The sequence below is a fragment of the Desulfovibrio biadhensis genome, from assembly GCF_055388615.1.
This window is the reverse complement of sequence record NZ_AP042477.1, coordinates 115,343-171,026: the sequence shown is the minus strand read 5'-3', so window position 1 is coordinate 171,026 and position 55,684 is coordinate 115,343. Positions and strand designations below refer to the sequence as shown.

The 55,684-nt window shown below is 57.3% G+C and carries 53 protein-coding genes (2 of these 53 cut by a window edge); 10 read left to right on the top strand and 43 right to left on the bottom strand.

The genetic code is table 11. The features are described from left to right. The 3 genes from ACZ5EH_RS00720 to ACZ5EH_RS00710 all read right to left on the bottom strand — a co-directional run. Positions 1–440, bottom strand: the 5' portion of a protein-coding gene (locus tag ACZ5EH_RS00720) for an alpha-E domain-containing protein (protein ID WP_464276227.1). The gene continues 544 nt to the left of window position 1, outside the view; 440 of the gene's 984 nt are visible here — the first part of the coding sequence; it begins with the start codon at positions 438–440; its stop codon lies beyond the left edge, outside the window. A 130-nt stretch (positions 441–570) separates the two neighbouring features. Beyond that, positions 571–2,010, bottom strand: coding sequence for a circularly permuted type 2 ATP-grasp protein (locus tag ACZ5EH_RS00715; protein WP_464276226.1), 1,440 nt, complete (start codon positions 2,008–2,010; stop codon positions 571–573). A gap of 255 nt (positions 2,011–2,265) precedes the next feature. After that, positions 2,266–3,177 carry a substrate-binding domain-containing protein gene (locus ACZ5EH_RS00710; protein WP_464276225.1) on the bottom strand — a complete coding sequence of 304 codons (912 nt, stop codon included), beginning with the start codon at positions 3,175–3,177 and terminating at the stop codon, positions 2,266–2,268. Between the two features lie 690 nt (positions 3,178–3,867). Between ACZ5EH_RS00710 and ACZ5EH_RS00705 the strand changes: the two genes are divergently transcribed. Together ACZ5EH_RS00705 and ACZ5EH_RS00700 are read left to right on the top strand one after the other, a co-directional pair. After that, complete coding sequence (locus ACZ5EH_RS00705) at positions 3,868–4,653, top strand: acyl-[acyl-carrier-protein] thioesterase (protein ID WP_464276224.1); 786 nt, start codon at positions 3,868–3,870, stop codon at positions 4,651–4,653. Further along, the gene (locus ACZ5EH_RS00700; RefSeq protein ID WP_464276223.1) at positions 4,650–5,258 is read left to right on the top strand and encodes a hypothetical protein; all 609 of its coding nucleotides are present in this window, start codon (positions 4,650–4,652) and stop codon (positions 5,256–5,258) included. Before ACZ5EH_RS00705 ends, ACZ5EH_RS00700 begins: the two co-directional genes overlap by 4 nt. 45 nt (positions 5,259–5,303) lie before the next feature. Here ACZ5EH_RS00700 and ACZ5EH_RS00695 read toward each other — a convergent pair whose 3' ends face one another. The 8 genes from ACZ5EH_RS00695 to ACZ5EH_RS00660 all read right to left on the bottom strand — a co-directional run bounded on the left by ACZ5EH_RS00695 (position 5,304) and on the right by ACZ5EH_RS00660 (position 12,897). Next, positions 5,304–6,131: a TatD family hydrolase gene (locus tag ACZ5EH_RS00695; protein ID WP_464276222.1), complete on the bottom strand. Its 828-nt coding sequence runs from the start codon at positions 6,129–6,131 to the stop codon at positions 5,304–5,306. Between the two features lie 132 nt (positions 6,132–6,263). Beyond that, the gene (locus tag ACZ5EH_RS00690; protein ID WP_464276221.1) at positions 6,264–7,331 is read right to left on the bottom strand and encodes a glycosyltransferase family protein; all 1,068 of its coding nucleotides are present in this window, start codon (positions 7,329–7,331) and stop codon (positions 6,264–6,266) included. 11 nt (positions 7,332–7,342) lie between these two features. Continuing rightward, positions 7,343–7,948, bottom strand: a complete 606-nt coding sequence (recR, locus tag ACZ5EH_RS00685; protein WP_464276220.1) for a recombination mediator RecR — start codon at positions 7,946–7,948, stop codon at positions 7,343–7,345. 12 nt (positions 7,949–7,960) lie between these two features. Beyond that, positions 7,961–8,281 (bottom strand): YbaB/EbfC family nucleoid-associated protein, encoded by a 321-nt coding sequence (locus ACZ5EH_RS00680; RefSeq protein ID WP_464276219.1) that lies wholly within the window; start codon positions 8,279–8,281, stop codon positions 7,961–7,963. A gap of 41 nt (positions 8,282–8,322) precedes the next feature. Next, positions 8,323–10,212, bottom strand: a complete 1,890-nt coding sequence (dnaX, locus tag ACZ5EH_RS00675) for a DNA polymerase III subunit gamma/tau (RefSeq protein WP_464276218.1) — start codon at positions 10,210–10,212, stop codon at positions 8,323–8,325. Between the two features lie 156 nt (positions 10,213–10,368). Continuing rightward, positions 10,369–11,295 carry a branched-chain amino acid transaminase gene (locus tag ACZ5EH_RS00670; RefSeq protein ID WP_464276217.1) on the bottom strand — a complete coding sequence of 309 codons (927 nt, stop codon included), beginning with the start codon at positions 11,293–11,295 and terminating at the stop codon, positions 10,369–10,371. 149 nt (positions 11,296–11,444) lie between these two features. Then, positions 11,445–11,780 (bottom strand): hypothetical protein, encoded by a 336-nt coding sequence (locus ACZ5EH_RS00665; protein ID WP_464276216.1) that lies wholly within the window; start codon positions 11,778–11,780, stop codon positions 11,445–11,447. 127 nt (positions 11,781–11,907) lie between these two features. Further along, on the bottom strand, positions 11,908–12,897 hold the full coding sequence (locus ACZ5EH_RS00660) for an MDR/zinc-dependent alcohol dehydrogenase-like family protein (RefSeq protein WP_464276215.1): 990 nt from the start codon (positions 12,895–12,897) through the stop codon (positions 11,908–11,910). Between the two features lie 132 nt (positions 12,898–13,029). On the opposite strand from ACZ5EH_RS00660, the gene mnmM reads away from it, so the two are divergent. After that, positions 13,030–13,614, top strand: coding sequence for a tRNA 5-(aminomethyl)-2-thiouridylate-methyltransferase MnmM (gene mnmM / locus ACZ5EH_RS00655; protein WP_464276214.1), 585 nt, complete (start codon positions 13,030–13,032; stop codon positions 13,612–13,614). 106 nt (positions 13,615–13,720) lie between these two features. Here mnmM and ACZ5EH_RS00650 read toward each other — a convergent pair whose 3' ends face one another. The 12 genes from ACZ5EH_RS00650 to ACZ5EH_RS00595 all read right to left on the bottom strand — a co-directional run bounded on the left by ACZ5EH_RS00650 (position 13,721) and on the right by ACZ5EH_RS00595 (position 28,051). Continuing rightward, complete coding sequence (locus ACZ5EH_RS00650; protein ID WP_464276213.1) at positions 13,721–15,430, bottom strand: ribosome biogenesis GTPase Der; 1,710 nt, start codon at positions 15,428–15,430, stop codon at positions 13,721–13,723. Positions 15,431–15,449: 19 nt separating this feature from the next. Then, positions 15,450–16,511 (bottom strand): S-methyl-5-thioribose-1-phosphate isomerase, encoded by a 1,062-nt coding sequence (mtnA, locus tag ACZ5EH_RS00645; protein WP_464276212.1) that lies wholly within the window; start codon positions 16,509–16,511, stop codon positions 15,450–15,452. A 41-nt stretch (positions 16,512–16,552) separates the two neighbouring features. After that, positions 16,553–18,415, bottom strand: a complete 1,863-nt coding sequence (locus tag ACZ5EH_RS00640) for a carbamoyltransferase family protein (RefSeq protein WP_464276211.1) — start codon at positions 18,413–18,415, stop codon at positions 16,553–16,555. A 17-nt stretch (positions 18,416–18,432) separates the two neighbouring features. After that, positions 18,433–18,582 carry a DUF5989 family protein gene (locus ACZ5EH_RS00635; protein ID WP_464276210.1) on the bottom strand — a complete coding sequence of 50 codons (150 nt, stop codon included), beginning with the start codon at positions 18,580–18,582 and terminating at the stop codon, positions 18,433–18,435. Positions 18,583–18,753: 171 nt separating this feature from the next. Then, positions 18,754–19,158 (bottom strand): SxtJ family membrane protein, encoded by a 405-nt coding sequence (locus ACZ5EH_RS00630; RefSeq protein WP_464276209.1) that lies wholly within the window; start codon positions 19,156–19,158, stop codon positions 18,754–18,756. A 14-nt stretch (positions 19,159–19,172) separates the two neighbouring features. Next, positions 19,173–20,606, bottom strand: a complete 1,434-nt coding sequence (gatB, locus tag ACZ5EH_RS00625) for an Asp-tRNA(Asn)/Glu-tRNA(Gln) amidotransferase subunit GatB (protein WP_464276208.1) — start codon at positions 20,604–20,606, stop codon at positions 19,173–19,175. Positions 20,607–20,674: 68 nt separating this feature from the next. Further along, positions 20,675–21,328, bottom strand: coding sequence for a DUF4254 domain-containing protein (locus tag ACZ5EH_RS00620; protein WP_464276207.1), 654 nt, complete (start codon positions 21,326–21,328; stop codon positions 20,675–20,677). A 41-nt stretch (positions 21,329–21,369) separates the two neighbouring features. Beyond that, the gene (locus tag ACZ5EH_RS00615) at positions 21,370–23,139 is read right to left on the bottom strand and encodes an ARMT1-like domain-containing protein (protein ID WP_464276206.1); all 1,770 of its coding nucleotides are present in this window, start codon (positions 23,137–23,139) and stop codon (positions 21,370–21,372) included. Beyond that, positions 23,136–24,068, bottom strand: coding sequence for an NAD(+)/NADH kinase (locus tag ACZ5EH_RS00610; RefSeq protein ID WP_464276205.1), 933 nt, complete (start codon positions 24,066–24,068; stop codon positions 23,136–23,138). The genes ACZ5EH_RS00615 and ACZ5EH_RS00610 overlap by 4 nt, the downstream gene beginning before the upstream one ends. Before the next feature lie 110 nt (positions 24,069–24,178). Then, on the bottom strand, positions 24,179–25,570 hold the full coding sequence (locus tag ACZ5EH_RS00605; RefSeq protein WP_464276204.1) for a sigma-54-dependent transcriptional regulator: 1,392 nt from the start codon (positions 25,568–25,570) through the stop codon (positions 24,179–24,181). A gap of 5 nt (positions 25,571–25,575) precedes the next feature. After that, on the bottom strand, positions 25,576–26,961 hold the full coding sequence (locus ACZ5EH_RS00600; protein WP_464276203.1) for an HD domain-containing phosphohydrolase: 1,386 nt from the start codon (positions 26,959–26,961) through the stop codon (positions 25,576–25,578). A gap of 151 nt (positions 26,962–27,112) precedes the next feature. Beyond that, complete coding sequence (locus tag ACZ5EH_RS00595; RefSeq protein WP_464276202.1) at positions 27,113–28,051, bottom strand: TIGR01777 family oxidoreductase; 939 nt, start codon at positions 28,049–28,051, stop codon at positions 27,113–27,115. Positions 28,052–28,281: 230 nt separating this feature from the next. Between ACZ5EH_RS00595 and trxC the strand changes: the two genes are divergently transcribed. From trxC to ACZ5EH_RS00580, 3 genes are all read left to right on the top strand, one after another. Then, positions 28,282–28,716 carry a thioredoxin TrxC gene (gene trxC / locus ACZ5EH_RS00590; protein ID WP_464276201.1) on the top strand — a complete coding sequence of 145 codons (435 nt, stop codon included), beginning with the start codon at positions 28,282–28,284 and terminating at the stop codon, positions 28,714–28,716. A gap of 175 nt (positions 28,717–28,891) precedes the next feature. Next, a complete protein-coding gene (gene wtpA, locus ACZ5EH_RS00585; protein WP_464276200.1) occupies positions 28,892–29,869 on the top strand; it encodes a tungstate ABC transporter substrate-binding protein WtpA in 978 nt (325 codons plus the stop codon). 241 nt (positions 29,870–30,110) lie between these two features. Next, entirely contained in the window at positions 30,111–30,842 is a 732-nt protein-coding gene (locus ACZ5EH_RS00580) for a 6-phosphogluconolactonase (protein WP_464276199.1), read from the top strand. A 542-nt stretch (positions 30,843–31,384) separates the two neighbouring features. Here the strand turns inward: ACZ5EH_RS00580 and ACZ5EH_RS00575 are convergent. The 19 genes from ACZ5EH_RS00575 to ACZ5EH_RS00485 form a co-directional block, all read right to left on the bottom strand. Then, a complete protein-coding gene (locus tag ACZ5EH_RS00575) occupies positions 31,385–31,585 on the bottom strand; it encodes a hypothetical protein (protein ID WP_464276198.1) in 201 nt (66 codons plus the stop codon). 894 nt (positions 31,586–32,479) lie between these two features. Beyond that, entirely contained in the window at positions 32,480–33,358 is an 879-nt protein-coding gene (locus ACZ5EH_RS00570) for a F0F1 ATP synthase subunit gamma (RefSeq protein ID WP_464276197.1), read from the bottom strand. A 23-nt stretch (positions 33,359–33,381) separates the two neighbouring features. Beyond that, a complete protein-coding gene (locus tag ACZ5EH_RS00565; RefSeq protein ID WP_464276196.1) occupies positions 33,382–34,992 on the bottom strand; it encodes a F0F1 ATP synthase subunit alpha in 1,611 nt (536 codons plus the stop codon). Positions 34,993–34,995: 3 nt separating this feature from the next. Then, on the bottom strand, positions 34,996–35,817 hold the full coding sequence (locus tag ACZ5EH_RS00560; protein ID WP_464276195.1) for a F0F1 ATP synthase subunit B family protein: 822 nt from the start codon (positions 35,815–35,817) through the stop codon (positions 34,996–34,998). A gap of 6 nt (positions 35,818–35,823) precedes the next feature. Further along, complete coding sequence (locus ACZ5EH_RS00555; RefSeq protein ID WP_464276194.1) at positions 35,824–36,108, bottom strand: F0F1 ATP synthase subunit C; 285 nt, start codon at positions 36,106–36,108, stop codon at positions 35,824–35,826. A gap of 11 nt (positions 36,109–36,119) precedes the next feature. Beyond that, positions 36,120–36,830 (bottom strand): F0F1 ATP synthase subunit A, encoded by a 711-nt coding sequence (locus ACZ5EH_RS00550; protein WP_464276193.1) that lies wholly within the window; start codon positions 36,828–36,830, stop codon positions 36,120–36,122. Further along, positions 36,827–37,126: an N-ATPase subunit AtpR gene (locus tag ACZ5EH_RS00545; protein ID WP_464276192.1), complete on the bottom strand. Its 300-nt coding sequence runs from the start codon at positions 37,124–37,126 to the stop codon at positions 36,827–36,829. Before ACZ5EH_RS00545 ends, ACZ5EH_RS00550 begins: the two co-directional genes overlap by 4 nt. Further along, positions 37,123–37,455, bottom strand: coding sequence for an AtpZ/AtpI family protein (locus tag ACZ5EH_RS00540; protein ID WP_464276191.1), 333 nt, complete (start codon positions 37,453–37,455; stop codon positions 37,123–37,125). Before ACZ5EH_RS00540 ends, ACZ5EH_RS00545 begins: the two co-directional genes overlap by 4 nt. Next, on the bottom strand, positions 37,448–37,864 hold the full coding sequence (locus tag ACZ5EH_RS00535) for a F0F1 ATP synthase subunit epsilon (protein ID WP_464276190.1): 417 nt from the start codon (positions 37,862–37,864) through the stop codon (positions 37,448–37,450). The genes ACZ5EH_RS00540 and ACZ5EH_RS00535 overlap by 8 nt, the downstream gene beginning before the upstream one ends. Before the next feature lie 43 nt (positions 37,865–37,907). After that, positions 37,908–39,359 carry a F0F1 ATP synthase subunit beta gene (gene atpD / locus ACZ5EH_RS00530; protein WP_464276189.1) on the bottom strand — a complete coding sequence of 484 codons (1,452 nt, stop codon included), beginning with the start codon at positions 39,357–39,359 and terminating at the stop codon, positions 37,908–37,910. A gap of 116 nt (positions 39,360–39,475) precedes the next feature. After that, entirely contained in the window at positions 39,476–40,336 is an 861-nt protein-coding gene (locus ACZ5EH_RS00525; protein ID WP_464276188.1) for a universal stress protein, read from the bottom strand. Beyond that, positions 40,333–41,952, bottom strand: a complete 1,620-nt coding sequence (locus tag ACZ5EH_RS00520; RefSeq protein WP_464276187.1) for a sensor histidine kinase — start codon at positions 41,950–41,952, stop codon at positions 40,333–40,335. Before ACZ5EH_RS00520 ends, ACZ5EH_RS00525 begins: the two co-directional genes overlap by 4 nt. Before the next feature lie 171 nt (positions 41,953–42,123). Next, positions 42,124–45,012: a PEP/pyruvate-binding domain-containing protein gene (locus tag ACZ5EH_RS00515; protein WP_464276186.1), complete on the bottom strand. Its 2,889-nt coding sequence runs from the start codon at positions 45,010–45,012 to the stop codon at positions 42,124–42,126. A 174-nt stretch (positions 45,013–45,186) separates the two neighbouring features. Continuing rightward, positions 45,187–45,906 (bottom strand): hypothetical protein, encoded by a 720-nt coding sequence (locus ACZ5EH_RS00510; protein WP_464276185.1) that lies wholly within the window; start codon positions 45,904–45,906, stop codon positions 45,187–45,189. A gap of 4 nt (positions 45,907–45,910) precedes the next feature. Continuing rightward, positions 45,911–47,176 carry a sulfite exporter TauE/SafE family protein gene (locus ACZ5EH_RS00505; RefSeq protein ID WP_464276184.1) on the bottom strand — a complete coding sequence of 422 codons (1,266 nt, stop codon included), beginning with the start codon at positions 47,174–47,176 and terminating at the stop codon, positions 45,911–45,913. A gap of 106 nt (positions 47,177–47,282) precedes the next feature. Continuing rightward, a complete protein-coding gene (locus tag ACZ5EH_RS00500) occupies positions 47,283–47,684 on the bottom strand; it encodes a response regulator (RefSeq protein ID WP_464276183.1) in 402 nt (133 codons plus the stop codon). Continuing rightward, a complete protein-coding gene (locus tag ACZ5EH_RS00495) occupies positions 47,684–48,085 on the bottom strand; it encodes a response regulator (RefSeq protein ID WP_464276182.1) in 402 nt (133 codons plus the stop codon). Before ACZ5EH_RS00495 ends, ACZ5EH_RS00500 begins: the two co-directional genes overlap by 1 nt. 10 nt (positions 48,086–48,095) lie before the next feature. Next, on the bottom strand, positions 48,096–49,850 hold the full coding sequence (locus tag ACZ5EH_RS00490; RefSeq protein WP_464276181.1) for a sensor histidine kinase: 1,755 nt from the start codon (positions 49,848–49,850) through the stop codon (positions 48,096–48,098). A gap of 12 nt (positions 49,851–49,862) precedes the next feature. After that, entirely contained in the window at positions 49,863–50,252 is a 390-nt protein-coding gene (locus ACZ5EH_RS00485; RefSeq protein ID WP_464276180.1) for a response regulator, read from the bottom strand. Positions 50,253–50,509: 257 nt separating this feature from the next. Here ACZ5EH_RS00485 and ACZ5EH_RS00480 point away from each other — a divergent pair, with 257 nt between their 5' ends. The 3 genes from ACZ5EH_RS00480 to rsgA all read left to right on the top strand — a co-directional run bounded on the left by ACZ5EH_RS00480 (position 50,510) and on the right by rsgA (position 54,061). Continuing rightward, a complete protein-coding gene (locus tag ACZ5EH_RS00480) occupies positions 50,510–51,022 on the top strand; it encodes a P-loop nucleotide/nucleoside kinase family protein (protein WP_464276179.1) in 513 nt (170 codons plus the stop codon). 593 nt (positions 51,023–51,615) lie between these two features. Next, positions 51,616–52,542: a choice-of-anchor A family protein gene (locus ACZ5EH_RS00475; protein WP_464276178.1), complete on the top strand. Its 927-nt coding sequence runs from the start codon at positions 51,616–51,618 to the stop codon at positions 52,540–52,542. A 421-nt stretch (positions 52,543–52,963) separates the two neighbouring features. After that, positions 52,964–54,061, top strand: a complete 1,098-nt coding sequence (gene rsgA / locus ACZ5EH_RS00470; protein WP_464276177.1) for a ribosome small subunit-dependent GTPase A — start codon at positions 52,964–52,966, stop codon at positions 54,059–54,061. Positions 54,062–54,146: 85 nt separating this feature from the next. Here rsgA and ACZ5EH_RS00465 read toward each other — a convergent pair whose 3' ends face one another. Continuing rightward, positions 54,147–55,025: an NAD(P)-dependent oxidoreductase gene (locus ACZ5EH_RS00465; protein ID WP_464276176.1), complete on the bottom strand. Its 879-nt coding sequence runs from the start codon at positions 55,023–55,025 to the stop codon at positions 54,147–54,149. A gap of 213 nt (positions 55,026–55,238) precedes the next feature. Here ACZ5EH_RS00465 and ACZ5EH_RS00460 point away from each other — a divergent pair, with 213 nt between their 5' ends. After that, positions 55,239–55,684: the 5' portion of a FadR/GntR family transcriptional regulator gene (locus ACZ5EH_RS00460; protein ID WP_464276175.1), read on the top strand. Its footprint extends 286 nt past the window's final position; 446 of the gene's 732 nt are visible here — the first part of the coding sequence; the start codon lies at positions 55,239–55,241; its stop codon lies off the right edge, out of view.

The window sequence follows — 55,684 nt, the reverse complement described above, 5'->3', positions numbered from 1 at the left end:
AGCAGGGTGCAGAGCAGTTTTACCTGTTCGCAGAAGGTAAACGGGTTTTCAAAAAAGGTTCCCGGTTCGCGGGCCGCGGCTTCCACCTGATGGTACAGCAGGTTCATCTGTTCCCAGAATTCCGGCACAAGAATATCCCGAATGGTGCGCGCATTTTCACGGGAAGAGCGCAGGCAGGAAAGCATGGAATTGGGGTATTCAGGATCAAAGGCCAGGAATTGCAGCACGTTTTGCATGTCCTCGGTCTTGTAGCGCTCCTCAAAAAGCGGCAGGTCCCCCGTTGTCATAATCAGGGGGCTCCACTGCAACTGTTCGTTACCTGGCTCCGAGGGAAGGTCGAGCGTCAGGTGCCAGTTGACTTCAATGAAACGTGCGATGTTGTCTGCGCGCTCCAAATATCTGCTCATCCAGTACATTGCGTCGGCCACACGGCTGAGCATACGTTTCTCCTTGCTTCTTGCTGTACGTGGCGCCGAGCTGTGTCGGCGTCCGTTGCACACCTGCCCGTCCGGATGGTCAGGGTACAGTATCATGGGGCGGAAAGACTCCCCACTATCCCTACTATCCCTACTATCCCAGGACCCAGGTGTCTTTACTGCCGCCGCCTTGCGAAGAATTGACCACCAAAGAGCCTTTTCGCAGCGCCACTCTGGTCAATCCTCCAGGAACAACGTCGATGGAGTCGCCGTAAAGAATGTAGGGCCGCAAATCAACGTGGCGTCCTTCAATGCCAGCATCTGTAATTGTGGGAGCCCGGGAAAGCGCCACTGTGGGCTGGGCAATGTAGTTTCTGGGTTTTGCCTGAATCCGGCGTGCAAATACTTCGCGTTCTTCCTGGGTGGAGGCAGGGCCCACCAGCATGCCGTAGCCGCCGGATTCATTGGCCGTCTTGACCACCAGTTTCTCCAGGTTGTCCAGAACGTAGGCGCGGTCTTTATCACGCCAGCAAAGATAGGTGGGGACGTTGGGCAGGATGGGGTCCTGGTCCAGATAGTATTTTATGATTTCAGGAACGTAGGCGTAGACGACCTTGTCGTCGGCAACCCCAGTTCCCGGGGCATTGGCCAGGGAAACACGCCCCTTTCGGTAAACATCCATTATGCCTGGCACGCCCAGCAAAGATTCCGGTTTGAAGACCGTGGGGTCAAGGAAGTCGTCGTTGACCCGGCGGTAGATCACATCAACACGTTTAAGGCCGGTGGTTGTGCGCATGCAGACGTAGCCGTCATGGACAACGAGATCGCCCCCTTCAACAAGCTCTATGCCGGTCTGCTGTGCAAGGAACGAGTGCTCGAAATAGGCGCTGTTGTAGCGTCCCGGCGTAAGCAAGGCAGCGGTAATGCTGCCTTTGTCGGCAATATGGGAAGGCGCAACGGCATACAGCATGTCCAGCAACCGGCTTGGGTAATCATCCACTGGGCGGATGTTCATGGCCGCAAAGACCTGGGGAAACGTGCGTTTCAATATGTGGCGGTTGGCCAGCACATACGAGACACCGGAAGGGCAGCGCAGGTTGTCTTCCAGCACCATGAATGTGCCGTCTGCATCGCGAACAAGGTCTGTACCCGTGATGTGGCACCAGATACTTTTGGGAGGGGTGAGTCCTTTGCAGGCAGGACTGTAATCCGCGGCGCTTTCGATAATGTCGCGCGGCACAACCTTGTCCTCTAGGATGCGCTGGTCATGGTAAATATCGTGGATGAACATGTTAAGGGCGGTGATCCGCTGCTGCAGCCCCTTTTCTATGTGCATCCATTCCCGTGCGGCGATCAGGCGGGGGATGATGTCAAAAGGAAAAATCTTTTCCGTACCGTCTTCGTGGCCGTAAACGGTGAATGTTATTCCCAGATCAAAAAGAACCTGTTCAGCAGCCTCTTGTCTGCGTAACAATTCCTCGTCAGGAAGTTCATTGATTTTCTTGACGATTTGCAGCGCGCCCGGCCTTGGCGTGCCGTCGGGATTGAACAATTCGTCGTAAAACTCTCCTGGTTGGTAAGAGACGAAATCCATGTGATCTCCGTGTGCCTGTAAGCGGGGGCGTATCAGGCCTCCAAAAGACTGCCTTGTACAGTCGGAACTCCCACCAGTTGCAGCTTTTCCGGCACGAATATAAGGGCAGCAGATTATTCTGCATGCTGTTGTCAATTATGTAAAATATTGGAATGAATGTGTCAACGAAATGGTAAGAATGCGCTGCTTTGCAGCGCAACGGGGAGGGCAAAAAAGGGAGGCGACAGGGCGCAAACGCCGCTGTCCCGGCAGGGGTCAGAGCCCTTCGCCGGGATAGCGGATGGAGCCGCTCTGGGAGATGTCGTAGCCAGGCAGGGTTTTTGCCAGCTCGGCAAATTCAGTGGAGCGGAGCATGTTCAGGAACGCCTGGACGGGTTTTTCGAAAAAGCTGTTCCGGAAGACCAACAGGTCAAAGCGCTCCCACCGGAGGGGGACAAAATCAAGGGGAAGCATGCCGCTTACAGCGCGGATGGCTGGCCCTACGTCGGCGCGCTCGGAGAGCACATCCAGACCTACATCCAGATGTCGCTGCACTTCGCGGCTGTAACCGGAAATATCGGAACCGTCCAAGCCTGCCTTTTCAAGCTCATGATCAAGCAGCAACCGCGTTCCCGTACCTATGGGGCGGTTGGTCAGGCGCAACTTTTTGGCGTGAATGTCCGGAACGCTCTGCACGTCCTTGGGATTGCCCTGCGGCACTATCAGCCCCTGTTCACGGCGGCAGAAATTCACCACAACCGGTGTCTGCTCCAGCTCCAGGTTGGCAAAGGCGAAATTGTAGTCGGTTTCATCATCCTGCAGCAGGTGGCTGCAGGCAACATCGCATAGCCCTTGTCTGAGGGCCTTGATGCCGCCCATGCTGCCCAGAATGCCCATGGCGGCCAGCTGCTCAGGCTGTGTGCGGGAAAACATGGTGCAGGCGCGTTCCAGCAGAATGTCGTTACTGCCGGCAAGCACCAGCAAACCTTCGCGACGCTGCTCATTGGTGTTGGAGGGATGATGCAGGGTGTTGTTTTCCAACCATTGTTCAACCAGATGCAAGGGAAACAGCCATTTGCCTGTAATTTTGGTCGCAGGCAGCCCTTTTTCGCTGACCAGGGCATACACCTGTTTTTCATTTACACCCAGAAACTGGGCTGCTTCCTTGGTGGACAGCAAACGCATCATGGAAGGACCCCCCACGTTTTTTGGTCGGATGCCGGAAAGCCGAAACGGTACATGCTTTCACGGATTAAAATTTGCTACCAGTCCGGACACAGCGCGTGCCGAGCTGTTATTTTTTGTAAGTATAACACGGGGAGTGTCAGGAGGGAAGTCTGCCAAAAGGGTTCTTTCACGGGGGGCGGGGGGTAAAAAGAAGCGGGCGAAACCATTGCTCCGGTTCCGCCCGCTGTCGGTAACTTTTCGGGCTGCATACGGATGACGCAGTCCAGGATATGAGTGTTACATTAGGGCAGGGCAACCATGCTGTGCGTTTGCGCATACGCTCATGTGGTTATACTGCCTGCCGCGTCTCAATAGCCTTCACATCCTCAGGTTTGAATGTTGACGGAATAGCTTTGCCGGATGACCCGGCTTGGCCCTGCTTTATGTGCATGGGCTCAAATGTGTTGCTGCCTCAGCCGATGGCGACTCCGCTCGCCGATATGGGAACGAAACTCCACCAGGATTCAGCTACCTCCGTCATGAAAGGTTACAGGTTAATGATCCCTTTCCAGTCCTAGGACTTGGTTAAAATAATAAGCCTCTGCCATCTTCTCGTCAAGCAGGGAAAATAATTTTTTACGATTCGATGACGCATTTCCTACCATAACGGAACCCGTGACATTTGTTGCACATTTGGGTCATAGTCCGGACATGAATACCTTACCGCTAAAGCTTGAAGGAAAAGTTCGGGGGCAAAGCGCCGGGCCGGATGGCGTCATGCATCTGCAGAAGCTTCTCAATACCTTTCAGGATGCGGCAGAAGACCATGCCAGCTCCCTGGGGGTGGGCATGGAGCTGCTGGAGCCTCGCGGACTGGCATGGGTTCTTGTGCAGTTGCATCTTGAATTCGCGCGGCTGCCCTTTTGTGGAGAGCAATACATTGTGCACACCTGGCCTTCCGCTGCCAATCGGCTCTATGCCTGGCGGCAATTCCAGGTGATGGTCGAAGAGAAGTGTATCACCAGGGGGGTAAGCGTCTGGATTGTCGCCGATATGCACAAACGCAGGGCGGCGCGTATGCCGCAAGAGGTGCAGGCGCTGGAACCGCCCGATATGCCGCAAAGTGAAATCTTCGAATTGGGCAAGGACCCCTCCAAGCTGCCTCTTCCTGGCATGGACACGGATGGTGTGAGCATTCCCTTGCGCCTTGCAGACCTGGACCGCAACGGCCATGTCAATAACGCGGTGCTGTGTCAGTGGCTCTACGAAAGGGCGTTTCATTCCATGAAAAGGAAATGCTCGCAGGAATTGGCGCCAAGCAGCCTTAATGTCCGTTTTCGCAAGGAGATAACCCCCGGACAACACCCCGTGTGTGTCAGCTCTCTTCCCCAGGAGAATGGCGGGCAAATGCTCTGCAATAGCGCGTTGTATAGCGCTGGGGAACTGTCTGCCGCCGCCCAGATAACGTGCCGCAGCAGGGAGGAAGCGTCCCTGTGAACCAAGGCGGCCAAGGTACAGACAACCTGCCACCACCCCCTCCGGATCCGCGGGAAGAAGGAAGAGAAAAGGGGGGGCGCACATTGCCGGTGAATGGCGTACTACTGGCTGTTGATGCCGGCTTGCGGACCGGTATCGCCTGCTTTGACGCACAGGGGCGGCTGTTGTGGTGCCGTTCGCACCACCTGGCGGATATGACAAGGCTGAAGCGCTGGATGCGCGGCGAGCTGGCCATGCTGCCCGCCCTTGAATATGTGGTGGTGGAAGGTGGGGGCGATGTTGCCAAGGCCTGGGAAACAGAAGTGCAGCGCCAGGCAAAAAGGATTGGCCGCTCCGGAAAAATCGGCTTCATGCTTGTACGTGCGGAGGAGTGGCGCGAGGCGCTTTTGCACCCCCGTGAACGTGTCGCAGGCCAGACAGCAAAGGCTACGGCCCTTGTACTTGCGCGCAAGGTTGCGGCCTGGTCCATGGAGGCCGGAGGCGGGGGCGTTGGCAAACGCCCCGTGGCGTTGCGCCATGACGCAGCAGAGGCCGTGATGACAGGGTTCTACGCCGTGTGGAAACTGGAGTGGCTGCAAACTCCCCTGGTCGATGTCCTACGCTGATTCCCATCATGCAAGGGGCGAAGACGTTGCAGAAGCCCCTCTGTATCAATCGAGACCGAAAAAGCGGCGTGCATTGGCGCCACAGGTGGTCCAGAGCTCTTCAGGACTTATGCCCTTGCACGCGGCCATGGTTTTGGCTGTGAACACCAGGTATGCAGGTTCATTACGTCTGCCACGGTAGGGCGCCGGCGTCAGATAGGGGCAGTCGGTCTCCAGCACCAGACGATCCAGGGGGATTTCAGTCACGGCCTGGCGTAACGCCTCGCTTTTGGGAAATGTCACCGGTCCTGGAATGGAAAGATGCCAACCATTGGCAACAAGCTTTGCTGCAAGCTCCGGCCCCTGGCCGAAGCAATGCCAAAGCAAAGGGCGCCCCGTAAAGCCCATGGACTCCAGTATTTCCACTGTTTCGTCTTCAGCCTCGCGGGAGTGGATCACCACGCGCAGGTCAAGGTCCAGGGCCAGCTCAAGCTGCCGTTGCAGGACGTCGCGCTGTACGGCGGCAGGCGAATGCATATAGTGGTAATCCAGACCTATCTCGCCCAGGGCTTTGAGTCTCGTATCTGCCAGAAACAATTCGCGCATGGCCTGTATGGTTGCAGCGTCACAGGCGGATGCCTCGTGCGGGTGCATGCCCAGCAGGAAAAATACATTTTCAAAGGCGCTGAAGCGCTCCCTCCCTTTGGAATAAGGAGTGGGCCCCAGGAACACCTGGCCAATGTGCGATACACCACAACGGCCGGCGCGTTCTATAACTGCCTCCATGTCTACCTGAAAATCTTCAAGATCGAGGTGGGCATGTGTCTCCACCCCCCCTGCTGGAAGCGCCAGGCTTTCAGGATCTGGCAATGGCTTTTTCTTTTTTTTGCTCATTATGAAACCTTACGTCATGGTATTGTGTTGTAAATTTAGTGTCTTGTGTATAAAGGTGGAATCGCTGGAAGGAGGCAGGCGGAAAATCTATTATGGGAAAATCTCCCCTGGCCGAAATTCACATAAAGGGACTTACTTTGCCGCGAGTTGTTTTTCAAAACCGCGCCAGAGTTCCTGGACGCGCTCTGCCTGGAGCTCCAGGCTGTAGCAACGAGCGGTGGCAATGGCGTTTTCCGTGCCCTGTTGCCAAAGGGGGGCGTTTTCGCGCCGCATGCGCTGGCATTCCTCAATGGCCAAGGCCGCGGCCATGACGTCTGCATCGGCAACCCAGATGCCATTGCCCTTGATTGCAGAAGCGTTCGCAGAAGTGTCGGGGCGCTCTGGCCACCAGGGGCCGGCGGCAAAAGGCAACTCTGGGGCAATTTGTCGCATATAGTCCCAGCCACCAAAACCGCTGAAACCAACGGGCAAACACCCACTGGCCATGGCTTCCAAAGGCGGCAGGGGGCACCCCTCGGGAAAGCCGGATGCCAGAAAGACATGACTCGAGGCCAGCCGGGCAGCGACTTCGTCCTGGGGCAGACCGCTTATCTCAACCCATTCCAGACCCTGGCCGTCAGCAAAGGGGCCGATGCCGCACCCTGCTCGCGATGCAACAATTTCGCGGACACGCTGCACCAGCGCCTTGTTCTTGCGTGGCATGTAGGCGACCCGCAAAGGCCCGGCCGGTTTTGCCCCAGGTGGGGCAAAACGTTGCAGATCAATACCGGGGCGCAGGACGGGCGCAGGCCTTCCGGTCGTTTCCTCCACAAACCAGGCCACAGGCTTGGACACCGCCAGGAAGCTGGCGGGGAGTTGTGACCACGCCACGTTTTCCGGCAAGGAAGAGAAGAGATAGGACCAGTTTTGGCAATAGACCAGGCATGTCGCCCCTGCTTGTAGACCGGGGAGCATGGCGTTGACCCAGCCTTCCGGGGTGAGCCAGATGTCCGTTGCAGAGAGGGACAACCCGGCGATCTCCTCCCAGGAGATGGCAGGAATGTCTTGGGGCAGCGCATGGGCTGATTCCGTTCCTGGAGGCTCGCGCAACGTGAGGATGACTTCATAACCCGCCCCGTGCAGGTGCCTGGCAACGTCCAGAAGCACGGCAACGCCGCCTGCATGTCTGGCAAGGGGCGGTATGAAGACGCAGGTGCGCATAAGGACGCGTCCTAAAGGTTCTGCCTGTAAACAAGAGATTGTTTCAGGGTTTCCTTGTCAATGTAGCGGACTTCGGAACCCAGGGGGATGCCCTGCGCCAGTCGTGTCAGCTTTACGTTGGGGTATTCGGTGCGGACCATGTTGCTGACATAAGATGCCGTGTTCTCCGCCTCCAGCGTGGTGCCAAGGGCCAGAATCAGCTCCTTGAGGTTGCCCTCCCGCAGGCGATTTTTGAGTTTGCCGAGTTCCAGCGCCTGGGGCTGTACGCCTTCCAGGGGAGCCACCAGACCGCCCAGGATCATGTACAACCCCTTGTAGAATCCGCCCTGTTCAAGGGCAAGGAGGCTGTCCCATTCGGAAACCAGGCACAAGGTGTCATGGTCGCGCCCCGGATCAGCGCACAGAGTGCAGGGGTCGCTGTCGGCAAGGCCGTTGCACATGCTGCAGATGGTAAGCTTGTCGCGCAGGTCCAGTATTGCCTGCCCAAGTCCGCGGGCCTTGGTCTCCGGCCATTTCAGAATGGCCAACGCCATGCGCAGGGCGCTTTTCGGCCCCAGACCGGGAAGCCCGGAAAGCTGTTGGACCAGCGCATCAAGTGGTTCGGGAAGATCGCGCAAGGACTACGACTCCTAGAACATGCCGGGCATGCCGGGCAGGTTGAGGCCGCCGGTAAGCGCGCTCATTTCCACTTCAACCATCTCGCGGGACTGCTTCAGCGCTTCGTTGACGGCGGCGAGCACCAGGTCCTCGAGCATGGACACATCTTGCGGATCCACTGCCTGGGGGTCGACCTTCACACTCAGGATTTCCTGGGCGCCGTTGGCAACAACAGTAACCATGCCGCCGCCTGCAGTGGCTTCAACGGTCTTGGTCTTCAGCTCTTCCTGGGCCTTGGCCATCTTTTTTTGCATGACCTGTGCCTGACGCACCAGATCGTTCATGCCCTTCATACTTGCCTCCGTGTGGATTATTTACGTGGGAAGGTGCGCACTCATGAAGTAGGCGGGGCCGTGTGCCCCCAGTCTACGATGCGTGCGTCCATTTCGTCTTGAAGTTGTTTCACCAGGGGGTGATCCTCGAGCTGGTCCTTACACTCGTTGCGATTCATGACCTTGTTTTCAGGGGCATTGCCTTCCAGCCGTACCTCCTCGCCAAAGCATGACCTGGCCACGCGCAGGAGCCATTTGCCGTATTCGCCTTCCAGCAGCATGCAGCGTTGCACATCGCTGCGGCAGTCGAAGTAGAGGACGTTCTCTTCGCAGTCGTAATGCCCCTTTGCCTGGCGCAAGCGAGAGGGCGTTTGCCCATCTTCCTTGGCCATATCTTCGGCCGCCTGCATGAATCCCTGCCAGGATTTTTCATACGTCCTGGCTGTGTTCGGCCTGACTGTTTCCGGTTCGGCCTGGGGCGCCGGTTCCTGCATTTGATCCTGCATCGGTTCCGGTGCCTGTTCCGGTGCTTGTTCCATAACCGGCGCAGTCGTTACGGGTTGCGCCATCTGTTTTGGAGCCGGCCGTTTCCAGGGCGGCGCGTCACCAGCTTCGACGCTATTGGGGGCGCTGCTTTGCGGCTGACTATTGGAAGAGACGCCATCAACTGCAGTCTGCTGCGGTGCGGCAGCGCCGCGAGGGGGCAATGGACGCGGGGACTGCCCGCCCTGTGATGCGCCGTATCGGCCGCCAGGAGCGCCTGACGGGCCAGATGCACCACCGCCTCTGGCGCCACCAGGGGCGCCTCCGCCCGGAGCAGCGCCACCGGCAGGCTGCGCAACCTGTTCCAGGTTCACCAAAGAAGGCAGATACGCCAGGTTCAGGAGCAGCAACTCCAACGCCAGCGCGGGCTCCAGACTGGTGAGCACGCGGCGTTGCCCTTCCAGCGTCAGCTGCCATGCGGCGTGCACATGCTGCAGGGAGAAGTGTGACGACCACTCCAGCCACTGCTGGGCTTCCTCGTCGGTGAGCTCCAAAAGGGGCAGCGCCTTATCACCCGCCTGTTTGAGCAGGAAAAGATTGCGCCAGCACTGGGCCAGTTCACGCAGAAAAAAGCCCAGGTCCAGGCCCTGGTCCAGCAACTCGCGCAGGAGCGCGTTGATGCCCAGGGGGTCCTTGGCTTCCACTGCCTCCAGTACGCGGAAAAATATTTCATGCCCTGCAAGACCAAGCACGGCGCGCACGTCTTCGACTTCAAGGCGATCGCGCCCCATTGCCAAGGTCTGCCCCAGAAGAGACATGGAGTCGCGTACGCTGCCGGCAGCGCGACGGGCAATAAGCTGCACGGCACGGGGGTCATAGTCTGCCTGTTCTTGTTGCAGCACGTTTTCCAGGTGCGCCACAAGACCGGGCATGGTCAGCCGCTTGAAGGAGTAGTGCTGGCAGCGACTGATAATGGTGGGCAGTATTTTGTGCGGTTCCGTTGTGGCCAGAATGAAGGTCACGTTGCCGGGGGGTTCTTCCAGGGTCTTCAACAGGGCGTTGGACGCCTCCTTGGTGAGCATGTGGGCTTCATCGATGATGAAGACCTTGTACTTGCACTCCATAGGGGCGTACCCGATATCCTCGCGGATGCGTCGGGCGTCTTCAATGCCGCGGTTGGAAGCGCCGTCGATCTCGATGACGTCCACGGCCATGCCCTGCGTAATCTGCCTGCAATGCGCGCACTCGTTACAGGGCTCTTCTGTCGGCGCGTTCAGGCAGTTTATGGCCTTTGCCAGAATGCGCGCAACCGTGGTTTTGCCCACCCCGCGTGTGCCACTGAAAAGATATGCGGGGGCGATGCGGTCTTCGGCCGCAGCACGGGAAAGGATGCCCTTTAAGGTTTCCTGGCCGGCTACTTCAGAAAATCGTTGGGGCCGGTACTTGGCTGTGAGAGATGATTGGCTCATGTCCGCCTTGCCGGGTTTGTTCCCGCTTGAAAAATAAGCAGGAAAAGCGCTATGATAGCAGTACGCTTCCTGCAATGCTGGCGCGGGCCCCGCCGTTGTGGCGAAGCCCGCGCAGCATGATGTCGCGGTATTCTTCAGTACCCGAATGAGGGGGAACTAATCAAGGGTGTAAGTCTGCAGCCACTGCTTGTAGGCAGGGTCTGCGCCTTCTACCACCTTGAAGAAACGCTTTTGCAATTCCTTGGTTATGGGGCCGGCGTGTCCCTCGCCGATGGTGCGGCGGTCTACCTCGCGGATGGGGGTCAGTTCGGCTGCAGTGCCGCAGAAGAAGGCTTCGTCCGCACTGTACAATTCGTCACGGGTGAACTGCTGCTCCACGACCTTGTATCCCATGTCCTCGGCAACCGTGATCAGGCTGTGGCGGGTGATGCCTTCGAGGATGGAGGTCAGCGGCGTGGTTTTGATGATGCCGTTGCGAACGATGAAGATGTTCTCGCCCGAGGCTTCAGAAACATACCCGTTGACGTCGAGCATCAGGGCTTCGTCGTACCCGTCGGCAACAACTTCGGTCTTCGCCAGCACGGAGTTGACGTAGTTGCCCGAGATCTTGCCCTTGGTCATCATCACGTTCACGTGGTGACGGTTGAAGCTCGAAGTCTTGACGCGGATGCCCTTTTCCAAAGCTTCCTCACCAAGGTAGGCGCCCCAAGGCCAGGTGGCGATAATGGTCTGGATGGGGTTGTCACCGGGATGCACGCCCATATTCCCGTAGCCGATAAAACTGATGGGCCGGATGTAGCCGGAATCCATCTTATTGGCTTTCAGGGTCTCAACAATGGCGTCGCTGATTTCCTGTTCGGTAAAGGGAATTTTGAAATTTGCGATGTGAGCGCTGAGGAAAAGACGATGTACGTGTTCCTTCAGGCGGAATACGGCGGAGGAACCGTCAGCGCATTTGTAAGAGCGGATGCCTTCGAACGCGGAAACGCCATAGTGCAGCGTATGCGTCAGAACGTGAACCTTGGCTTCGCCCCAGGGAACCAGTTTGCCGTCAAACCATATAAATTCGCTTTCCTGGACCATACTAACCCTCGTTGCGGTCTTGCGAGCATATAGAAACAAATAGAGGCACCGTGCCAGCCAATACGCTTGCGTAGCGGGATACGCTAAATCAAGCGCAGAAGCAGGTCAAGCAAGACTGCAAAAATCAATGGGTAAAGAGGGTTAAGATGTTAATCCAGGAGCTCTTGCAATTCCTTGGTGCCCAGTTCCAACGGCATGGGGAATAAAAGCCCCAGTTCATTGCCATGAATCCAGTTCACGGAGGCCTTTGCTGCTATGCTGTGTCGCATGCACGGCGTGGCATCGAGCTTGGGCTGCACGTGCAGCTCCAGCACGCTGCCCAGGTCGTACCTGCTTTCGTCTTGCAAGCGCAGGCGAGCGTCGTATGGAGAGATGTGGATGATGTCGGCAACACTTTTACCGGAAGAAGCGTGCACTTCCCCGGTGTGGCACCTGGCATAAGCCCGGAATGTCTGGTTGTAGAAAAAACCGTTGCTGTTGCCCATGATACGCCCCTTTTGTTTTACGGAAGAAAACTGGCTGCAAATGCAGTCGCTGTATATTTACCGCGGGCGTAGTGGGGTTTCTCGTCGGCAGTTGGTCGATGCTGTGACGATTTGGTATCAGGGATATCTATTTGAAATCCAATAGTATCTTTTTGGCGCCCGGTCGCAGTGCATGCTCGAATGCCGTTGTGAACGCGGAAAATGGGTAGATGTTTTCAATCAGGGGGCGCACATCCACCCAGCGATTGGCCAGGTAGGGCACGGCTAAGGCAATATCGCCACAGCGCGAACCCACAATGTTGATTTCGTCCACCACAACCCGCGCCATGTCGATGGAACTGGTGTCATGGGAAGTGGTTTTGGCGACGATAGTGCCCTCCGGTCGTACCAGGTCGAGAACCTGTTGTATTGTCTGGGCTTTGCCGCTCGCTTCCACCACCACGTCAAAGCGCCCCAGCTCTTTGGACAGGGTGGGGATGCCCCCCTGCGCCGGAACTTTTGCCGTTGCGACGCCAGCCAGGGAAGCGATGGCCAGCTTGTCTTCGTGGCGGCCTGCCAATATCAGGGAAGGGCACGCAAAGCGCAGTCCCAGAGCGATGAGCAGCCCCAGCTTGCCGTCTCCCACCACCAGCAGTCTGGTTTTACCGGTAAGGTGCACCTGCTGCCCGATTTCCAAGGCGGCGGCCAAGGGCTCCGCAAAGACGGCCTCTTCGTCCGGCAGGCTCTCAGGCAGCTCCACCAGGTTTGCAACGGGCGCCAGACAGTATTCGGCAAAGCAACCGTCTTGATTTACAATGCCTAGTACGGTTCTGGTAGGGCAGTGGCGTTGTTGATCCCGGGCGCAAAAGCTGCATTGCCCGCAGGCGTAATTGATGTCCACCACCACGCGTTTCCCCAACAAATGGGGCGCGTCGTCGCTTGCCCCCGCGCGTATTACCTTTGCCACCAATTCGTGCCCAGGGATGCCGGAAAAGCCGTAGTACCCGGCCTGCAGCTCCACATCAGTGTTACAGATGCCGGCCATGCGTACTTCAAGGAGCGCCCACCCTGCCTTGGGTTCCGGCATGGGGCGTTCTTTCAGTGTTATTTCTCCCTTTTCAAAGTACGCAACCTGCATCGGTCATCCTCCCGGTTGGTGTTCATGCTTCTCGCATACATGAGGAGGCTACAGGAAAAAGCGGAATGCTGTCCATGGCGCGTGATGACGATTTCAGGTAGCTATCCTCTTGTTCCAGATGGAGGAGAATACATGAGCAGCATTTTGGCGCCGGTTCTTGAATTTGCGCGGCGGGCAGTTCGGGAAGTTCTGCAGCCTGGTGGTATTGCCGTGGACGCCACGGCAGGCAACGGCCACGATACGCTTTTTTTGGCGCAGACAGTTGGCAGTGATGGGCAGGTGCATGCTTTTGACGTGCAGCAAAGCGCCCTGGACGCCACCCGTGAAAGGCTTGCCGCCAACAACCTGACTGCGCACCTGCATTTGGTGGGGCATGAGCGGATGGCCGAAGTTGTACCGCCCCTGCTGCATGGGAAAGTCGGCGCCGCGATGTTCAATCTGGGATATTTGCCTGGCACGGAAGAAGGTGAAACGCCCTTGATTACAAGGCCGGAAACCACTCTGACCGCGCTGGATGCCGCGTTTGCCCTGCTTGCGCCGTCGGGGGTTTGCACCATTGTCTGCTATCTGGGGCACGCCGGCGGGCATGAAGAGGGCGCGTCCGTCGCCCAATGGTGCGCGAAGCTGGATATCAAGCAGGCCAGAGTCCTGCGCTACGAGCTGGTGAACAAACCCGGCAGCCCTATCGTGCTTTACTGTGTAAAGAAGAGTGGGTGAGGGGTATTATTTAGATAAAGAGGGTTGGCAAAAGGGGGCTTGGGAGAAAGAACATTTTCATACGTTCTTCCCCCCAAGGATACCCACCCCAATAGATTTTTATCTTTTACTTGGAGCCCCAGCGGTCGCCGCTCTGGCGGAAGTGAACACGGATGGGCGCATACTGGATACCTGCGAGCTTGCGCAACTGGTTTTCCAGATAGCGGGCATAGGAGGGCAGCACCCTGTCGGGGTCGTTGACAAAGAAGACGAATGTCGGCGGGTAGGTGTCCGCCTGTGTCAGATAATAGAATTTGGCGCGCCTGCGTTTGACCACGGGCGGTTGATGGCGCCCAAGCGCTTCGGCCATGACGCGGTTGAGTAGCCCCGTGGAGACGCGGACGCCACAGGAGGCGTAGAGCCTTTCTGCCAGGCGCAACAGTCCGCCTAGCCCTCTGCCTGTGAGCGCAGAGACAAACTTTACCGGCACGTGGGGACAGAGGCGCAGCGCATCGCGAAAATTCTTTTCCGCCTGCTTGCGCGCAGTACGGGGCACCAGGTCCATCTTGTTGATAAGCACGATGAAGGCTGTTTTTTCGCGGTCCAGGTAGGAGATGAGCTTCTTGTCCTGCGTGGTCACGCCTTGTGTGGCGTCGATGACAAAGAAGGTCACTTCAGCGCGTCTGCTACTGGCGAGGGCGGCCTGGACACTGAAACGCTCCACAGGGTCGTCTATGCGCGTACGCCGACGCACGCCCGCGGTGTCCACAAAGGTGTAGCGTCGCACCTCAGGGCGGGGCGAACAGGCCGCGTCCGAAGTTTCTTCACCTTCGGCGGCAGTATCGTCGCCTTCGGCACCGTCGGTATTTTTAGCCGCATCGATGGTCTCGTCGCGGTTATCGTCGTAATCGTCGTCGTAATCGTCGTCGTGACCAACGTCGTTATGATCGTCGCTATCAGCCGCAGTATCGTAGAGGGCCGCGGCATCTTCGCCAAATTCCAACGTGGCGATGTCTCCAGCCTCTGCATCGAGCATTTCGGAGGGGAAGTCTTCTTCCGACAGCGTTTCGGGCACATCCGGCTCGTCACACTCCAGATCCTCCGGCGAGAGGGGGATATCAACGGTGACATCCACGCTATCACGGGTGGTGCCCGCAATTTCGCTGACGATCATCCGGTTTTCTCCCAGAATCTTATTGACAATGGAGCTTTTACCGGCATTGGGGCGCCCCAGCATGGCCAAACGCAAGGGGCGGTCCGGCCCGGCTTCCTTGTCGGGTGTCAGGGCGTCGGGGTGTGCTTCAAGATAAGCGTTTACCCGCTGCTCCAGCTCCTCCACCATGTCGTCCAGGCGGTAGCCGTGTTCGGCGGAGACGGGAAGCATATCAAGGCCAAGCGCGTAGAAGTCGCTCAAGAGCAGGTCTTCCTGCTCACTACCGTCCACCTTGTTGACCACAAGCAGCACAGGCTTGTCGCTTTGGCGCACACGTTGGGCAAGGCGCTGGTCCAGAGGAGAGAGGCCTTCGCGCGCATCCACGACAAGTGCGATGGCATGGGCCTCGGCCATGGCTTCTTCCGCCTGTTGCAGCACTTCACGCTCAAAGCCGCGCAGGCCTTGCGGTCCTTCCTGGGGGGCTCCGGAATCATCCAGCAGAATGCCGCCTGTATCCACCATGTCAAAGTTCGCACCGGCGCGGCGCACCGTGCCGTACATGCGGTCACGGGTAACACCAGGGCGGTCATGGGTCAGAGCCCTGCGCCCCCGTAGCAAACGGTTGAAAAGCGTGGACTTGCCCACATTGGGACGGCCGATAAGCGCGACCAGAGGTCTTTTCATGGGAAGCCCTTTGCCTGTGTTATTCGCCGAAAGCCTTGGCGATGCTTTCAGTATAAGGAGGGCGCAGCACGCCCTTTTCGGTTACGATGCCGGCGATGAGCTCGTTCGGCGTCACGTCGAAGGCGTAGTTGAATACCGGCACGCCTTCAGGGCAGATGCAGGTCTCGCCAACGTGGGTCACTTCACGGGGGGTGCGTTCCTCAATGGGAATCAGGTCACCAGTGGGGGTGCGACGGTCAATGGTCGAAAGCGGCGCAGCCACGTAAAAGGGCACGCCGTGTTCTTTGGCCAGGATGGCGACGGAATAGGTGCCGATCTTGTTGGCGGCGTCGCCATTGGCGGCAATGCGGTCAGCACCCACAACCACCTTTTGCACCAGTCCTTTGCGCATCAACAGGCCACAGGCGTTATCGCAGGCTATGCGTACGGGAATCCCGTCCACATGGAGCTCATAGGCGGTAAGCCGCGCGCCCTGCAAAAAAGGGCGGGTTTCATTGGCAATGACGGAAACTTTTTTGCCTTGGTCCACGGCGCCGCGGATAACGCCCAGGGCTGTGCCGTAGCCAGCAGTGGCCAGTGCGCCCGCATTGCAATGGGTCATGACGGTGTCGCCTTCATCGATGAGCGCGCCCCCGTGCTTACCGATTTCTTTACAGATGGCGATGTCTTCGGCGTGCATCTTCTTGGCCAGTTCCAGCCACAGCTCCACCAGGGCGGCCAGTGTCAGCGCGGGGTTGTCCTTCTCGGCATCCGCTTTTGCCTGGCGCATTTGCTCCACGCCCCAACGCAGGTTCACAGCTGTGGGGCGAGCGTTTTCCAGCGCGGTCAGCTTTTCTTCCAGCAGCTTTTTGCCGGCGTCACCTTCTCCGCCCCCATTCAGGGCTTCCCGGGCTGCCAGATAGCAGCCATACGCTGCGGTAACGCCAATGGCAGGGGCGCCGCGTACTACCATGACCTGCAGCGCGTAGATGGTCTCCTCGGTATTGGAGCAGACGAACCAGTCCTCGCGTGTGGGGAGATAGCGCTGGTCGAGCAGTACAAGGTTGCCGGTGGCGGCATCGAATTGGATATGGTGTTCCATGACGGTAAATTCCTTTGCTTTGGTTAGCAGGGCAAGGGGCGCTAATCGAGCTCGTACTCGTCGCGCCAGTCACCTTCCTCACTCCAGGCCGGCTGGTCGGCCTTGCTGAAAAGATGGTTGCCAATGACAAGGTGGTCCATTTCCGTACGCATGAAGCAGCGGTAGGCGTCTTCCGGCGTACACACAATGGGCTCGCCGCGGACATTGAAGCTGGTGTCGACCACCAGGCCGCAGCCGGTGCGCTCCTTGAAGGCGCGTAACAACTGATGATAGCGGGGATTGGTTTCCTTGTGCACGGTCTGAATACGCGCGGAATAGTCCACATGGGTCACGGCCGGGATGTCTGAACGCTGGTGGTACAGCCGTTGCCACATCTCCATGTCCTCGTAGCCATCCGGCAGCGGATTGCGCCTGGCTTCCTGCACGGGCGCCACCAGCAGCATATAGGGCGAGGCCGCGCCTTCGAGACCAAAATATTCTTCTGCGTCTTCCGCCAGCACAGAGGGAGCAAAGGGGCGGAAGCCTTCTCGATACTTGATTTTCAGGTTGAGCTTCTTTTGCATCTCAGGATCACGGGGATCCCCAAGGATGCTGCGGTTGCCCAGTGCTCGCGGCCCCCATTCCATGCGCCCCTGAAACCAGCCGATGGCTGCGCCGGTCTCCAGATGCTGGGCGACCTTGGCGCACAGCTCGGAAAAGGATTCATACTTTGTTGCCACGGCCTTGTGCCGGCGCAGAAGGCGCAGAACGTAGCCTTCTCCGTAAAAGGGCCCCAGGTAGGAGCCTTGCATGGCGTCCATGGTTTCGGGGGGGCGGCGCATCTGCCCCAGTGCTATATGGTGGGCGGCCAGGGCAGCGCCCAGAGCGCCGCCAGCATCGCCTGCAGCGGGCTGAATCCAGATGTCATCAAAGATGCGGCTGCGTTGCAGTTTACCGTTTGCAACACAGTTGAGGGCGACGCCACCGGCCATGACAAGGTTCTTGCTGCCGGTGAGTTCGCGTGTGGTCCGGGCCAGGCGAAAGACGACATCCTCGGTTATTTCCTGGATGGCCAGGGCCATGTCCATGTAAGGTTGGGTTATTTCAGACTCAGGCTGGCGACGGGGAATGCCAAAAAGTGCGGCGAACTTCTTGTCCCTGCACATGCGCAGACCCGTGGCAAAGTCGAAGTAATCCATGTTCAAGAGCAGAGAACCGTCTTCACGCAGGTCTATCAGCTCATCCAGGATGCATTGTTTCCAACGCCTGGTGTTTTCACTTTCCGGATTGCCGTAAGGCGCAAGGCCCATGAGTTTGTACTCTCCGGAGTTGACCTTGAACCCCGTATAATAGGTGAAGGCCGAGTAAAGCAGCCCCAGGGAGTGTGGGAAGTCGAGCTGCTTGAGGATGGTGATGTCTTTGCCCTTGCCGTGGCCAATGGTTGTGGTGGCCCATTCGCCTACGCCATCCACCGTAAGGATGGCTGCGTCTTCAAAATGCGATGGGTAAAAGGCGCTGGCAACGTGGGAAAGGTGATGCTCCGGAAAGAAAAGGGGCGGTTCGCCTGGGCCCAGTTTGGCCAATTCTTCCTTGAGCATTTTTTTCATGAACAGCTTTTCCTTGATCCATACAGGCATGGCAGAAAGAAAGCTGCGTAGTCCCCGGGGGGCAAAGGCGTGATAGGTCTCGAGCAGGCGTTCGAATTTCAGGTAGGGCTTGTCGTAAAAGGCGACAGCATCCAGGTCTGCAGGCCTCAAGCCCGCTTCCTCCATGACAAAACGCGCCGCATTGATCGGAAAAGAGGCATCATGCTTCTTGCGGGTAAAGCGCTCTTCATGGGCGGCAGCAATGATTTCACCGCCAATGATGAGGGCGGCGGCGCTATCGTGATAGAATGCCGAGAGGCCGAGTACGGCTTTAGCCATGCGGACGTCCTTCTTCTTTAGAAGATGGTGTAAATGAACGGCGCTACGGCGGAGCCGCTGGTAAGCACTATGAGTACGCCGAAAAAGAGCAGCGTGAGAATGGCCGGCAGCAGCCAGAATTTTTTCCTCACTTTCAAAAACTTCCACAAGTCACGCAGAAAATCCATTGCTTCTCTCCAAGTTCGCGGCAACTTGTCGGGGTATCCGGTCCGGATGCCATTGCCGCCCCCCCTTTTGAAATGGGCGTATACGGTTGCAAACGTGCTATTTCTTCATAAGGGAGCACGCTCAGGTGCGGTGCGCCACAAACGGTATTCTTCGGTTCCGTCCAAGACGGTCTAGAACATATTTTCCAGGTCTTGGGCAGCAACAGTTACGTTACGCTCATGGAACACGGAACCCTGATCTTTTTTCCATTTTTTAAGGCCCATGGCGTCTGCGCCTGTAAATTGGCGAAACAATGCAATGGGCGTGACCACCAGAAAAAACACGAGGGTCAGGATCACTTTGGACATTACTGTGCCCATAAGTTCGGACAGGCCAAACCAGAGAGCTGCAAAAAACCGGAATAATGTGGGGCGGATCATGAGCAGCAACACAACCACGATGAGCGCCGGCATCAGCCAGCTCTGCTTTGTGATCTGAAAGGCAATGAGCCCCACGAGCACAAGGGCCATGCCCGCGTCCTTGCATTGGTCCTTCGTCGGGCGCGAGAAAAAGCCGGGTTTACAATCGTTGGCCATGAGCGCTCTCTTTTTTAGCCTTCAAGTTTTTGCTTGAGTATCTGGTTCACCAGTGCGGGATTGGCTTTTCCCTTCGTCTTTTTCATCACCTGCCCCACAAAAAAGCCCATGAGCTTGGTCTTGCCCCCTTTGTAGGCGGCAACCTCGTCGGGGCTGGCGTCCAGCACTTCCTGCACCGCCCCTTCAAGCTCAGAAGAATCGGAAATCTGGACCAGGCCTTTTTCTTCGATGTAGGACTTGGGCTCGGCGCCGCTCGAAAAAAGGTTCGGAAAGATTTGTTTGCCGATTTTGCCGCTGATGACACCGTCTTCAACCAGCTTCACCAGGGCCGCCAACTTCTCCGGCCCCATGGCGCATTCCGTTGCTTTGCCGTTGCAAGCGTGTATTTCACGAAGAAATTCGGTCATCATCCAGTTGGCAATTTTCTTGGGCGCATCAAAACTTTTGATGGCTTCCTCGAAATAGTCTGCCAGGTCCCGCTCCGCCGTCAGCAGGGCGGCGTCCGCAGCAGGCAGACCGTAATCTTCCACAAAACGTTGCTCACGCTCGCGTGGCAGTTCCGGCAGTTCGCTCTGCCAACGCTCCAGCCAGTCGGATTCGATCATCACGGGGACCAGATCAGGGTCCGGGAAATAGCGGTAGTCGTGGGCTTCTTCCTTGCCGCGCATGGAAAAGGTCGCGTTCTTGTCAGCATCATAGAGCCTGGTTTCCTGCACGACCTTTTCGCCGTCCTCCAACAGGTCGCGCTGGCGCTCCACTTCGTATTCCAACCCTTTCTGCACGTGGCGGAAGGAGTTCATGTTTTTCAGTTCGGTGCGTGTGCCGAATTCCTCTTGCCCAAAGGGGCGCAGGGAAATGTTGGCGTCGCACCGGAAGCTGCCTTCCTCCATGTTGCCGTCGCAAATGCCCAGGTACACCAGGATGGAGTGCAGGCCCTTTAAGTAGGCCACCGCTTCTTCCGGGCTGCGCATGTCCGGGTCGGAAACTATTTCAATGAGGGGCACGCCGGAGCGGTTCAGATCAACATAGCTGGCGTTTTCCGTCTGGGAATGGATGCTTTTGCCCGCGTCATCCTCCATGTGGATGCGCAGGATGCCGACGCGCTTTGCCCCGGCAGCCGTTTCTATATCAAGGTGGCCATGCTCCGCCAGGGGCTCTTCGTACTGCGATATCTGATAGCCCTTCGGCAGGTCCGGGTAGAAATAGTTCTTGCGCGCAAACACCGACGAAGGGTTCACGGTGCAGTCCACGGCTAGGGCCATTTTGCACGCGTATTCCACGGCGCGACGGTTGAGCACGGGCAATACGCCAGGCTGCCCTGTGCAAACCTCACATACGTTGGAGTTGGGATCATTGCCGAATTTGGTGGAGCAGCCGCAGAACAGCTTTGACTGCGTGAGCAATTGCGCGTGCACTTCTAGTCCGATCACGGTTTCGTAACTGGCCATGCTAGTTCCTTCACTTGGGCCGCGAGAGGGATTCCGGGCAATACCCGTTCCTGGCGCGGCGCGTCGCATCATTGGTCCGATTTCTGCCCCTGGCCGTAAAGCGCCGGGTTGGTGCTCGGGTCGTTGTACATTTTGAACTGGCGATAGATCATGGGGCGTTTTAACCCGCAGGCATAGTCTCCAAGCAATTCCAGCAGGCTGCGTTGCAAATCGTCACGCTGTCGGATGAGCAATGCGTGTTTGTCGCGACAACGCGCAATGTGCTCCGGCAAGGCGTCCTGGCGTTCGGTTTCTGCCTGCATGTGATACATCTTCAAATACAGAATGGAAAGCCTGTCCAGCCCGCTGCCCATGGTTTCGGTATTGTAGCGGCAGGGGGTCTCCGGCGGAAGAAAGGACGCTATCAGGGACTCCAGACGCGCGTCAAGACGCTCTATGCCGTCGTTGCGGCGCTGGTTCATGGCGTCGATGGCGCGTTTGCAGCGGGCCACATGCTCAGGGCCCATGTCGTCGCGCCTGGCTTCATCTTCCAGATGCCAGAGTTTGAAATTTGAAAGATGCACGGTCAAAGCCTGGTGGAGGAACGCCGTCTCTGCGTCGGGCGTTTCCGGAACTTCAGGCTCGTTTGTGTGCCATGCGGCGACATGGTGTGCAAATGCCTGGAAGCATTCGCACAAAGCGTTTTCCATCGCCTTGGCCTGAGGAGAGGTAGTGTGCTGCATACTGTATAGTACCGAATGGATGTGCAGGTAGCTGGAAGCTCCTACTGGTATTCGATGCCCGCGTCAAAGTATTTGCCTACGCCATAATCGCGCCGGCGGAAAAATTTGTCCGGGCTGGGGCCAATTATCTGTAATTCAGGCTGGCGCGACTGCATGTCCAAAGCGATTTTCATCTCCTTGGTGCACCCTGTGGAGTAGGTGCTGTCCTTGCCTGACCATAAAGAGGGCACTTTTTCGCCCATCAAATCAAAGCTGCGCTCGATGTCGTTCACGGTCTGAAATCGCCAAACGTCCAACAGGCCGGACCGCTGCACGCGCTCCCACATATACATCAGGTCGTCACCATCCATGCCGGGTTCAAAATGTTCGGCCGGGTTGATGATAAAAGTGCCGTCCAGCTTTTTGCGCAGGTGATCCACAAAGGTGTTCAACACCTTGATTGCTGTGGATGTTTCGCCGGGGATGGAGCCTACAATGGCGCTGTAGAACATTACGGTGTCGCCTTCCTGTTTGGCCTGGCGCATGCTCCGGATGATCTGCTCAGACTTGGTGCGCAGGTCCTGCTCCGTGATTTTACGCAGGGAGTCTGGCCTGGGTTTGAAAAGAACCTCACACTCGCGATTGAAGCGACGTTGCAGGCAGAGAATATCGCGTGTGAACTGATGATCGCACTCGATGAACCGGCGTACGTTGGAGTGCCCTTTGGTAATGATGAGGTCTGCCTCTTTCCATGCGCGGGCAAACGTGACGTTGACACGGTAGAGATTCAGGCGCTCCACCGTGCCGTCGGAAATGACGACAAAACGGTGTTCGCGGAGCAAGCGCAACAGCTTATTTTTGCTGACGCGGTCTTCTGCCAGCACATAGGCGTCGGCCAGGGCTCTTGAAAGGGCGGGGTCATGCTCCATGTCCCACAGGGCCGGCGCCTGAAAGTAGAACCCTTCCTTCAGGGCCATTATGACCTGATGCCCGAGGCGGAGAAGGGTTTTGGCGATGAGGATATCGAACATCACGGCGCCGCTCGTGCGCGGAATGTAGAGAATCTTTTTGGGCCCACCGCTGCCAGGGCCAAGGGTGGTCGTCAGGTGTTCCGCACCATGAAAAGGGCGGCCGCATTCTTTTTCCATGGCTTCAATGGCAGGCGGTTCTTCTCCCCCGTGCCAGATGGCGCCCCAGCCGGAAAGAACGAACAGCCGTTGCAATTCCATGAGGTCCAGTTCCCAGCGCAGGTCTTCGATTCTGCCGCAATGGGCGTGCTCGTGGCACACCGAAACCACGCGGTCGAACATGGGGCTGTGTATAAAATTTTCCACGCGTTGGTTGTGGAGTTTCTTGCGCTCCCGATAGGGGTCCTGCAGGCCGCTCTGGGTCAGGACGATGCTGGCCAGTCGCTTCATCAGCCGAGAAGGAATCACAATGTGTGAATCCTTTACGAGATTATAGCGGTGGCGGCAGAGAATCCGGATGCGCTGGCGCATGTAGCGGTCTTCGATATTCTGTTCGATGAGTCGCTCCACAACGCGCCAGACCGTTTCGTAGGACTGCAGCAATTCCGGGGGAGCTTCGGCCGCCAGCAGACCGCGGAACACCTCATCGGAACAGGGGGCGTAGATCTGGTCCTCATCCATGGCCACCATAAAGCGCAACTGTTCGGGCGAGGCGTTCAAAAAGGGGTTCAGCAGGTACTCGAGGTTGTTTTCCGTCATGAAATGCAGCACCCAGGCATCCAACTGGGGGTCATTGCCAAAGCGCAGGTCGCTTGCCGAACGGATGTCGTGCATGTCCGGCATACACTCGGAGCTTTTGGTCATGATGCTGCCTCCTCTCCGCCCCCTGCGCATCCGTGCGCGGCTGCTTCGCCGGGCATGGTTTCGCGCACAAAGCCTTTGGCCCTGAGTGTGGCAAAGTAGCTTGCGCCCCCGAGCCTAACTATGCAGAAGCCCTTTTCCGCACGGCGGATGCGCACGATGTCGCCACATTCGAGGCGATAGCCTTCCTGACCGTCCATGGTCAGGTATATGTCGGCTGTGGTGGCGAGGATTTTCAGTTCCAGCACGGCCTCCTGGGGCAGCACCAGCGGATTGAATTCTCGCATAAAGGGGCAAATGGCGGTGAGGCTGTATGCCTGCAGAGCAGGGTGCAACATGGGGCCGTTGGCCGATACGCCATACCCCGTTGCGCCTGTGGGCGTAGAAACTATGAAACCGTCTGAACGCACAAGGGCCATGTGCTCGCCATCCACCGTGACGTCTATGGGCACCAGTCTGGCCAGTGCGCCGCGGGAAACCACCAGGTCGTTGATGACGCGCCCCTGGAAGAGCGGCTTGTCATGGTTCTCACGCAGAACTTCAAACTCCAGGGCCAGGCGCTCGCTTATCTGGACCCCGTTTTTGATGACTTCGGCCAGGGCGTTTTTCCAATTGGTGGGGCAAAGCTCGGTAAGGAAACCGACCTTGCCCAGGTTCACGCCCAGGAGCGGGGCCATGCATTGCAGCCTGCGGGCCACGCTGAGCATGGTGCCGTCGCCCCCCAAGACCAAAACCAGGTCGGGTTCAGGCCCTATGTCCTGCACGGCGTCGTCAAATGCAAGCTCCAGAGCCGCGCGGCTTTCTGGGTTTTCCACCTGACGCACGGCCACACCGCGCTCTTTGAGCCAGGTGACCATCTCGTTCCCAAGTTTGTGTGCCCGGGAATCCTCGGCCTTGGTAATCAGCAGAACTGAATTGATTGCGTGCGCCATGGGGAGATCATGTAGTCTAAACCCGTTGGGGATTCAAGGCGATATGCTTACCCATTTGCCGTCTCTTTATTGGGTGTGTGTCCTGGAAAGGAAGATGCGTCCGTGTAAGGTCACTCTCCCGAGGATATCCCGTGCGTTTTGAGTTTGCGGTAGAGGTAGCTGCGTTCAAGGTTGATGGCCTCGGCCAGTGCCGAAACGCTCCCCCCGTATTCCTTGAGCTTGGCTTCCAGGAAACGGGCCTCAAAGGCCTGGCGCGCGGCCTTGAAGTCATCCGGAATGTCAGGAGACAAAGGTATTTCGCTTCCTTCTTTATCTTCCACATTTGTTTGCAATCTGGCGCCGAATTCAGGAGGCAGGTCCGCGGGGGTCACTTCTCCACCTGGATGTAGGATGTGCATGCGCTCCACAAAATTTTTGAGTTCTCGCACATTGCCGGGCCATGGGTAACGGGCCAGCGCTTCCAGGGCTTCCGGGGAAAATCGCAGGGGCTTGAAGCCGTGCTCCCTGGCCAGGGTCTGGCCGAATTCCTCGATGAACAGGGGCAGGTCATCTGGCCGGCGGCGTAGCGGGGGCACTTCCAGGGGGAAGACCTTGAGCCGGTAGTAGAGGTCTTCGCGGAAGTTGCCGCCCCTGATTTCTTCTTCCAGATTTTTGTTGGTGGCGGCTATGACGCGTACGTCCACGCTGATGCTGCGGCGGCCGCCCACGCGTTCAAAGCTTTGCTCCTGGAGAATACGCAAGATCTTTGCCTGGGTCTTCAGGCTCATGTCGCCTATTTCGTCCAGAAACAGGGTGCCTTTGTGGGCCATTTCGAACTTTCCCGTATGGGGGGCGTCCGCGCCCGTGAAAGCGCCCCTTTCGTGCCCAAACAGTTCGCTTTCAATGAGTTCTTCGGGGATGGCGGCGCAGTTGACAGCCACCATGGGTTTTTCATTGCGTCGGCTTTTACGGTGGATGGAGCGCGCCACGATCTCTTTGCCCGTGCCGTTTTCACCTGTGATCAGCACCCATGCCTCGGTTGGGGCGACCTGCTCTATCTGGCGACGCAGGTCCTGGATGGCGGTGGAGCTCCCGGTGGGGGCCTGGGCGCCAGTGTCGCGCAGGGAACGCTTCAAAGCCTGATTTTCCCGTTGCAGTTCCTGGAACTTCAGGGCTTTGTTCACGGTAATGACGACTTTTTCCAGGGAAAGGGGCTTTTCGATGAAGTCGAACGCACCTTTTTTTATGGCGTTGACTGCGGTTTCTATGCTGCCGTGGCCGGAAATCATCACCACCTGAGGCGCGGCATCGCGGCTGCGTACTGTCTCCAGCACTTCAAGTCCGTCCTTGCCGGGGAGCCAGATGTCCAAAAGCATAAGGTCTGGATGTGCGCTTGCCACCTGTTCGAGAGCCTGTTCACCGCTGCCGGCCTCGGAGACATGATACCCTTCGTCTTCCAGGATGCCGCGCAGGGAAAGGCGAATGCCTTCTTCATCGTCAACAATCAGAATATGTTCAGCCATGGCTTTTACACGTTCGTAAAGGTGAAGTCTCTGTCCTGGAAGAGGTGCAGGCAGGCATCCACAGCCAGGGGATCATATATGTTCCCCTTGTTTTTTGTGATTTCTCCCAGCGCAATATCCAGTCCAAGCGCTGCGCGGTAAGGGCGGTGGGAGGACATGGCTTCCACCACATCCGCCACCATGATGATCTTGGCTTCCTGCAGGATTTGCCCGTCCGCGAGACCCCGCGGATAGCCCGAACCGTCCAGGCGCTCGTGATGCTGCAGCACTATTTCTGCCACAGGCCAGGGAAAGGAAATCCCCTGTAAGATGTCATACCCCGCTTCCGAGTGGGTTTTCATGATGCTCATCTCCAGGTCGCTGAGCCGGGTCGGCTTGGAAAGTATCTCCGCGGGGATATACATCTTACCCAGATCATGCAGCAGAGCGGCGACACGCACGCCTTCAATGTGGTCGTCCTCCAGGCCCAATTGCCTTGCAATGGCGCTGGCAAGCTGGGCCACGCGTTGCTGGTGCCCTGCCGTATATGGGTCGCGTTTTTCTGTCGTCATGGCCAGGGCCGCAACGGTTTCCTCAAAAGTTCTGCGCAGATTCCTAAAGGCCTTGTGCAGTTGCTCCTCGGACTGGCGGCTCTGGGTCACGTCGCGCAGCACAAATACAACGCCGCCGGCGCTGGCCTGGTCCGCCTGGATGGAAGACACGGTTACGTCGACGGCACGGGCGGCGGTCCCGTTTGCTCCTGGCAGAATTGCGCCCTGGACCCGCATGGAGCCTTGCTGCAGTCCTTTTTTTACGAGGCCGGAATGACGTTCGCCGCTTTTTTCATCGGAAAGCAGAATCATTTCGTCGAATGGCTTGCCCACCGCCTCGGTGCGGATGATGCCCAACAACTTTTCTGCAACCGGATTGATGAGGCGCACGTTGCCGTCTTCATCTGTAGAGACAACGGCGTCGCCAATACTATTGAGGGTGGTGGTGTGCCAGCGCTCCTTTTCCTGCAGGCGGCACTCCATCTTGTGCTTGTAGAGCGCCATTTCTATACAGGTCTGGAGTTCGCGGTCCTCAAATGGCTTGAGGATGTAGCCAAAGGGCTCGGTTATTTTGGCGCGGTCGAGAATTTCCTCGTCGGCGTAGGCGGTAAGGTAGATGACCGGCACGGTGCAGTGCTGGCGTATGCGCGCAGTGGCTTCGATGCCGTCAATCTCGCCGGGCAGCATGATGTCCATGAGGATGATGTCCGGCGCCGGCGCCAAAAGCCTGGCCTGCTCCACTGCCTCTTCCCCGCTGGTGGCTACATGGGGCGCATTGTATCCCAGGTGCTGCAACCTGCGTTGCACATCCATGGCTACGATGGGTTCGTCTTCGACTATGAGAATATTGGCTTTGGTCATTTGCAAAAGAACCTGGTTCTTGCACGCCCCCCAGGGGGGCTATTGGAGAATGCATCCTTGAATCGTGAACCAACGCATAGCCTTAATGTGCTATGGCATGCAAGGTGTTTGATCCAGCGTAATAAAAATCGATTTTTAACTATTTGAAAAGTCATTGCATGCGCTGGATGATGTCCTGGAGCGCAGTAGACAGTTCTGGAAAGGCAAAGGCGTACCCCTTGTTTTCCAACTCCCGAGGCAGCACCCGTTGCCCTCCAAGGACGAGCTCTTCCGCCATTTCTCCCATGGCCAGCTTCAGGGCAAAGCCCGGCGCAGGTAACCAGGAAGGCCTGTTGAGCGCCCTGCCGAGTTTTTCGCCAAATTCCTTGTTGCGAACAGGGGCTGGCGCAGTGAAATTGAAAGCACCTCTGCAGGATTCATTCTCCACGCAAAAAAGCATGGCCTGGACCTCGTCCGTCCTGTGGATCCAGGACATCCACTGCTTGCCACTTCCGATGGGGCCGCCGAGAAAAAGCTGGAACGGGGTGAGGAATTTGTCCAGAACACCGCCTTCTGTGCCGAGAACGATGCCCGTGCGCACGATTATGCGCCTGACGCCCATGGCTTCAATATCCAGGGTGGAGGCTTCCCATTCGCGGGCAACGTCTGCCAGAAAGCTCATGCCCACAGGTGGGGGCGAGTCGCTTTCGGTCAGAATCTCATTGCCGCGATTGCCATAATACCCGATGGCAGAGCCCTGCACGAGGATGGAGGGTGGCGTTTGCACTTTTTGAAAGGCCTGGACCAGAGCCTGGCCGGCTTCAACACGACTGCTGCGGATACGTTCCTTGACTTCGGGCGTCCAGCGGCTGTCGGCAATGGATGCGCCCAGCAGGTTCACCACCACATCGCCACCAGAAATTATTGCAGCCAGACGGTCGGGGTCTTTAGCATCCCAGGCTACCAGCTCTGCCTTGCCGAACTGGTCGAAGAGGCCTTCATATTTCTGCGGCGAGCGGGAAGGCACAACGGCCTGCCACCCTTTGCGCAAAATGGCCCGCGTAAGCTCGCGGCCGATAAAACCTGTGCCCCCTAATAGTATCGTACGCATCACTGTATCCTTTTCTTTCGAAATGTATGACCTGAACACAATCGGTAACACAAAGGACAGGAGCGAACAACATGGCGGCCGTGAAAGCCGGTGCCTTTTTCATTAAAAATAATGGCGCGTATCGCGGAAGCGAGGTGCATGCCGCCACATACTTGCATGATGTTTTGAAATGCTTACCATACAAAAATACGAGCTATTACGCAGCATGATATCTACGAACGGAGAAAGCTATGGAACAAACGATCAATACCGTGTGTCCTTCCTGTGGCGGCGTGAACCGGATTATCCAACAGAAACTTGAACAGGGGCCGACTTGCGGCAAATGCCAGGGCCCGCTCATTCTCGGTAAACCGGTTGAACTGGATGGGGCAAGGCTGCAGCGGTTTTTGGAAAAGGGGGAAATGCCCCTGCTGGTGGATTTCTGGGCGCCCTGGTGCGGACCGTGCAGAGCCATGGCCCCGGCCTTTGAGCAGGCAGCCGCCACCCTTGCTCCCAATGTAATTCTCGCCAAGGTCAACACACAGGACAACCCAGACGTGGGGCAGCGCTTTGGCATAAACTCCATTCCCACCATGATGCTCTTCAAGCCCGGGCGCGAGCCTGCCCGCGTTTCCGGCGCCATGAGCGCCCAGAACATAGTACAGTGGGCGCAGTCTCAGGGGTAAAACAATGTCGGCGTATGCTGGAATCTTTATGTCAAATCTAACATAATGTTGTTATAAATTGGGTAGATACAGGTTGACAGAGTGCGTTTTATGAACGTAGGAATTCCTTTATACGAGGGATTTTTGTTGTTGAAATCCGCTGGTTCATAAACTGCAACCACGAGGAGCCTCCATCATGCGCTGTGTATTGCTGTCTTGTTTGGCTATGGCGTTACTTGTACCACTGCTTTGCGCAGTTCCCGCCAGTGCGGAACTGTCTGGAAAACTGGTCATCTTCCATGCAGGCAGCCTTTCCGTTCCTTTGGGGGAAATGGAAAAAGCCTTTGAAGCCAAGCACCCCGGGGTGGATGTGCAGCGTGAAGCCGGCGGCAGCACCAAAATGGCGCGGCTTATTTCTGAAGAAGGCAAACCTGCCGACTTGATGGCTTCCGCCGACTACGTGGTTATCGATAAGAACCTGATTCCCAAGCTGGCTACGGTGAACATCCGGTTCGCGAGCAACCGTCTGGTGCTGTGCTATACGGACAAGAGCCGTTTTGCAGACGAGATCAATGCCGACAACTGGTATGAGATTCTGCAGCGCAAGGACGTAGTATGGGGGCACTCCGATCCGAACCTGGATCCCTGTGGCTATCGCAGCCTGATGGTTATGCAGCTTGCCGAGAAATTCTACGGCCAAGAAGGCCTTTACAAAAAATTGTTGGCAAACCGCCCCGAGGAAAATGTCAAACCCAAGGCCAAGGAACTCATTGCTCTGCTGGAAAGCGGCAAGATGGATTACGGCTGGGAGTATCTCTCCGTGGCGGTGCAGCACGGTCTGAAATACGTAGAATTGAACGACCATATTAATCTTGGCAACTACAAGATGGATCCCTTCTATAAACAGGCCAAGGTGGAAGTCACGGGCGGTAAAAATGGTAAAACCATCACCCGTACGGGGAAATCCATCACCTATGGCATCACTATTCTGAACGACGCCGCCAACAAGGAAGCGGCAACTGCCTTCCTGGCTTACATGCTGGACCCTGAAGGTGGCCTGAAGATTCTGCAGGATCTCGGTCAACCCCCGTTTATTCCTGCACGTGTACCTACCCAGGAGATGCACCAGGCCCTGCCTGAAGTCTTGCAACCCCTGGTTGAAGTTAAAGAGTAAAAAAGTGGCGCGGGAGTTGGCAACACAACTCCCGGCGCCTTTGTCCACACTCCCCCTCGGGCGGCTCTCTTTGTAAAGGGCTGCCCGGGGGGTTTTTGTCTGGCTGCAACTTTCTCAAAGCAAAGCCGGACCTCGTCTTAAAAAAGGTGCGAACGTTGCGTTTTTGTAGTACATTGCCTCCAACGTCCCGTAACATCCCGGTGGATTTCATGCACCGATCAAGCAAACGGGAAGGGCGGCCATGTTCCTTTTCAGGCGCAAACCTCGCGGTCCAGAGATATGGGATTACCCTGACAGGGAGTCCCTGAACCGCTCGGGTGCGGCATTCGTGCGCGAGATGGCGCGGCTGCGGACACGAAAAGGCGAGCCCTTCACCATTTGCATCAGCCCTGCTCGGGAGGTTCTGGACCTTTGCGAGCTTCTCCCCTATGGGCCGCAGCATGCGGCCATGCAGTGGGACCTCGTGCACCTTTTCTGGGCCTGGGATAAACGCGCTGTGGAAGGGGCGGGCGAGAGCCTGTTCCATACCTCGCAAACACGGCTGCGTGAGCGTTTGCCCATTCCCGATACCAATCTACACCCCATTCCCGTGAATAAAGGCGAAGAGTCTGCCGTGGCCCTGTATGAACAGGAGATGGAGCGCTTTTTCCGTACATCGGTATCGCCCCATACTTTGCCACCGTGGGATATGCTGCTGCTCGACGTGGGGGCGGGCGGCAAGCTCGGCGCGCTCGATACCGGCGACCCCGCACTGGACAAACCCTCGCGTTGGGCCTCTCCCCTGCAGGATGGCTCCGTGGGCTTGACCCTGCGGGCCATGGAAGGCGCTGAGAACGCGCTGCTTATTGCAACTGGTGCATCCCTACGGGAGATGGTGGACCTGGCTCGTGCGCCCGATGAACGGTTCCGGACCCTGCCTGCCGGCGCCATTGCCCCCCGGGGCCGGCGCGTCTGGCTCACGGATCAGATGTAGGGCGAAGAGCATCCATCATTGGCGCTTCCTGATTGTGGATTCCCGCCTTCGCGGGAATGACAGGAAGGAGTGGCAGTGCTTTGCGTATAAGACACGCTGCCTGCTTACTCGCCGCCAGCGTCCATGAAGACACCTACACGACCACCAACACGCTCGTTGCGTCGTGTCATCCCCGAGTTCATCGGGGATCCAGTATTTATGTATTTCTTGTAGCTGTTGCGTCTGGCTGTTGTCTCAGGGTGCGCGCGAATACTGGATTCCCGCCTTCGCGGGAATGACAGGGAGGAGTGGCGACAGGGGGTACAAAGGGTGGTGCGCTGGCGTTTTGCAAAACACTTGCAGGGCAACACTTTTTACACGACCACCAGAACATTCATTGCTCCGTGTCATCCCCGAGTTCATCGGGGATCCAGTATTTTTAAATTGCTTGTAGCCGATGCGCCTGGATGTTGTCTCAGGGTGCGCGCGAATACTGGATTCCCGCCTTCGCGGGAATGACAGGAAGGAGTGGCAGTGCTTTGCGTATAAGACACGCTGCCTGCTTACTCGCCGCCAGCGTCCATGAAGACACCTACGCGACCACCAGCACGCTCGTTGCGTCGTGTCATCCCCGAGTTCATCGGGGATCCAGCATTTATGTATTGCTTGTAGCCGATGCGTCTGGCTGTTGTCTCAGGTGCGCAGGAATACTGGATTCCCGCCTTCGCGGGAATGACAGGGGGGTGGGGCAGTGCTTTGCGCATAATACATGCTGCCCGCTTACTCGACATTAGCGCCCATGAAGACACCTACATGACCACCAGCACGGTCATTGCGTCGTGTCATCCCCGAGTTCATCGGGGATCCAGTATTTATGTATTTCTTGTAGCTGATGCGTCTGGCTGTTGTCTCAGGGTGCGCGCGAATACTGGATTCCCGCCTTCGCGGGAATGACAGGGAGGAGTGGCGACAGGGGGTACAAAGGGATGGGCGCTGGCGTTTTGCAAAACACAAGCAGTGCTACACCTTTTACTCGACCACCAGAACATTCATTGCTCCGTGTCATCCCCGAGTCCATCGGGGATCCAGCATTTATGTATTGCTTGTAGCCGATGCGTCTGGCTGTTGTCTCAGGTGCGCAGGAATACTGGATTCCCGCCTTCGCGGGAATGACAGGGAGGAGTGGCAGTGCTTTGCGCATAATACATGCTGCCCGCTTACTCGACATTAGCGCCCATGAAGACACCTACATGACCACCAGCACGCTCATTGCGTCGTGTCATCCCCGAGTTCATCGGGGATCCAGTATTTATGTATTTCTTGTAGCTGATGCGTCTGGCTGTTGTCTCAGGGTGCGCGCGAATACTGGATTCCCGCCTTCGCGGGAATGACAGGGAGGAGTGGCGACAGGGGGTACAAAGGGTGGTGCGCTGGCGTTTTGCAAAACACTTGCAGGGCAACACTTTTTACACGACCACCAGAACATTCATTGCTCCGTGTCATCCCCGAGTTCATCGGAGATCCAGTATTTTTAAATTGCTTGTAGCCGATGCGCCTGGATGTTGTCTCAGGGTGCGCGCGAATACTGGATTCCCGCCTTCGCGGGAATGACAGGAAGGAAAGGGGCTTTACAGTTAAACACGATGCAGCTGGCCTGACTACTCCTCCTCGCCCAGGGCTTCAAACCCCGCGATGACGTCGAAGAGTTCTTCGGTAATGGCCTTCTGCCGGGTCTCGCGGTATTTGGTTTCCAACTCTTCCTGAAGGTCCTGGATATTCTTTTCCGCGGCCTGCATGGCGGCCAGCCGTGCAGCGTTTTCTGCGGCCATGGACTGGGCGAACCCCCGGTATATGGAAATGAACAGATATTGGGAGAGCAGGTCGCGGAAGGTATGCTCCGGGCCAGGACCCAGCAAGGGAAGGGAGCGCCCCGGCCAGCCCTTGTCCCCAAGCTGCTCGAACCATGTTTCGTCCAAAGGAAACAATTGGAAGGAGCGCGGCGTATAGGAGCTTTGCCCTTCGAGTTGGTTGTGCAGCAGCAAGAAGCGTTGCGATGCGCCTTGAGTGTGCAGGCCGGTGTAGGCTTGCAACAGTGCGCCTATCTGCCGCGTTATTCCAGGCAGAGTCCCGGGGAGGGAAAAGTGGCGCACGGGGGGCAGGCCGGCATCCTCCATGGCTGCGCGGATGCGTTCTCCTGAAGTCCATATATGCACTTCACGTTTGCGTTCGCGTTGGGAGCGGATCACGTTTTTGGCGGTCTCTGCGATTGTTTCGTTGAACTGCCCGCACATGCCCTGGTCCGAACCGATGACAAAGACCACGCAGCTTTGCGCAGCAGCTAGGGGCAGAATCCGCCCATGAGTAGGAAAAAGAGCGCGCCAGCTCAGATTCACTACACGCTCGTAGTGCCCCAAGGATTCTACGGCGCGTTCGTAAGAGCGGATATTCACCGCGGCCAGGCTCTTCATGGTCTTGACCACGGAGAGCAGGTCCTGGACCGTGCTCAGCTTTTTTTTCAGGCTTTCCTGGGTCTGCATGGTATCTCGTCACGGATGCCGGATCAGGCCGCGTCGCGTTCCTGCCCCTGCTCCGAGCTTTCTTCGTCTTCTTGCGGGTAGGCTGCGTCAACAATGTCTTTGGCAGCGTTGACGATGTCTTCCCAGAGTTCATTTTTGTTCTGCTTTGAAAGGGATGTGTCCCGTATACGGCCAGCAATGTCCGCAGGGATGTTTTCCAGCAGCATCTTTTCCGCAGCCTCGATTTCCTGTTCCGGAACATGGTCCAGCACGCCTCTGGAGGCCGCCACGAGTACGAAGACTTGTTCCTCTGGTTTGAGCGCAGCGGATTGGTGCTGTTTCAGGATAGCGCGGATGCGCTTGCCATGCTCAAGGTTGTTGCGGGTATCGGCATCCATGCGGGTGCCGAACCGGGCAAAGGATTCCAGTTCCTCAAACTCGGCATAGGAGAGCCGCAATTCGCCGGCCAGGCCCGAATAAGAGGGGAGCTGCGCCTTGCCGCCTACACGGGAAACGGAGCGGCCGATTTCGATTGCCGGCAGGACACCCTTCTGGAACAGCTCCGGAGACAGGAATATTTGCCCATCCGTAATGGAAATGAGGTTCGTGGGAATATAGGCCGAGATGTTCTGCGCCTCTGTTTCGATGATGGGCAGGGCCGTAAGGGAACCGCCCCCGTATTCCTCGCGAAGATGGGTGGAACGCTCCAACAGGCTGGAGTGGATGTAAAAGATGTCTCCAGGATACGCCTCACGGCCTGGGGGGCGCCGCAGCAGCAGGGAAAGCTCGCGGTAGGCAATGGCGTGCTTTGTCAGGTCGTCATAGATGATGAGCACGTCCTTGCCCTGGGACATGAAGTGTTCGGCCACGCTCGTAGCCGCATAGGGCGCAACATATTGCAGCCCAGGGGGGGAGTCGCCTTCCACAACCACCATGATGGTGTGCTCCATGGCCTCTTCACGGCGCAGTTCCTCCAGGGCTTTGGCCACGCTGGAGCCGCGCTGTCCAATGGCGCAATAGATACAAATCACGCCGGATTCACGCTGGTTGATCATGGCGTCGAGGCCGATGGCTGTCTTGCCGGTCTGCCGGTCGCCCAGAATCAGTTCACGCTGCCCACGTCCTACAGGGAGAACGGCGTCAATAACCTTGAGCCCCGTTTGCATGGGTACATCAACAGGGGCACGGTGCATGATAGGGGGCGCCTGCCGTAATACAGGCAGGGTCTGGGACGTGTTGACCGCGCCTTTTCCATCCAAAGGGGCGCCCAGAGGATTCACCACGCGCCCGAGAAGTCCTTGCCCCACGGGAACGCTCAGCACCTGACCGCTACGTGTGGCCTCACTGCCGGAACGCAAATCATCGCCCGGTGTCAGCAGAATCACGCCGACTTTGTCCTTTTGTATGTCCAGGGCCATACCCAGGGTGCGCTGCCCGTCTTGGGCTTCTCCCAGGTAGACAAGTTCTTCGCTTTTGACGTGGTCCAGCCCCTTTACCCAGACGACGCCGCGCCCCACAGAGGTGACGCGCCCCACTTCGTTGATTTCCGGAGAAGGGGTGTAGCTGTCGGCTTGGTCCTGCACCGTGCCGGTGGCGCGATCCAAAGAATGCTCCAGGGTTTCGCGTACCTGCTGGCGATCATTGTCAGGAAGCATTGTTTACTCACTATTGTTTGCTGTGGACGGTGTTTCCTCTTCGGAAGCATCCGCCGCACCATGATTTGCTTTTTGCCTATCCGGTGCTTCGGGATTGTCCGGAAGCTTTGCGAAAACGTCCATCACACGTTCTTCCAGCCCGCTGATGTAGCGCTGCGCGTTCCAGGCCACCTTGTCGCCCTCAAACCGGCATTCGATGCCAAAGCCGAGTGATGCGTCTTGTTGGAACTCGACTGACTCCAGGGACGGCCAGTGTTTTTGGAGATCCTTCTGCAAGCGCTCCTGCAGGGCGTCGTTTGGGGGAAAGCCTGTCCGCACCTGCACCTCCCGGGGGGCAAGACCGCCGTTTTGGGGTAGCAGTTCAAGCATCTTTGCGGCCAGCCGGTCCTGGAGTTCTGCATCGGCCAGGTCATGCAGCGCTTTGCGGCAGACGGACAGGGTGGCTTCGGCAATGCGCGTTGTCAGCGTGCGCGCAAAGGCGTCGCGCTCTTCTTGCAGGGCCTGTCGCCATTGTCGGCGTTGTTCGTCCACCTCTTGTCTGGCTTTTTCCATGGCCTGCTCGCGGTAGCGCCCTGCTTCTTCCTTGGCCTTGTCCAGCACTTGCCTGCGCTCCTGGTCCAGGTTGTCCCGCGCTTCTTCCAGCTTGCTTTTTTGCGCAGCGGCTTCCTTGCGAGAGTTTTCCGCCTGTTCCAAATCCTTTGCGATGCGCTGCTTGCGTTCATTCATGGCGCGGCGCAAGGGCTTGTACAGCACGTACTTGAGCACCAGCACAAGAAGCAGGAAGTTGATTGCCTGGGCAGCAACTGTGAACCAGTCTATAAGCACGGTTGGTTAGCCTCCGTTAGACGCCTGTTCGATGAAGTAGTTCCAGAACGGGTTTGCGAACAGCAGAATCATGGACACCACAAAACAGTAGATTGCAGTGGATTCGATCATGGCCAGCCCCACAAAGAGGGTTCTGGTGATGGTGCTGCTCTCATCCGGTTGCTGGGCTATGGACTGAAGGGCCTGGGCCACGGCGCGCCCTTCACCAAGGGCAGGGCCAATGGCGCCAAGTCCGATGCCAAGGGCGGCGCCGAATGCGGATACGGCTCCGATGATTCCGAGATTGTCCATGCGAAACCTCCTCAGGTTTGTTCGCTTGTTTCTTGTTGCCGCTCTTCATGGGCCTCCATGCCGGAGGCGATGTACACGGCGGCGAGAATAAAGAAGATGTAAGCCTGCACCATACCGGTCAAAAGTCCCAACAAATCCATGAGTACGGGCACCACCAAAGGGGCGATGAGCAGCAGTATCGCGCCAATGGTCTGGCCACTCATGAGATTGCCGAAAAGACGGACCGCCAATGCCAATGTACGGCTGAATTCGCCGATAATGTTGAAAGGCAACATCATGGGCGTTGGTTGGGCATAGCTTTTAAGATAGGTCCACATTCCCGTATTCATGACGCCCCAGATAGGCACGGCCAGGAACACCAGAAGCGCCAGCCCCGCTGTTGTGGAAAGCGAACCCGTGGGCGCCATGTAGCCCGGAATGGGCTGCAGCAGATTGCTTACGGCAATGAACAGCAGCAGGGTGGCCAGAAAGGGCAAATAGGGCCACGGGTCGCGTTTGAGCACATTGCGCAGCTCGCTTTCTATTATCTGCAGCAGGCTTTCCATGGCGTTTTGCAGCGGGGGCAGTTCGTCAGGGCTTTTGATGTTCACCTTCAGCCGTCTGGTCGCCAGCCAGGAAAGGACGATGAGCAGCAGCATGACCGCCCATGTGAGCACGATGGTCAGGTTGAGCTTGAAATCGCCCCATTGCGCAAGAACTATCCAGTCCGGCGTAATGTTCATGCGTTGCTCCTTCTGTGCTTGAGGGCCACCTTTGGCCCCAGGCGACGGGACAGTAACAACCGCGTGGCAATGACGCCCGCCACTGCAGCCAGACAGGCCTGGGCTCCGAATCCTGTCAGCGCAATAAAGCCGGCAACCAGCACGGCGAGCCGCAGCAGAAAGCTCAGCACCCAAAGCATGTTTGGGCGTTTGCTATGGGGCAGGGCTTTGACGGTAAACCACAGTCCGCCGAAGAACAGCAGGCCAAGGAGCGCCCCCCATATAAAAGAGAGGGTAACAAGAAGAATCGGCGTCATTCGTTACGCTCCTTTTCAATGGTATCCCGCTGGCGTTGGATCCAGAACCAGGCGTTGAGCATGCCTATGATGAGGCCGATGAGCAGCAGCATCAGCGTCCAAGAGCGGGGGGAGTCGCTGCGCGCATCGATCCATATTCCCAGGAAAACGCCCAAAACGGTGGGGATGGCCACACTCCAGCCTACGATGCCGAAGAAGCCCAACCCGAACCATACGTCGTGGTTTTTTTTGGATTGGGCGCGGATTCTGCGTTGTTCCTTGTCGTGCACTTCTTTTGGAAAGTGCTGTTCGGCCGTATCCGGCTTCTTTTTTTCGTGCTTTTCAGCCATGGTCGAACCCCACGAATCGTCTGACGAAATTTGCTTCCAGCCGGGCAATGGATGTGCGAGATTTGCGTTCCTGCTCGCTCTGCACACGGGTCATTTCGCGCACTGCATCTTCCAGTTCGCCCAGTTCGCCTTTGGCCGCATTGGCGCAAGCCACCAGCACGTCATCGCCCTGCTTGACCAGCAGCCCCCGATCAAGGGCCAGGAACGTCTCCTTGCCTGGCGTCGCCTGCCCCCCTTGTTGTGCTGCGTCCTGCTCCGGCACATACGAGAAAAGCCCCGGCACCAGGGACGAAACAAAGTCAACATGTCTGGGTAACAGGCAGAACCCGCCAAGGGGGCCTTCAGCCTTCACCTTGCTGACTCTGGTGGCCAGAAAGATTCTGTCGGGGAGCGATATCCTCAGGAACATCGCCTTCTCCTGGTATTTGCAGGGTGGTGGCGCTCAGGGAGCATCACGCTTCCTCCTCCTGGGCCTCTTCTTCCTCTTGGGCGACGTCTTCCGGCATCTGGACCTCATCTATGGCGCCGATCATGTACAATGCTTTTTCGGGCACCTTACTGAAGGCGTCATCCAGGATGCGTTCGCACCCTTTGATGGTATCTTCCAGGTCCACCAGGCGGCCTTCCTGCCCGGTGAAGTGCTCTGTGGTGTAGAAAGGCTGCGTCAAAAAACGCTCCAGCCTGCGGGCCCGGTACACTGTGCTGCGGTCTTCACGGGAAAGTTCCTCTATGCCCAGCATGGCTATGATGTCCTTGAGCTCTTCGTAGAGGGCAAGGGTTCTGCGCACCTCCTGGGCAACATCATAGTGGCGTTGCCCCACAACGCGGGGGGTGAGCATCATTGATTTTGATTCCAGCGGATCAATGGCTGGGTAGAACCCTTGGCTGGCGCGTTTACGCGAGAGCACTATGGAGGCCGAAAGGTGTGAAAATGTATGTACAGCCGACGGGTCGGTGAGGTCATCCGCCGGTACATACACGGCCTGGATGGAGGTGATAGCCGCATTCTTGGCGCTGGAGATGCGCTCTTCAAGCTCTGCCAGTTCCGTGGCAAGGGTGGGCTGGTAACCCAGCCTGGAGGGCAACCGCCCCATAAGCCCTGAAAGCTCCATGCCTGCTTGGATGAAGCGAAAGACGTTGTCGATGAGCAGCAACACATCCTGTTCGCGGTCATCGCGGAAATATTCGGCCATGGTCAGGGCCGTGTGCCCCACCCGAAAACGGGCTCCGGGCGGTTCGTTCATCTGGCCAAAAAGCATCACCGTGTTGTCGCGCACGCCAGCGTCGCCCATTTCTCGCCAGAGCTCTTCTCCCTCGCGGCAGCGCTCGCCGATGCCGCAGAAGATGGAAACCCCCTTGTGCTTGCCGACCATGTTGTTGATCAGTTCTGTGATGACGACGGTCTTGCCCACACCCGCGCCCCCAAAAAGGCCGGCCTTGCCGCCACGCTCCAAAGGAACCAGCAGGTCCATGGCCTTGATGCCTGTGAGGAAGACTTCGTCTTTGGTGATGCGCTTGGAAAGCGGTATTGCGGGCTGATGCACGCTGCGGCGTTCTACATCTTCCAAGGGGGGCATGCCGTCGATGGTCTTGCCGAATACATCCAGCATTCTGCCCAGCAGCTTGCCATCCACGGGCGCGGAAAGCGGTGCGCCGTCGGTTTCCACTGCGTCCCCGCGCCCCAGACCTGATGTCGGTGTGAGGGCGATGGCGCGTACTGTCTGCTCGTCAATATGGCTGACCACTTCGAGCATGGCTTCTCCGGCGGGAACCAGGGCCTGGATCGGCGGGATTCCCTGAGGGAAGTGCAGGTCCACTACGCTGCCGCGTACGGAAACGATTGTTCCGCTGTAGTTCTGATTGCTCCCTCCTGTTGTTCCGGAGGATTCTTGATTCTGTGGCATGCGCTCTTGTCCTTGTTTTACTATCTTTTAGTGCACCGTGGCTGTGATGCCGTCCGGAAGCTCGAATAGTTCGCGTTCTGTTTGTAAAGAATATCTTTTTCCGGCCACAGGCTGCCTTAGTGATTGATCCAAAGCACCGCCCCGGTGAGCTGTTTGAAAAGTATGGAGCTGGCGGACCCCATGAACAATCGTTGCAGCAGGCCGCCCCCGCTTCCTGTGCGACCCATGGCGACGACGGCGAAGCGTTCCTTGTCTGCCTGCTCCAGAATCACGGCGCCCACATTGTTAGCACTCACGATTTTGGTATGAATGCGCTCATCTTCCACCCCGTTTTCCAAAAGCAGGTTTCTGCACTCCTGGAATACTATGTCGGCGTCGTGGTCGTCCTTGTCTTTGACAATGGTCAGCATGGTAATGTCGTGGCGCTTTTGCGGGGCTGTGATGAACCCTACATGGTCGGCCATGCGCAAAGACGGGGCAGAACCGTCCACGCACAGCAGCACATTGCGGCGGTCCTGTTCGGGGTGGCGGCAAATCCAAAAAGGAAAGGGCAGGGTGCTTTCCAGAAATTCACGGGTCACGCTTTCCCCCATGCTTTCTTCCAGCCATGTGACGCCGCGGTGCCCCAGCACAACGGCGTCATAGAGACCTCGGTCAGCTTCCAGCACGATGTCTGAGGCGGTGGACATGGTGCCGAAGTTCATTTTCGTCTCCATGTTCTTGTGTGTAAAACCGAATCGGGAGAGCACTTCCTTGGCATGTTCCAGGGCACTGTTGCCCCGCTCCTCTCTTGCCTTAAGTTGTTGTGTGGAGAGCCGGTGCCCGACTTCACTGTGCAAAGGCTTGTGCGGCGTTGGCGCGGTATAGAAAAGCGTCACCTTCAGTTCGCTTCTGTCACCGAAAAAATACCCCACAAATCTGATGCCAGAGAGCGCGGAGGGGTCATCGGAAACGGTGACAAGCAGATGCTGGTTCATTGGGTATCCTCCGGGGCGTCGGTGAGTGGGGTGTTGGTGGAGTGCGCGCCTTCCAGAATGGGTTGAAAATACATGGTGACGGCAGCGCCCTTGCCTTGGGAGCTGGAAAGCTGCACATCGCCGCCGAATTCGTCCACAGTCTTCTTTATCATGGCCAGCCCCATGCCGTAGCTCTGGCTTTTGGTGGAATAGAAAGGACTGAACACTTTTTCCATGGCTTCAGGGCTGATGCCTGCGCCTTTGTCCTTGACCCGGATGAAGACCTTGTCGTTTTCAATGCCTGTGGTGATGCTTATCTCACCACCCTCCGGCATGGCTTCCATGGAATTCTTGATCAGATTGACCAGGCATTGCTTGATGGCTTCGGCCTCGCCTTTGGCCGTAGGCAGGGAGCGTTCGGTCTGGATGTCCAGCTTGTAGCCCCTGCTGGCATAGCCCATGCGCATGATGTCCACGGTCTGCTGGGCCACGCGGTTGATGTCGCATTCCGCAACCTTGATGCCGGGGCTGCGGGAAAAGTCCAGCATGCTTTTGAGCATGTGGTCCAGCCGCTTTGTCTCTTCGCTGATGATGGTCAGCTTCTCGCGCTCCTCGTCGTTCAGGTTGTCGGAACGCATAAGCGAGCGCGTGAAGCCGGATATGGCAAAAAGAGGATTGCGTATTTCATGGGCCAGATAGCCGGAAAGTTCGCCCAGCAGCGCCATCTTGTCCAACTGCTGCTGGTGGCGTTCGCGCATGGTCCGGGCCGTTATGTTTCGGCGCAGGAGCAGAATATGGGTCATGTGCCCTGTGGAGTCGTGCACAGGGTAGCTGTAGACGCGGTAATAGACGAGCTGCCCCTGTTCGTTGACCCGTGTAATCAGCGCTTCGGCCTTTTTGCCCGAGCTCAGTGTCGTATCATAGGGGCAGTTGGGATCGGGGCCGCTCTGGCAGAAGCATTCTCCCGCCTCATCGGTCTGGATCAACCAGCAGGCCTTGCCCATGGTCAGGTCGGTTCCCTTTGGAGTCGCGGCAAGGCGTTCGCGTATGTTCTTGTTCATGTCCACCACGCGGCGCTCCTTGTCCAGGAGCAGGATATCCTCGTTGACTTCATCCATGACCGCGCGCAACAGCGCCTTGTGGCGGTCCAGGTCCTTGCGGCAATGCTGCCCTGCCTGGAGCATGTTGTGCATGCCGCAAAAAAAGACCGCTGCGACATGGTCCACCAGGGATACTTCGTCAGGGAGATTCTGGCGCAGACGCCTTGCCTTGAAACGGTTGCCCACCAGCTCGATGAGCAGGCCGATTTCGGGATGCGCCTCCAGCATTTCCCCGCAGGTTTCGTATACGGGGATGTGCTTGTTCCGCACCAGGGCCGCCTTGCGCGGGTCGGCCGTCTCAGCCACGGCCACCAGCCGCATCATGGGGAGAAAATCGTGGTAGAGCTCGTTGGAAATAATATCCAGAATGGTCACGAACCCCGGCCCTGTGCCAACGATGCCGACCTTGAACTCCAGGGACTCCATTTCCCAGAGACAATAATCCTCGATCGCTGCCGTTGCGGCGCGTTCTGTCTTTGCGGTTCCGTGCTGTGTGATCTCTGGCTCGGAAGCGTCAGGGGTGAAGTCCGGTAGCATGTGTCATCTCCATGGGCGTTCAGGTAATCGCAACATGATCCATAATACAGAATGGAACGCCATAACTACGTGTTATGCACCAGGGGGGCGCCTATTGCAAACCAGATGGAAAAATCTCCCCCAAAAATACCGGTCGGTTGGGGAGGTAGTCTGTTCGTGCAGCGGTTTGTGTCAGGACATTTCGGAATCCTGGCGGCTGGGGTCGCCGTCTGTCGTTGTTTCCTCTTCCTGCGAAGCTGCATTTTGGGAACCATGGGCTGCGCCCACACAATCTGAAGCAGGAGGGTGGGGCGCTGTCTGCAGCATTGCGTCAATTTCCGCGGCCATGGTCTCCAGAAAACCGCGCACGCTTTCCGAGCGCGCCATGACCATATCGAGCTGTCGGGTATGAATGGTCAGGAATCCCACGATCATCAGCAGTTTTTCCATGCGATGCTGTGGCATGCCTTCGGCGCGCGCAGCCAGGGCGTCTTCCATGACATGGGTCTGAAAACCATGCGGGTTAAGCAGATTCTGGATGAGCTGGGTACGCCCGATGCGGCGGTCCATGCTGGCGGCGCCCCCTTTGAACCGGAACGTTACGTAGTTTTCACGGTCCCGGTCGCCCACAAGCGCCTCCACGGTGGAAAAGTGGAACCCGAAACGCGATTGCAGGCTGCAGAAATTGCGCGCGATCATGAAATAATTGCGCGCCGTATAGTGGGAGGGCATCGCCGGGTCCAGGTGCGGATTGCACGTGGCTTCCATGAGGATGGACATGAATCCCTTGGCGTCCACAGGAGGGGGGCCAGCCCAGGGTTTAGCGCTTATGCCCCTCCATAACGCCAGCATGGGGATGGAGCAGATGTCTTCCAGCCGGACGAAACGGGCGTCTGCCTGCTGTGCAGGGGAATCGGGCCTGATGCCGTCGTCCAGGTCCATGATCCAGAACTGCATGGGCGCGTCGGTGTAAAGCTGTCTGCTGCTGCGCTCGGAAAACTGGTGGCGCTGGCCAAACTGGAACATTTCGATGACGGCCCGCTCATGGCAATAGCGGGTGATGTCGTGGAGCGTCCGGCAATTTCTGGGTTTGAAGTCCGCGCCCTCGGGGTCCACCAGGGCCAGAGGCAGGATATGCTCCGCAGCGCTGCGCAAGGTCTCGTATACAGGCGTGCCGAGCATGGGCTTATGTACGGTTTTGCGGGCCTCCATCAGGTCCTGGCGTTCACCCGCATAGATGTTGCCCTTGTCGCCATCCACGGTGACCGCGGACACGGCATGTTGCTGCAAAGCCGCCACTGCGCCTCGCAAACCGAGAACAGCGGGAACGCCGAATTCCCGCGCCACGTTGGCCAGGTGCCCCGTTACGCTGCCGCGCTCGGCTATGAGCGCTGCGGCCCTGGGCAGCAACGCAGCCCATCGCGGCAGTGAATGGGCAACAACCAGCACCCCGTTTTCCGGAAACGTCAAGGCGTCGGCCTCGCGCAGCACCACATAGACCGCGCCTGACGCCAGGCCAGGAGAGGCAGGAACACCGCCGCTCAGGATGGGCTTGTCCAGGCAGTGGAATTGCGAATTCGCAGGGCGCGCGGGAGGTGGTGCGGCTGTTGCCTCCGACGGGTGGGGTTTGTCCGCTGGCTCCTGCTGTCCGTCTTCGGGCACGGGAGGGGCGCTGCCGCCCTCGTTCTGAAGGGCTTCCTCTTCGCTGGACTGCAGGCGCTTCAAGTGCAGCGCCGTGGCAAGGGGGCGTGTTTGCACCAGCACCAGCTCATCCTCTGGGGTGAGCACCCACTCCACGTCCTGGGGCAGGCCGTAGTGGGCCTCCAGCTCCATGGCCAGCGCGGCGATACGCATGGCCTGATCATCGGTCAGGCTGGATGCGGCGGCTTGCGTTTCGGACAGCTCCTGCCGGGTAAGGCCTTCCCCTTCGCGGCACATGTAGCGCCAGGACTTGTGCGGCGTCTGCCGGGCTTCAAGCGTATGCGGCGGCTGCCGGGAAAGGCGCAATGCATCTACAGGGGCGCTGCCGTCCACTACACCTTTTGGCAATCCCCATACGGAATTGACCAGCACGGTTTCAGAATCGAGTTGCAGGGGGTCGCGGGTGTAGGCAACGCCCCCTGCCTGGGCGTTCACAACAGGCAGAACACCCACGCACATGGCCACGTCTTCATCGCGTATGCCCTTGTGCAAGCGGTAGGCCATGGCTTGCAGCGTGTATTTCCCGGCGACGATCTCCTTGTAGACCTGGCAGGCGCTTTCCACAGCCACATTCAGTTGTGAACGGTACTGCCCCGCAAAGGAGGCGCCGTGGGTGTCTTCGCCCAGGGCGCTGCTGCGCATTGCCAGACGCAAGGGGTCGTACCCTTTGGCGCGCAAGGCTGCACACCCCTCGGCGATTGCCTGCTCCAGTTCTTCCGGCATGGGGGCCGCCATGATGCATTGCTGCAGTGATGCGCTGAGCGCAAAGAGCTTGTCCATGCCGCTTTCAGGGCCGCTTTCCGCACCGCTTTCGACTTCCGATGCCTGCAACCTGCGGTCTATCTCGCGCTGCAGGTCGTTGTGCTGCATGAACATACTATACGCCGCCGCCGTGAGCACAAAGCCATCCGGCGCTTTTTTGCCCAGATCGTTTTTGGCTTCTCCCAGGGTGGCCATTTTAGCGCCTACCTGGTTGGCGTTTGCCGCGCTGATGGTGTCCAGCCAAAGGGTAAGAGGCCCCTCCGTGACCATTTCCCTGGCTGACAGGGACTGGTCGATGCGCTCTTGAATGTCGCTGAAGCGCGAGAACAGTTTCTTGTAGTTTTCTTCGGGCGCCAGTTCGTTCAGGTGGCGGACAATCTGGTAGACCCTAGCCGCAACATCCGTGCAGGCGCCCCTGACAAACGTCATGGAAAAGGGCTCTTCGCCCTTGAGAGCCTTCTGGATGCGGGTCATGGTATCCAGGGCGTTGTTATTGGATGTGAGCAGCAGCTGAAAATGGTGGTAACGGCTTTGAAAGTCTTCGCGCAGGCGTTCCTGCCTCGCTTTGGGTTCTTCCTTGAAACGTTTGAAAAATTTTCGGAAGCGGGAAAAAGCCATGAAGACTCCCTTTCGCCATTCGGAAGTGGCATTCTTCGAAAAAATGGCCGGAACCCGTGAGGGAGGGCCCCGGCCGAGTACTTGCCCCGCCCTTGCTATGCTGCATCACAAGGGCGGTGGCATGAAATGGAGACAGCGCCAGTAAAAGGAGTGCGCCAACTCCTTGCTCCTCGGCTATACCTCCTTTTTTACCTTGGATTTCGTCATGGTCAAGCCGATACCATTGAAAAGATCGTAAATGGCGAAACCGTACCACAGGGTATAGACCACGTAGAAAACGAGCAGCGCTATGACGGTGAATGCCTTGGAGCTGACGTCTTCCGCCTGGATGCCGAAGAAGTTGTAGGATGGCTCCACGGCCTTTTTCAGGGTCATGTTCACGGCGTTGGCTTCCTGCACCAGTTTCTGCTTCTGCATGGGGATGACGGAAAAGGTCAAAAGCTTCCACCATGCGCTCATGGCTTCTTTACCGCTCATGCCGTACGCTTCTTCCAAAGGCTTGGCATTGTTGCTGAACATGGCGTCCGAGTCGTCGGCGACCGCCATGAGCAACTTGCCCAGATCGCCGGAGTAGGTGATCTGGCCGTCGCCATCGGCCTGGGCCTGCATCCCAATGGCTTTGAGCAAGGTCAGCGCCTTGTCCGCGTTAGCCCCTTCCTTGAACCTGGCGGTCACTTCCACGTTGGTGCCTGCGTATTTTTTGGCTTCTTCTTTCACGTTGGGAATGAAGTAGGAAGACCCCTTGGAGAGTTTGTTGAACAGTTCATCGGCCCAATGCAGGCTGTTCTGGTTGCCGAAGAAGTCGAACGGAATGAATATGAGTACGAAGATCACCAGGAAAGAGCCCATAAGCAGCAGGCCCATGGTGAATTTTTTCTTGTCTCTGATGGCCATGGAACTAGCCCTCCTCTCTGAGCTTGTTGATATTCGCGAAGAACTTGGAGAATATCCACGCGCCGAAGATACAGACCGTTATCCAGAATACGATGTTCCCTACGAATTCTATGCCGTTGACCAGCCCCATGGGCAGGTCGATCATTTCCATCTGCACAAGCTTTTTAGGCAGCGTGCTTGCGCGGTTCACGAATCCCGCAAGGATGGCCACGGCGTAAAAACCGCGAATCTGGATGCCTTTGACCACCTTGGTGGTCAGCGCGCCGACCTGGATGCCCAGCAGGGAGCCTACCAGCATGCCGATGGCCAGGGTGTAGAACACGTACCCGTAAATAGCGTACTGGGAGATGGAGGCCAGACCTGCGGTGAAGATGATCTGCAGAATGTCGGTGCCCACCGTGGTCATGGAGGATACGCCAAATACGTAAACGAACATGGGGAAGGTGACGAAGCCGCCGCCAACGCCCATGATGGCCGCCAGCAGACCAACCAGCACGCCGCCAGCCGCCACGACCCAGCCGGAGAGTTTACGGCCGCCCGGCACCAGATCTTCGTCAAAGGTGATCATGGGCGGGATCTTGAGGTTCTGCAGCGAAGCCGCCAGGGAGGTGGTGTCACTAGGGCCGCCGTGGGCATCGTGATCGCCGCCGGATGGCTGCCCTTTTTGGGCGCGGGTGGACTTGATGAAGTCGGTCATGGCGTAAATGCCAAGGAACCCTAACAGAACCGCGTAGATGGAGCTGATGAAAAGCTCGGAAAGCAGGGGTTCCTTATTATAGAGCGCCTTGTTGATAAAGCCGCCGATGAATGTGCCGCCACTTGCGCCCACCAGAAAGGCGATGGCCAGTTTGACCGACACGTTGCCCAGCTTTTTGTGCACCGTGGTGCCCATGATGGCCTTGGCAAAGATGTGGAACAGGTCCGTACCGACGGCCAGGATGCCTTTGATGCCTGCCGCCATGAGCGCAGGTGTGATGATGAAACCGCCGCCTGCGCCGATACAGCCTGTGATGAGGCCAGCTATCAGCCCGACCAGAATGGACGCCAGGAATATCTGCGTTGTGTAGAAGGCCGGCGCATAGGCCGTCTTGCCACCCAGAAAGTCGCCTGCTTCCACCAGACTCACGCCCAGCACGGGCAGCATGAGCACCAGCAGAAACAATAGTTTTTTGCGATTCTTGAGAATGGACGTCGATACTTCCATGTCCCACTTGGCATGGGCCACGGATGCCGACTTCAGGAATTCGTAAACTTGTCTCGGGAAGTTCATTGAGAGCGCTCCTCTTTGCGTCCTGTTGGTATTGCCCCTGGTTTTTTGCAGCCAGGGGAGAGTTTTTCCCTTTACCCCTTGCCTGGTGCCAGTGCGGGGAAGCGGATCAAGCGTCCGTTCCCTGCTTTTTTCCCTTGAGAGCCTTGCGTTTGAATGCGTCTTGTAATTTGTATGTTATTTCATCTATCTCCATGGGTTTCATGAGATAGTCGAAGGCGCCGAGCTCCAATCCCTTGATGGCGGATTGCAAATCCGCGTGCCCTGTGAGCATGATCACCTCCACACTGGGGTACAGCCGTTTTATTTCCGCCAGGGTGATTTCGCCGCCCATGCCAGGCATGCGCACATCCAGCAGCACTACATCCACGGGAGCCGTGGCCAGGTAGGTGAGGGCTTCCTCGCCGGTGCCTACACCGTTCACATTCAGCCCGCGCTTGCTCAGGCGCTTGATGAGGGGCGCCCGGAAATCCGCCTCGTCGTCCACGACCAGCACGCTGAATTTGTCCATTACGAAACCCTCCCGGACTCGGCTGCCTTGCATATTGCGTCCAGCAGCTCGTTGAAATCGCATGGCTTGATAAGATAGGAGCTGGCCCCTTGTTCAATGCCTTCCACCGCGGCCTGCTCCGACCCGTGGCCGGTAAGGATGATCACCGGCATTCTCGGGTCCATTTTCTTGAATATTTTCAGTACTTCAATGCCGTCCATATCTTCCATTTTCAGGTCCAGCACGGCCACGTCGAATTCGTTTTTGCGCAGCTTCTGGATTGCTTCGGTGCCGGAAAAGGCGATTTTGCACTCCACGTTTCGTTTGCACAGCCGCTTGCGCAGGACCTCTACAAATCCCACTTCGTCATCCACCAGCAGCACCCGCAAAGGGGCGGCCATAAATTCCTGTTCGAGCGTCATGTCCCGCCTCTCAGTGCAAGGGAGGTAGTTTTGGCGACTCCTCCGGCAGCAGGGAGCAATCGACCTTGCTCATAGGCAACATCACGCGGAACGTGGTGCCTTGCCCAACCACGCTGTCCACCTGGATGTCGCCCCCAATATTTTTGATGATGCCGTAGCAGATGGACAAACCGAGTCCCGTGCCCTTGCCCACCGGCTTGGTGGTGAAGAAAGGCTCGAAAATGCGTTGTTTGATGGATTCGGGAATCCCGCTGCCCGTATCACTCACCGTGATGAGTATGTCGTGACCGTCAAAGGCCGTGGATATGGAGACGATGCCTCCCTTTTCCTCCATGGCGTGGACGGCGTTGTTGATCAGATTCAAAAGCACCTGCTGCAGTTCGGATTCGGCCACACAGATAGAAGGCAGGTTCTGCTGCAGGTCGAGTTCCATCTTGATGTTGCCGTAGCGCGTCTTTTGGTCCGAAAGGGCCGCCATCTCGCGCACCAGTTCGTTCAACTGCAGGGTCTTGCGGCGCGGGTCTGTCTTGCGCGCAAAGTGCAGCAACTTCTTGGTTATTTCCTTGCAGCGCGCGCCCTGGGTTCTGATCTGATTCAGGGAGCGGTTCATCTCTTCGTGGGTGCCCGCCGTGGGGTGGGGCTCATCGTCCAGCAGATCTTCCACCCAGCCGGCTTCCTCCACCATCACGGCCACGGGGTTGTTGATCTCGTGGGCGATACCCGCTGCGAGTTCGCCCAGGGAGGCCATCTTGCCGGCCTCGATGACCTGTTCGTTCATCATCTGCTTTTCCCGTTCGGTCCGGGCAATATGGCTGACGATGCGACGGGCGATGAGCAGCTCCGTGGCCACGATGAGGATGGAGCCCACCAGCAACACGCCAAGGGCCAGGTTGCGGGTGTGGTACAGGTCGCGGAAGGCGTCCGGAGTATCCTGCTGGTAAATGAGGAACCAGTTGCCGTTTTTAAGTGAAGTGGTCACGAACACGGCTTCGCCCTGTCCGTCCGGCTTGGCGCGCAAGAAGGCGCGTACCCGGGATGTCTTGCCTGAAGCGTCACGCATTTGGTCCTGGGCGTGCTTCTGGTCCGTGATCAAATCAAGATAAAACGGGACATACTGGGTCAGGTCATACCGGGGGGTGGTCTGAAAGGCGCCTTCGCGGTTGATGATGAAGGCAAGGCCCGTACTGCCGAGGCGGATGTCCTCCACTAGGCGGTTGAAGGCCACAAAGTCGATGGTGGCGCGTAGAATGTACTCGCGCCCCTGGTGTTCGCATTTCACGGCCACGATGAAGTGGGGCAGCCCCCGCAGTCCCAGAAACACGTCGCTGATGGAATAGCCCTTGGCCATGGTGGCCTTGAACCAGTCGGCTTCTGCGTAATTGGCGCGGTCCAGCTTGAAGGGGCCGGCATAAGCGAGCTGCTTGCCCGCGGCGTCCACGAATCCTACGTCCACATACGCCATGCCGTAGAACTGCTGCAGCCGCAGCAAAAGCGCATCCAAAAAGGCGTAATCGTTGAGTTGCTCCAGAGTAAGGGTCCCTGCAAGCACCTCGATTTCGGCCAGCTTTTCCTGCAAAAATCCATTGATGTGCTGGCGATGCTTGGCCACGATTTCTTCGATGTGGGCCAGGACCTTTTCCTTGTACGCAGTGTGGAACTGGTAGGCGGCCAACAGGGAAAGCAGCAGCAAGGGCGCCAGCGATACCAGAATGACCAGCATGCTGATGCGCCGTGCGAGCAGTGTATATGATACTGGATGCTGCATTACCTGTTGCTCCTATACGCCCCCCAGAGAGCGGGTCTTGAGCACGCTGCGTACAGTGCTCTTGAGGTCTTCCGGGTCTTCGCTCTTCTCCACCAGCGCCTCCACTTTGGGGCGCAGGTCGGCAGGCAGTCCTTCCTCGCTGAACCCCCAGATAATAAGAGGCAGGGTGACGGTCCGGCGCATCACGCATCTGAGAATTCGCTCTTCCCCCAAATAGGGGAGCTCCGGGTCCAGGAGCACCAGGTCAGGGCTGGTGTCCTTTTCCAAAAGCGTGCATAGCTCGATGCCGTCCTTTGCGGTGGCGACGCTGTACCCCTCCTTGAGCAGTTCACGCTGCATAAGGTTGCGTACGTTTGGGTTGCGCTCGGCCAGCAGTATGAAGAATTGCAGTTTGTCGGGCATCGGCTCCTTGCTCCGTTTCCGCCAAGAGTTCACAGCAGAAATGGCAAGGGACGTGCCAAAGAGTGCGGACTTTGAGAAATTTATAACATGATGCCGGTATTGGATTTTTTCCAGCGTGAAAATGGAGTGCTATAGTGTGGAAAAGCTTTTGGTGTCAGGATTTTTTACAGTTTGTAAAAGAATCATTATAGAGGAAAGACGCAAAGGCAGTGTAAATGTAAATCACGCTTACAGTATGCGAGGAGAGTAAGACGATTATGCTCCCTACCCTTTATATATTCTCTGGCCTGCCAGGCACTGGCAAGACCACCCTGGCCCGGATGCTGGCCCATCATATGGGCGCGGCATATCTGCGGGTGGACACCCTGGAGCAAGGGCTGCGCGATGTGTGCCGCCTGCAGGTGGAAGGGGAGGGGTATCGACTGCTGTACCGGCTGGCGCATGATAATCTGGTTTTGGGTATGTCCGTGGTGGCAGACAGTTGCAATCCCATTGCCCTGACCCGCCGCGAGTGGGAGCAGACGGCCCATGCTGCAGGCGCGCGGCATGTGAATATAGAGGTGATCTGTTCTGATGCGGATGAGCATCGCCAGCGGGTGGAGCACAGGGACTCGGACGTGGCGGGGCTGCGACTGCCGACCTGGGCGGAAGTCATGGACAGAGAATATGTACCCTGGCCAGATAAGGAGCGGCTGCTTCTGGATACAGCCGGGTGTTCCGCAATAAACAGCTTCGCCGAACTTCTCAGGCTTTTACAGGGGGAAGAATAGACCGCATTTTCGGACTGGATAGTGTTCGCATACTTATGAGGTGTTTAAGCGTGGTGCTCGGAATGCAGGCGAAATAATGTGGTTGACGCGGGGGGCTGCGCTTTATATGGCTGCAAATAAGGCGCGTGTCTGTCTTGTAAAAGAAGACATGCGCTCTCTCTTTTTTTTGGATTAAAAAAGTATGATTTTCTATATTGTTGAATTTAGGAGCTATTTTTTTCGGCACTATATTTGCATGAAGTAAAATAAGAATCGCACTGGCCTTGCCGGGGGGAAGTAAAGGCAGGCATGGGGCGCGAGATGTTGGCAATGAAAGGTGACAGCAGCAACGTCAGCCTCCTGAATGGAACGCCATCAGGGTTTCTTTGGGGAAATACGGAGAAAACTAGTGAAATGGACGCCAACGTTTTGTAGGAAAGTGAGTCCGATTTTTTCAGAAAAGGCCAATGTTACGGGTAAAGATCGTAAAGCGCTATTTTCATAAAATTGAGATTGGACGTAATTGTTTGACGAAACCGCTTTGCAACATTATCTTTGATAAAGGTCATTGCCGCAGAATGTGCGCTGAATTTAGACCAAAAAGGTGGAACACCATGAAGAATATACAATTGAATGTAACGACACTGTTGCTGGCGCTCTTGTTGGCCCTGGTCGCAGCTCCCGCTTCTGCAACGACGGACAGTCTTGGCGTAGCCGGAGAATATAACGCATTTGTTTTCGGTTCCTATTCGAGTGCCTATAGTGATATAGAGGGCAGCCTGGCTGCTGGGGGCAGCGGCACGTTCACTGGTTACAGCATCAACTCCAGCAATGTGCCTGACAGCAACGGCAACGGTCTTGTTGTGGGAGGCAGCCTGAGCTTCAACAACGGGCAGATCTATGGGAATGCACAGGTGGGTGGTGCAGCCGCTACATCGAGCTTCAACGTTGTGGGTGGTTCGCTGTACGCGAACAATCCCAATCTGCCTGTAGACTTCACCACTGAGAAGACCAATTTGCAGGGGCTTTCCACTTCCCTGTCGCAGATTGGCGCCACCGGCTCCACTGTCAGCCAGTACGGCGGCATATCACTTACCGGTGACATGAGCACAGGACTGCAGGTTTTCAACGTAAACGGGAGCGACTTGTTGAACGCCAATTCGTTCAACCTTATAGACGTGAACAGCAACGCCACGGTGCTCATCAATGTGTCTGGTTCGGTCTCCGGCTTCACCAACATGGGGTTCAATCTTGGCAGCGCAGACAGCAGCAAGGTGCTCTTCAACTTCTATGAAGCGACTGACCTGACCATGTCCGGCGTAGGCGTGTGGGGCTCGGTGCTGGCAGCCTGGGCCGATGTTGACGCTACCAACGGGCAGTTCAACGGCACGCTCATTGCCAATTCTTTCAATGGCAATATGGAGCTGCACACCAACACCTTCACCGGTGACCTGCCTACCCCTACACCGCTGCCAGGCTCCTTTGTGCTGATGGGTTCCGGCCTGCTGGGTCTGCTGGCAATCCGCAGGAAGAAGAGCTAAATCAGCACCTTCACTGCAGTGCAAAAAAACAAATGAAGCCCGTGAGCCTTTCGGTTCACGGGCTTTTTCATTTCTTGGCTGATTGACATGCTGTCAGTTTTCAATCATGAGAGCCCCACAAAGCAATTTCAAGGAGTTTGGATGTTCATCTCGTATGTGGTTCTTGTAGCTGACGTTGCCGGAATGAAGGGCGCTCAGTAGCAGGAATTGCAGCCGCCTCCTGCCTTCGTAGGGGGCTTCCCAGGGCTGACTCGGCCTGTCTCTTGCGCGCTTCTTCAGAAGCGGGTCTTTTCTTGCGCCCTCGTTGCGGCAACGCTTTCACCATTCAATAATGTCCCCCGCCTCGTGACTTTGCATCACAGGCTGGCCAGTAATGTTTGCTGACCTGATCTCCATCGGTCACACAAAATGGTGAAGAAAAATGACACAACATATACAGCTACAAGCACTTCACTCCCTTGGATGGGGTGAATATTTCGAACGACAATTGACGCTTATGTACCCCGAATGGGAACACGGTTCGTCAAAGCCAGCACGCGTCATAAATGTACAGCGCAATCTGTTTTTGGTGACGGACGGGCACACAGAGTGGCGCTGCTCCCTTGCGGGGCGGCTGTTGCATATAGGTATCGACGCCTACCCCGTCACCGGCGACTGGGTTATCGTCAAGGAAACTGTGATCACCGCCGTCATCCCCAGACGGAGCATGCTTTCTCGCGGGGATGCAGGTTCACGTAACGGGCGCACAGATGGCGCACAACGTGCGCAACCCATTGCGGCCAATCTCGATACTGTCTGCATAGTTTGCGGGCTGGATCGTGATTACAATCTGCGGCGGCTTGAGCGGTATCTAACCCTTGTCTACAATTGCGGTTTGAACCCCGTGGTGGTGCTGACAAAGGCGGATATTCACGACGATCCGGAAAGCTGCCGGGATGCAGTGGAAGAGATCGCCTTTGGCGTGCCCGTGATACTGGCATCCATGGTGGACGGCCGAGGAAAGGAGGCTCTGGAAAGCTACCTTGTCCCTGGTATGACAATGGCCATGGTCGGTTCCTCCGGTGCGGGGAAGTCCACACTGGCGAACATGCTCTATGGCCGTGCTGTGCAAAATACGGCCGCCGTGAGCGAAACCGACGGCAAGGGCCGCCATACTACCACCACCCGAGAGCTTATTCGCATGCCCCAAGGGGGGGCGCTTATCGACAACCCCGGTATCCGCGAAATCGCCTTTTACGAGGGCGGCGCAGGTATGGAGAACGTTTTTGCAGACATCATGGACCTGGCTGCAGATTGTCGGTTCTCCGATTGCACGCATAGTCAGGAGCCAGGGTGCGCTGTTTTACGCGCAGTGGAAAATGGCGAGCTTTCCGCCCCCCGTTTGGAGAGCTACCACAAAATGCGGCGTGAGCTTGAGTATGTGGCGGCGCGGCAGGACAAGAGCGCCGAGCGCGTGGAAAAGGAGCGCCGACGGGGAATAGCCTTGCTGCAAAAGCAACTGAAAAAGCGCAAGCGCTGATTTGGCGCGCACGAAACAAAAACGAGGCCTGGAGCAGGAGCTTGCAGGCCTCGTTTTCGCAGCAATGTGTGGCAGGCGTTAAATTCTATTCCCCGTTCATTTTCTGAAAGACCTTGTAGAGGCCTTGCGTGCCCAGGTCTTCGTAGCCAAGGGCCATGGCCGAAACATAGAATTGATGGGCGAGGGCCAGACCGGGCAGGGCGATACGCATCTGCTTTGCCTCAGCAAGGGCGATGCCCATGTCCTTGACAAAATGCTTGATGAAGAAACCGGGGTCGAAGTCGCCATCCGCAATACGCCTGCCAAGGACATTGATGCCAACGGAAGCGGCAGCGCCTGAACCGATGACGTCAATGATCTCGTGCAGGTCCATGCCCGCCTTGTACCCGTAGTACAGGGATTCCACCACGCCGATCATGGTGCCGGCGATGAGGATCTGGTTGCACATCTTGGTGTGCTGGCCAGCGCCTGCTTCGCCGCGGTATTTGACGTTGGTGCCCATGATGTCCAGAAGATTTTTGACCTTGTCGAAGGTCTCCTGCTTGCCGCCGACCATGATTGCCAGCTTGGCTTCACGTGCGCCGACATCGCCCCCTGACACCGGGGCGTCCAGGGCTTCCACGCCCTTTGCTGCGGCTTCTTCGGCAATGCGTTTGGCCAGGGCGGGCTCGGAGGTTGTCATGTCTACGATTATCTTGCCGGGGGCGGTGTTTGCGAGCACACCGTCATCACCGAGTATGGTTTGCTCAACGTCCACGGGATAACCTACGATGGTGAAAATGATGTCGGCCTGCTGCGCCACTGCGGCAGGGGAATCACACCACGTCGCGCCGGCCTTCACAAGTTCGTCCGCTCTGGATTTGGTGCGGTTGTATACAAATGCCTCGTTGCCTGCCTTTACAAGATGCATGCACATGGAAGCGCCCATGACGCCGGTGCCGATCCAGCCGATTTTTTGAGCCATATTGTTCCGTCCTTTGTGTTGCAGGGTTGGAGCTTCATGATGCCTGGCACAATCCAGCCTGGATCATGCGAACATCATAACGTCTGATGTTATGACAAATGTATTGCTTTCGGTCGGCACTGTCAATACAATCAGGCTTACCGCAGGTATGCGTGCAAGGAGCCTGGATCCGAACTCGCTCGCCAAACACAACACTTTATTCAAAAATCCGTTATGAAAAGCACACCCCAGAAATTGCAGCGAAAGCGCCTCTCAGATCAGATTATTGAGCATATTATCAGTATGATAGCTGCTGGAGATCTGCAGGCAGGTGATAAACTGCCCCCGGAGCCCAAACTCATGGAGCAGTTTGGAGTTGGCCGCAGTTCTATTCGGGAAGCCATAGGTGGGCTGGAGTTATTGGGGTTGTTGTCCGTGCGCCCCGGTCAGGGGACTGTCGTGACCGACGCCACAGAGGAAATTGAGCCCCGGGGGGTGGGGCTTTCGCTCATCACCATCGGTCAGGAAAAAATCAGGGAACTGGTCGAGGCGCGCTCAGAATTGGAGCAGGTCATTGCACGACTGGCGGCGGAAAGGGCCACTGATGCAGATATCGCTGCAATAAGGCACCAGCAGGATGAGCTGGCCAAGGCCAAGCAGGGCGGCCGCAAACTGATCGC

What these genes read in the sequence shown, in the direction of transcription:
- ACZ5EH_RS00715 (WP_464276226.1), bottom strand. Translation starts at nt 2,010, where the DNA reads ATGGATTTCGTCTCTTACCAACCAGGAGAGTTTTACGACGAATTGTTC.
- ACZ5EH_RS00710 (WP_464276225.1), bottom strand. Translation starts at nt 3,177, where the DNA reads ATGATGCGTTTGCTGTCCACCAAGGAAGCAGCCCAGTTTCTGGGTGTA.
- ACZ5EH_RS00705 (WP_464276224.1), top strand. Translation starts at nt 3,868, where the DNA reads ATGAATACCTTACCGCTAAAGCTTGAAGGAAAAGTTCGGGGGCAAAGC.
- ACZ5EH_RS00695 (WP_464276222.1), bottom strand. Translation starts at nt 6,131, where the DNA reads ATGAGCAAAAAAAAGAAAAAGCCATTGCCAGATCCTGAAAGCCTGGCG.
- ACZ5EH_RS00690 (WP_464276221.1), bottom strand. Translation starts at nt 7,331, where the DNA reads ATGCGCACCTGCGTCTTCATACCGCCCCTTGCCAGACATGCAGGCGGC.
- ACZ5EH_RS00680 (WP_464276219.1), bottom strand. Translation starts at nt 8,281, where the DNA reads ATGAAGGGCATGAACGATCTGGTGCGTCAGGCACAGGTCATGCAAAAA.
- dnaX (WP_464276218.1), bottom strand. Translation starts at nt 10,212, where the DNA reads ATGAGCCAATCATCTCTCACAGCCAAGTACCGGCCCCAACGATTTTCT.
- ACZ5EH_RS00670 (WP_464276217.1), bottom strand. Translation starts at nt 11,295, where the DNA reads ATGGTCCAGGAAAGCGAATTTATATGGTTTGACGGCAAACTGGTTCCC.
- ACZ5EH_RS00665 (WP_464276216.1), bottom strand. Translation starts at nt 11,780, where the DNA reads ATGGGCAACAGCAACGGTTTTTTCTACAACCAGACATTCCGGGCTTAT.
- ACZ5EH_RS00660 (WP_464276215.1), bottom strand. Translation starts at nt 12,897, where the DNA reads ATGCAGGTTGCGTACTTTGAAAAGGGAGAAATAACACTGAAAGAACGC.
- mnmM (WP_464276214.1), top strand. Translation starts at nt 13,030, where the DNA reads ATGAGCAGCATTTTGGCGCCGGTTCTTGAATTTGCGCGGCGGGCAGTT.
- ACZ5EH_RS00650 (WP_464276213.1), bottom strand. Translation starts at nt 15,430, where the DNA reads ATGAAAAGACCTCTGGTCGCGCTTATCGGCCGTCCCAATGTGGGCAAG.
- mtnA (WP_464276212.1), bottom strand. Translation starts at nt 16,511, where the DNA reads ATGGAACACCATATCCAATTCGATGCCGCCACCGGCAACCTTGTACTG.
- ACZ5EH_RS00640 (WP_464276211.1), bottom strand. Translation starts at nt 18,415, where the DNA reads ATGGCTAAAGCCGTACTCGGCCTCTCGGCATTCTATCACGATAGCGCC.
- ACZ5EH_RS00635 (WP_464276210.1), bottom strand. Translation starts at nt 18,582, where the DNA reads ATGGATTTTCTGCGTGACTTGTGGAAGTTTTTGAAAGTGAGGAAAAAA.
- ACZ5EH_RS00630 (WP_464276209.1), bottom strand. Translation starts at nt 19,158, where the DNA reads ATGGCCAACGATTGTAAACCCGGCTTTTTCTCGCGCCCGACGAAGGAC.
- gatB (WP_464276208.1), bottom strand. Translation starts at nt 20,606, where the DNA reads ATGGCCAGTTACGAAACCGTGATCGGACTAGAAGTGCACGCGCAATTG.
- ACZ5EH_RS00620 (WP_464276207.1), bottom strand. Translation starts at nt 21,328, where the DNA reads ATGCAGCACACTACCTCTCCTCAGGCCAAGGCGATGGAAAACGCTTTG.
- ACZ5EH_RS00615 (WP_464276206.1), bottom strand. Translation starts at nt 23,139, where the DNA reads ATGACCAAAAGCTCCGAGTGTATGCCGGACATGCACGACATCCGTTCG.
- ACZ5EH_RS00610 (WP_464276205.1), bottom strand. Translation starts at nt 24,068, where the DNA reads ATGGCGCACGCAATCAATTCAGTTCTGCTGATTACCAAGGCCGAGGAT.
- ACZ5EH_RS00605 (WP_464276204.1), bottom strand. Translation starts at nt 25,570, where the DNA reads ATGGCTGAACATATTCTGATTGTTGACGATGAAGAAGGCATTCGCCTT.
- ACZ5EH_RS00600 (WP_464276203.1), bottom strand. Translation starts at nt 26,961, where the DNA reads ATGACCAAAGCCAATATTCTCATAGTCGAAGACGAACCCATCGTAGCC.
- ACZ5EH_RS00595 (WP_464276202.1), bottom strand. Translation starts at nt 28,051, where the DNA reads ATGCGTACGATACTATTAGGGGGCACAGGTTTTATCGGCCGCGAGCTT.
- trxC (WP_464276201.1), top strand. Translation starts at nt 28,282, where the DNA reads ATGGAACAAACGATCAATACCGTGTGTCCTTCCTGTGGCGGCGTGAAC.
- wtpA (WP_464276200.1), top strand. Translation starts at nt 28,892, where the DNA reads ATGCGCTGTGTATTGCTGTCTTGTTTGGCTATGGCGTTACTTGTACCA.
- ACZ5EH_RS00580 (WP_464276199.1), top strand. Translation starts at nt 30,111, where the DNA reads ATGTTCCTTTTCAGGCGCAAACCTCGCGGTCCAGAGATATGGGATTAC.
- ACZ5EH_RS00575 (WP_464276198.1), bottom strand. Translation starts at nt 31,585, where the DNA reads ATGCGCAAAGCACTGCCCCACCCCCCTGTCATTCCCGCGAAGGCGGGA.
- ACZ5EH_RS00570 (WP_464276197.1), bottom strand. Translation starts at nt 33,358, where the DNA reads ATGCAGACCCAGGAAAGCCTGAAAAAAAAGCTGAGCACGGTCCAGGAC.
- ACZ5EH_RS00565 (WP_464276196.1), bottom strand. Translation starts at nt 34,992, where the DNA reads ATGCTTCCTGACAATGATCGCCAGCAGGTACGCGAAACCCTGGAGCAT.
- ACZ5EH_RS00555 (WP_464276194.1), bottom strand. Translation starts at nt 36,108, where the DNA reads ATGGACAATCTCGGAATCATCGGAGCCGTATCCGCATTCGGCGCCGCC.
- ACZ5EH_RS00550 (WP_464276193.1), bottom strand. Translation starts at nt 36,830, where the DNA reads ATGAACATTACGCCGGACTGGATAGTTCTTGCGCAATGGGGCGATTTC.
- ACZ5EH_RS00545 (WP_464276192.1), bottom strand. Translation starts at nt 37,126, where the DNA reads ATGACGCCGATTCTTCTTGTTACCCTCTCTTTTATATGGGGGGCGCTC.
- ACZ5EH_RS00540 (WP_464276191.1), bottom strand. Translation starts at nt 37,455, where the DNA reads ATGGCTGAAAAGCACGAAAAAAAGAAGCCGGATACGGCCGAACAGCAC.
- ACZ5EH_RS00535 (WP_464276190.1), bottom strand. Translation starts at nt 37,864, where the DNA reads ATGTTCCTGAGGATATCGCTCCCCGACAGAATCTTTCTGGCCACCAGA.
- atpD (WP_464276189.1), bottom strand. Translation starts at nt 39,359, where the DNA reads ATGCCACAGAATCAAGAATCCTCCGGAACAACAGGAGGGAGCAATCAG.
- ACZ5EH_RS00525 (WP_464276188.1), bottom strand. Translation starts at nt 40,336, where the DNA reads ATGAACCAGCATCTGCTTGTCACCGTTTCCGATGACCCCTCCGCGCTC.
- ACZ5EH_RS00520 (WP_464276187.1), bottom strand. Translation starts at nt 41,952, where the DNA reads ATGCTACCGGACTTCACCCCTGACGCTTCCGAGCCAGAGATCACACAG.
- ACZ5EH_RS00515 (WP_464276186.1), bottom strand. Translation starts at nt 45,012, where the DNA reads ATGGCTTTTTCCCGCTTCCGAAAATTTTTCAAACGTTTCAAGGAAGAA.
- ACZ5EH_RS00510 (WP_464276185.1), bottom strand. Translation starts at nt 45,906, where the DNA reads ATGGCCATCAGAGACAAGAAAAAATTCACCATGGGCCTGCTGCTTATG.
- ACZ5EH_RS00505 (WP_464276184.1), bottom strand. Translation starts at nt 47,176, where the DNA reads ATGAACTTCCCGAGACAAGTTTACGAATTCCTGAAGTCGGCATCCGTG.
- ACZ5EH_RS00500 (WP_464276183.1), bottom strand. Translation starts at nt 47,684, where the DNA reads ATGGACAAATTCAGCGTGCTGGTCGTGGACGACGAGGCGGATTTCCGG.
- ACZ5EH_RS00495 (WP_464276182.1), bottom strand. Translation starts at nt 48,085, where the DNA reads ATGACGCTCGAACAGGAATTTATGGCCGCCCCTTTGCGGGTGCTGCTG.
- ACZ5EH_RS00490 (WP_464276181.1), bottom strand. Translation starts at nt 49,850, where the DNA reads ATGCAGCATCCAGTATCATATACACTGCTCGCACGGCGCATCAGCATG.
- ACZ5EH_RS00485 (WP_464276180.1), bottom strand. Translation starts at nt 50,252, where the DNA reads ATGCCCGACAAACTGCAATTCTTCATACTGCTGGCCGAGCGCAACCCA.
- ACZ5EH_RS00480 (WP_464276179.1), top strand. Translation starts at nt 50,510, where the DNA reads ATGCTCCCTACCCTTTATATATTCTCTGGCCTGCCAGGCACTGGCAAG.
- ACZ5EH_RS00475 (WP_464276178.1), top strand. Translation starts at nt 51,616, where the DNA reads ATGAAGAATATACAATTGAATGTAACGACACTGTTGCTGGCGCTCTTG.
- rsgA (WP_464276177.1), top strand. Translation starts at nt 52,964, where the DNA reads ATGACACAACATATACAGCTACAAGCACTTCACTCCCTTGGATGGGGT.
- ACZ5EH_RS00465 (WP_464276176.1), bottom strand. Translation starts at nt 55,025, where the DNA reads ATGGCTCAAAAAATCGGCTGGATCGGCACCGGCGTCATGGGCGCTTCC.